At 38.7% G+C, this 57,671-nt stretch carries 61 protein-coding genes and 1 riboswitch (1 of these 62 running past the window's edge); of the genes, 16 read left to right on the top strand and 45 right to left on the bottom strand.

Annotated elements, in window-relative coordinates:
- Positions 1-568, top strand: partial view of an ABC transporter permease gene (locus KTH84_RS00305; RefSeq protein ID WP_262471573.1) — the 3' portion only. Its footprint begins 377 nt before the window's first position; only the last 568 of its 945 coding nucleotides appear in the window; the start codon falls outside the window, past its left edge; the stop codon is at positions 566-568.
- A complete protein-coding gene (locus KTH84_RS00300) occupies positions 568-1,449 on the top strand; it encodes an ABC transporter ATP-binding protein (RefSeq protein WP_001000088.1) in 882 nt (293 codons plus the stop codon). Before KTH84_RS00305 ends, KTH84_RS00300 begins: the two co-directional genes overlap by 1 nt.
- A gap of 51 nt (positions 1,450-1,500) precedes the next feature.
- Here KTH84_RS00300 and KTH84_RS00295 read toward each other — a convergent pair whose 3' ends face one another.
- From KTH84_RS00295 to KTH84_RS00275, 5 genes are all read right to left on the bottom strand, one after another.
- Positions 1,501-2,523 (bottom strand): ABC transporter substrate-binding protein, encoded by a 1,023-nt coding sequence (locus tag KTH84_RS00295; protein ID WP_133974288.1) that lies wholly within the window; start codon positions 2,521-2,523, stop codon positions 1,501-1,503.
- Entirely contained in the window at positions 2,520-4,331 is a 1,812-nt protein-coding gene (gene atzF, locus KTH84_RS00290; RefSeq protein ID WP_262471572.1) for an allophanate hydrolase, read from the bottom strand. The genes KTH84_RS00295 and atzF overlap by 4 nt, the downstream gene beginning before the upstream one ends.
- A 12-nt stretch (positions 4,332-4,343) precedes the next feature.
- Entirely contained in the window at positions 4,344-4,778 is a 435-nt protein-coding gene (locus tag KTH84_RS00285) for a CopG family ribbon-helix-helix protein (protein ID WP_032070478.1), read from the bottom strand.
- A 4-nt stretch (positions 4,779-4,782) separates the two neighbouring features.
- Positions 4,783-4,908, bottom strand: a complete 126-nt coding sequence (locus KTH84_RS00280; RefSeq protein WP_262471571.1) for a hypothetical protein — start codon at positions 4,906-4,908, stop codon at positions 4,783-4,785.
- Positions 4,909-5,107: 199 nt separating this feature from the next.
- Positions 5,108-5,491, bottom strand: a complete 384-nt coding sequence (locus tag KTH84_RS00275; RefSeq protein WP_262471570.1) for a winged helix-turn-helix transcriptional regulator — start codon at positions 5,489-5,491, stop codon at positions 5,108-5,110.
- Between the two features lie 92 nt (positions 5,492-5,583).
- On the opposite strand from KTH84_RS00275, the gene KTH84_RS00270 reads away from it, so the two are divergent.
- Positions 5,584-6,120: an NAD(P)H-dependent oxidoreductase gene (locus tag KTH84_RS00270; RefSeq protein WP_262471569.1), complete on the top strand. Its 537-nt coding sequence runs from the start codon at positions 5,584-5,586 to the stop codon at positions 6,118-6,120.
- A gap of 39 nt (positions 6,121-6,159) precedes the next feature.
- Here the strand turns inward: KTH84_RS00270 and uca are convergent, their stop codons facing one another.
- The 5 genes from uca to KTH84_RS00245 all read right to left on the bottom strand — a co-directional run bounded on the left by uca (position 6,160) and on the right by KTH84_RS00245 (position 13,876).
- On the bottom strand, positions 6,160-9,765 hold the full coding sequence (gene uca / locus KTH84_RS00265) for an urea carboxylase (protein WP_262471568.1): 3,606 nt from the start codon (positions 9,763-9,765) through the stop codon (positions 6,160-6,162).
- 2 nt (positions 9,766-9,767) lie between these two features.
- Positions 9,768-10,421, bottom strand: coding sequence for an urea amidolyase associated protein UAAP2 (locus KTH84_RS00260; RefSeq protein WP_262471567.1), 654 nt, complete (start codon positions 10,419-10,421; stop codon positions 9,768-9,770).
- A gap of 15 nt (positions 10,422-10,436) precedes the next feature.
- Positions 10,437-11,177, bottom strand: a complete 741-nt coding sequence (locus KTH84_RS00255; RefSeq protein ID WP_262471566.1) for an urea amidolyase associated protein UAAP1 — start codon at positions 11,175-11,177, stop codon at positions 10,437-10,439.
- Between the two features lie 28 nt (positions 11,178-11,205).
- Positions 11,206-11,301, bottom strand: a riboswitch (guanidine-I (ykkC/yxkD leader).
- 228 nt (positions 11,302-11,529) lie between these two features.
- The gene (locus tag KTH84_RS00250; RefSeq protein WP_262471565.1) at positions 11,530-12,693 is read right to left on the bottom strand and encodes a zinc-dependent alcohol dehydrogenase; all 1,164 of its coding nucleotides are present in this window, start codon (positions 12,691-12,693) and stop codon (positions 11,530-11,532) included.
- Between the two features lie 232 nt (positions 12,694-12,925).
- Complete coding sequence (locus tag KTH84_RS00245; protein ID WP_262471564.1) at positions 12,926-13,876, bottom strand: 3-hydroxyacyl-CoA dehydrogenase NAD-binding domain-containing protein; 951 nt, start codon at positions 13,874-13,876, stop codon at positions 12,926-12,928.
- A gap of 205 nt (positions 13,877-14,081) precedes the next feature.
- Between KTH84_RS00245 and yddG the strand changes: the two genes are divergently transcribed.
- The 3 genes from yddG to KTH84_RS00230 all read left to right on the top strand — a co-directional run bounded on the left by yddG (position 14,082) and on the right by KTH84_RS00230 (position 16,223).
- Positions 14,082-15,014, top strand: coding sequence for an aromatic amino acid DMT transporter YddG (gene yddG, locus KTH84_RS00240; RefSeq protein WP_262471563.1), 933 nt, complete (start codon positions 14,082-14,084; stop codon positions 15,012-15,014).
- A gap of 129 nt (positions 15,015-15,143) precedes the next feature.
- Complete coding sequence (locus tag KTH84_RS00235) at positions 15,144-15,575, top strand: SRPBCC family protein (protein ID WP_262471562.1); 432 nt, start codon at positions 15,144-15,146, stop codon at positions 15,573-15,575.
- A 414-nt stretch (positions 15,576-15,989) separates the two neighbouring features.
- On the top strand, positions 15,990-16,223 hold the full coding sequence (locus tag KTH84_RS00230; protein WP_016138616.1) for a hypothetical protein: 234 nt from the start codon (positions 15,990-15,992) through the stop codon (positions 16,221-16,223).
- A 57-nt stretch (positions 16,224-16,280) separates the two neighbouring features.
- On the opposite strand, the gene KTH84_RS00225 is transcribed toward KTH84_RS00230, so the two are convergent.
- A complete protein-coding gene (locus tag KTH84_RS00225; protein ID WP_262471561.1) occupies positions 16,281-16,835 on the bottom strand; it encodes a TetR/AcrR family transcriptional regulator in 555 nt (184 codons plus the stop codon).
- Between the two features lie 864 nt (positions 16,836-17,699).
- Here KTH84_RS00225 and KTH84_RS00220 point away from each other — a divergent pair.
- Positions 17,700-18,221, top strand: a complete 522-nt coding sequence (locus KTH84_RS00220) for a hypothetical protein (RefSeq protein ID WP_262471560.1) — start codon at positions 17,700-17,702, stop codon at positions 18,219-18,221.
- A gap of 51 nt (positions 18,222-18,272) precedes the next feature.
- The gene (locus tag KTH84_RS00215; protein ID WP_262471559.1) at positions 18,273-18,818 is read left to right on the top strand and encodes a hypothetical protein; all 546 of its coding nucleotides are present in this window, start codon (positions 18,273-18,275) and stop codon (positions 18,816-18,818) included.
- A 61-nt stretch (positions 18,819-18,879) separates the two neighbouring features.
- Here KTH84_RS00215 and KTH84_RS00210 read toward each other — a convergent pair whose 3' ends face one another.
- The 15 genes from KTH84_RS00210 to KTH84_RS00140 all read right to left on the bottom strand — a co-directional run bounded on the left by KTH84_RS00210 (position 18,880) and on the right by KTH84_RS00140 (position 31,833).
- Positions 18,880-19,230, bottom strand: coding sequence for a DUF6984 family protein (locus KTH84_RS00210; RefSeq protein ID WP_262471558.1), 351 nt, complete (start codon positions 19,228-19,230; stop codon positions 18,880-18,882).
- Between the two features lie 136 nt (positions 19,231-19,366).
- Complete coding sequence (locus KTH84_RS00205) at positions 19,367-19,723, bottom strand: hypothetical protein (protein WP_262471557.1); 357 nt, start codon at positions 19,721-19,723, stop codon at positions 19,367-19,369.
- Between the two features lie 12 nt (positions 19,724-19,735).
- Positions 19,736-19,939: a hypothetical protein gene (locus KTH84_RS00200; RefSeq protein ID WP_262471556.1), complete on the bottom strand. Its 204-nt coding sequence runs from the start codon at positions 19,937-19,939 to the stop codon at positions 19,736-19,738.
- Between the two features lie 78 nt (positions 19,940-20,017).
- Complete coding sequence (locus KTH84_RS00195) at positions 20,018-21,238, bottom strand: chloride channel protein (protein WP_262471555.1); 1,221 nt, start codon at positions 21,236-21,238, stop codon at positions 20,018-20,020.
- A 302-nt stretch (positions 21,239-21,540) separates the two neighbouring features.
- Positions 21,541-23,259 (bottom strand): acetyl/propionyl/methylcrotonyl-CoA carboxylase subunit alpha, encoded by a 1,719-nt coding sequence (locus KTH84_RS00190; RefSeq protein WP_262471554.1) that lies wholly within the window; start codon positions 23,257-23,259, stop codon positions 21,541-21,543.
- Complete coding sequence (locus KTH84_RS00185; RefSeq protein ID WP_262471553.1) at positions 23,259-24,842, bottom strand: urea amidolyase family protein; 1,584 nt, start codon at positions 24,840-24,842, stop codon at positions 23,259-23,261. Before KTH84_RS00185 ends, KTH84_RS00190 begins: the two co-directional genes overlap by 1 nt.
- Before the next feature lie 34 nt (positions 24,843-24,876).
- A complete protein-coding gene (locus tag KTH84_RS00180) occupies positions 24,877-25,692 on the bottom strand; it encodes a putative hydro-lyase (RefSeq protein WP_202743968.1) in 816 nt (271 codons plus the stop codon).
- A 2-nt stretch (positions 25,693-25,694) separates the two neighbouring features.
- Positions 25,695-26,459, bottom strand: a complete 765-nt coding sequence (locus KTH84_RS00175) for a LamB/YcsF family protein (RefSeq protein WP_262471552.1) — start codon at positions 26,457-26,459, stop codon at positions 25,695-25,697.
- Positions 26,460-26,493: 34 nt separating this feature from the next.
- Positions 26,494-27,747: an NRAMP family divalent metal transporter gene (locus KTH84_RS00170; RefSeq protein WP_262471551.1), complete on the bottom strand. Its 1,254-nt coding sequence runs from the start codon at positions 27,745-27,747 to the stop codon at positions 26,494-26,496.
- Between the two features lie 339 nt (positions 27,748-28,086).
- A complete protein-coding gene (gene mumR, locus KTH84_RS00165; protein WP_042897352.1) occupies positions 28,087-28,998 on the bottom strand; it encodes a LysR family transcriptional regulator MumR in 912 nt (303 codons plus the stop codon).
- Positions 28,999-29,089: 91 nt separating this feature from the next.
- Positions 29,090-29,269, bottom strand: coding sequence for a zf-HC2 domain-containing protein (locus KTH84_RS00160; RefSeq protein WP_197730910.1), 180 nt, complete (start codon positions 29,267-29,269; stop codon positions 29,090-29,092).
- Positions 29,263-29,883 (bottom strand): RNA polymerase factor sigma-70, encoded by a 621-nt coding sequence (locus KTH84_RS00155; protein ID WP_133974324.1) that lies wholly within the window; start codon positions 29,881-29,883, stop codon positions 29,263-29,265. Before KTH84_RS00155 ends, KTH84_RS00160 begins: the two co-directional genes overlap by 7 nt.
- Positions 29,884-29,885: 2 nt before the next feature.
- Positions 29,886-30,641: a DUF2063 domain-containing protein gene (locus KTH84_RS00150; protein WP_202743971.1), complete on the bottom strand. Its 756-nt coding sequence runs from the start codon at positions 30,639-30,641 to the stop codon at positions 29,886-29,888.
- Positions 30,592-31,455, bottom strand: a complete 864-nt coding sequence (locus KTH84_RS00145; protein ID WP_133974328.1) for a DUF692 domain-containing protein — start codon at positions 31,453-31,455, stop codon at positions 30,592-30,594. Before KTH84_RS00145 ends, KTH84_RS00150 begins: the two co-directional genes overlap by 50 nt.
- Before the next feature lie 69 nt (positions 31,456-31,524).
- Positions 31,525-31,833, bottom strand: coding sequence for a hypothetical protein (locus KTH84_RS00140; protein ID WP_262471550.1), 309 nt, complete (start codon positions 31,831-31,833; stop codon positions 31,525-31,527).
- A 163-nt stretch (positions 31,834-31,996) separates the two neighbouring features.
- On the opposite strand from KTH84_RS00140, the gene KTH84_RS00135 reads away from it, so the two are divergent.
- Positions 31,997-32,602, top strand: a complete 606-nt coding sequence (locus KTH84_RS00135; protein ID WP_262471549.1) for a DoxX family protein — start codon at positions 31,997-31,999, stop codon at positions 32,600-32,602.
- A gap of 124 nt (positions 32,603-32,726) precedes the next feature.
- On the opposite strand, the gene KTH84_RS00130 is transcribed toward KTH84_RS00135, so the two are convergent.
- The 15 genes from KTH84_RS00130 to KTH84_RS00060 form a co-directional block, all read right to left on the bottom strand.
- Positions 32,727-33,671, bottom strand: coding sequence for a DUF4424 domain-containing protein (locus tag KTH84_RS00130; RefSeq protein WP_262471548.1), 945 nt, complete (start codon positions 33,669-33,671; stop codon positions 32,727-32,729).
- Between the two features lie 125 nt (positions 33,672-33,796).
- Entirely contained in the window at positions 33,797-34,141 is a 345-nt protein-coding gene (locus KTH84_RS00125; RefSeq protein WP_133974335.1) for a hypothetical protein, read from the bottom strand.
- A gap of 307 nt (positions 34,142-34,448) precedes the next feature.
- Positions 34,449-34,907 (bottom strand): hypothetical protein, encoded by a 459-nt coding sequence (locus tag KTH84_RS00120; protein WP_042897347.1) that lies wholly within the window; start codon positions 34,905-34,907, stop codon positions 34,449-34,451.
- Between the two features lie 252 nt (positions 34,908-35,159).
- The gene (locus KTH84_RS00115) at positions 35,160-35,354 is read right to left on the bottom strand and encodes a hypothetical protein (RefSeq protein WP_133974337.1); all 195 of its coding nucleotides are present in this window, start codon (positions 35,352-35,354) and stop codon (positions 35,160-35,162) included.
- Positions 35,355-35,529: 175 nt separating this feature from the next.
- Positions 35,530-35,847 carry a hypothetical protein gene (locus KTH84_RS00110; protein WP_262471547.1) on the bottom strand — a complete coding sequence of 106 codons (318 nt, stop codon included), beginning with the start codon at positions 35,845-35,847 and terminating at the stop codon, positions 35,530-35,532.
- A gap of 141 nt (positions 35,848-35,988) precedes the next feature.
- Complete coding sequence (locus KTH84_RS00105) at positions 35,989-36,693, bottom strand: hypothetical protein (RefSeq protein ID WP_262471546.1); 705 nt, start codon at positions 36,691-36,693, stop codon at positions 35,989-35,991.
- A gap of 387 nt (positions 36,694-37,080) precedes the next feature.
- A complete protein-coding gene (locus KTH84_RS00100) occupies positions 37,081-37,272 on the bottom strand; it encodes a hypothetical protein (protein ID WP_262471545.1) in 192 nt (63 codons plus the stop codon).
- A 20-nt stretch (positions 37,273-37,292) separates the two neighbouring features.
- Complete coding sequence (locus KTH84_RS00095; RefSeq protein ID WP_133974345.1) at positions 37,293-37,526, bottom strand: hypothetical protein; 234 nt, start codon at positions 37,524-37,526, stop codon at positions 37,293-37,295.
- Between the two features lie 144 nt (positions 37,527-37,670).
- Positions 37,671-38,225, bottom strand: a complete 555-nt coding sequence (locus tag KTH84_RS00090) for a TetR/AcrR family transcriptional regulator (protein WP_262471544.1) — start codon at positions 38,223-38,225, stop codon at positions 37,671-37,673.
- Between the two features lie 595 nt (positions 38,226-38,820).
- On the bottom strand, positions 38,821-39,138 hold the full coding sequence (locus tag KTH84_RS00085) for a cytochrome C oxidase subunit IV family protein (RefSeq protein WP_262471543.1): 318 nt from the start codon (positions 39,136-39,138) through the stop codon (positions 38,821-38,823).
- A gap of 9 nt (positions 39,139-39,147) precedes the next feature.
- A complete protein-coding gene (locus KTH84_RS00080) occupies positions 39,148-39,720 on the bottom strand; it encodes a cytochrome c oxidase subunit 3 (protein WP_262471542.1) in 573 nt (190 codons plus the stop codon).
- A 9-nt stretch (positions 39,721-39,729) separates the two neighbouring features.
- Positions 39,730-40,425 (bottom strand): hypothetical protein, encoded by a 696-nt coding sequence (locus KTH84_RS00075; protein WP_262471541.1) that lies wholly within the window; start codon positions 40,423-40,425, stop codon positions 39,730-39,732.
- Between the two features lie 104 nt (positions 40,426-40,529).
- Positions 40,530-41,525, bottom strand: a complete 996-nt coding sequence (locus KTH84_RS00070; RefSeq protein ID WP_262471540.1) for an AraC family transcriptional regulator — start codon at positions 41,523-41,525, stop codon at positions 40,530-40,532.
- A 418-nt stretch (positions 41,526-41,943) separates the two neighbouring features.
- Positions 41,944-43,890 (bottom strand): acid phosphatase, encoded by a 1,947-nt coding sequence (locus tag KTH84_RS00065; protein ID WP_262471539.1) that lies wholly within the window; start codon positions 43,888-43,890, stop codon positions 41,944-41,946.
- Positions 43,891-44,019: 129 nt separating this feature from the next.
- Positions 44,020-45,390: an EAL domain-containing protein gene (locus KTH84_RS00060; RefSeq protein ID WP_262472461.1), complete on the bottom strand. Its 1,371-nt coding sequence runs from the start codon at positions 45,388-45,390 to the stop codon at positions 44,020-44,022.
- Positions 45,391-45,867: 477 nt separating this feature from the next.
- On the opposite strand from KTH84_RS00060, the gene KTH84_RS00055 reads away from it, so the two are divergent.
- The 4 genes from KTH84_RS00055 to KTH84_RS00040 all read left to right on the top strand — a co-directional run bounded on the left by KTH84_RS00055 (position 45,868) and on the right by KTH84_RS00040 (position 50,827).
- Entirely contained in the window at positions 45,868-46,374 is a 507-nt protein-coding gene (locus tag KTH84_RS00055) for an RNA polymerase sigma factor (RefSeq protein ID WP_133974364.1), read from the top strand.
- Positions 46,375-46,405: 31 nt separating this feature from the next.
- Positions 46,406-47,362 (top strand): FecR domain-containing protein, encoded by a 957-nt coding sequence (locus tag KTH84_RS00050; protein ID WP_133974366.1) that lies wholly within the window; start codon positions 46,406-46,408, stop codon positions 47,360-47,362.
- 69 nt (positions 47,363-47,431) lie between these two features.
- The gene (locus KTH84_RS00045; protein WP_262471538.1) at positions 47,432-49,975 is read left to right on the top strand and encodes a TonB-dependent siderophore receptor; all 2,544 of its coding nucleotides are present in this window, start codon (positions 47,432-47,434) and stop codon (positions 49,973-49,975) included.
- Between the two features lie 153 nt (positions 49,976-50,128).
- Positions 50,129-50,827 carry a DUF1826 domain-containing protein gene (locus KTH84_RS00040; protein WP_262471537.1) on the top strand — a complete coding sequence of 233 codons (699 nt, stop codon included), beginning with the start codon at positions 50,129-50,131 and terminating at the stop codon, positions 50,825-50,827.
- 104 nt (positions 50,828-50,931) lie between these two features.
- Here the strand turns inward: KTH84_RS00040 and KTH84_RS00035 are convergent, their stop codons facing one another.
- Entirely contained in the window at positions 50,932-51,384 is a 453-nt protein-coding gene (locus KTH84_RS00035) for a DMT family transporter (protein WP_202743988.1), read from the bottom strand.
- 23 nt (positions 51,385-51,407) lie between these two features.
- The gene (locus KTH84_RS00030; RefSeq protein WP_262471536.1) at positions 51,408-52,796 is read right to left on the bottom strand and encodes an amidohydrolase family protein; all 1,389 of its coding nucleotides are present in this window, start codon (positions 52,794-52,796) and stop codon (positions 51,408-51,410) included.
- A 134-nt stretch (positions 52,797-52,930) separates the two neighbouring features.
- Between KTH84_RS00030 and KTH84_RS00025 the strand changes: the two genes are divergently transcribed.
- Together KTH84_RS00025 and KTH84_RS00020 are read left to right on the top strand one after the other, a co-directional pair.
- Positions 52,931-53,845: a LysR family transcriptional regulator gene (locus KTH84_RS00025; protein WP_262471535.1), complete on the top strand. Its 915-nt coding sequence runs from the start codon at positions 52,931-52,933 to the stop codon at positions 53,843-53,845.
- A gap of 173 nt (positions 53,846-54,018) precedes the next feature.
- Positions 54,019-55,047 (top strand): MerR family transcriptional regulator, encoded by a 1,029-nt coding sequence (locus tag KTH84_RS00020; protein ID WP_262471534.1) that lies wholly within the window; start codon positions 54,019-54,021, stop codon positions 55,045-55,047.
- A gap of 181 nt (positions 55,048-55,228) precedes the next feature.
- Here the strand turns inward: KTH84_RS00020 and KTH84_RS00015 are convergent, their stop codons facing one another.
- Entirely contained in the window at positions 55,229-55,699 is a 471-nt protein-coding gene (locus KTH84_RS00015; protein ID WP_262471533.1) for a spore coat U domain-containing protein, read from the bottom strand.
- A gap of 516 nt (positions 55,700-56,215) precedes the next feature.
- Between KTH84_RS00015 and KTH84_RS00010 the strand changes: the two genes are divergently transcribed.
- The gene (locus KTH84_RS00010; protein WP_262471532.1) at positions 56,216-56,653 is read left to right on the top strand and encodes a DUF2147 domain-containing protein; all 438 of its coding nucleotides are present in this window, start codon (positions 56,216-56,218) and stop codon (positions 56,651-56,653) included.
- 86 nt (positions 56,654-56,739) lie between these two features.
- Here KTH84_RS00010 and KTH84_RS00005 read toward each other — a convergent pair whose 3' ends face one another.
- The gene (locus KTH84_RS00005; protein ID WP_262471531.1) at positions 56,740-57,294 is read right to left on the bottom strand and encodes a TetR/AcrR family transcriptional regulator; all 555 of its coding nucleotides are present in this window, start codon (positions 57,292-57,294) and stop codon (positions 56,740-56,742) included.
- Positions 57,295-57,671: the final 377 nt, after the last annotated feature.

Genomic DNA, 57,671 nt, shown 5'->3' with positions numbered 1-57,671 from the left:
ATTTTCAGCTTTTTTTATCTCTTCGCTTATTGGGATTCCACTGGGTATTTTGTGTGGTTTTTCTAAGCGCATATCGCTGTTAACAGAGCCTTTTGTCGAGTTTTTCCGTTACTTGCCTGCACCGGCTTTTGGCGCACTTGCAGTGGCAATTTTAGGAATTAATGACGCACCTAAAATCGCAATTATTGTGATTGGTACACTTTTTCAGCAAATTCTCATTATTGCCAATACCACCCGAATGGTTGATCGAAGCTTAATTGAAGCTGGCTATACGCTTGGCACCAATAAGCTGAAGAGTTTATTCCATGTAGTGATCCCCGCTGCCTTACCCGATATTTACCGTGACTTACGTGTGTTATTGGGCTGGGCATGGACCTATTTAATTGTTTCAGAGTTGATTGGTACGACTTCGGGTATTACGTGGTTTATTACCCAACAGGCACGTTATCAAAACTTTGACAATGTCTATGCGGCCATTCTGATTATTGGGGTGATTGGTCTGGTCTGTGATTGGATATTAATGAAGTTAGGTGAGCGGATGTTCACTTGGAAAGTAGGAGCAAAATAATGAATGATTCAACATTTAACGCGCATGAATACTTTCAAAAAATTTATGAACGTCCTGTTATTTTAGAAGCTAAACAACTGAGCCAAGTCTTTAAGCATGGACAAAGCGAACGCACTGTTTTAAATAAGCTCGATTTAAAAATTCATAAAAGAGAATTTATTTGTGTGATTGGCCCTTCCGGCTGTGGTAAATCGACCCTGAGCCGTGTCATTGCAGGTTTAGACCCATATCATAGTGGAGAAGTTTTAGTAGACGGCGAATGCATTACAGGCCCATGTCCTGAACGCGGTATGGTGTTTCAGGGCTATACCCTTTTCCCTTGGAAAACCGTAAAAGAAAACGTGATGTTTGGTCCGCAAATGCGAGGAGCCAGTCAAATGACAGCAGAGGCGCAAGCCCGTGAATGGATCAATATTATTGGTTTAGAAAAATATGAAAATCAGTATCCACATCAACTTTCTGGTGGCATGAAACAGCGCGTTGCAATTGCGAGAGCCTTGGTCAATCAACCTAAAATTTTACTGATGGATGAACCTTTTGGTGCGCTCGACCCTCACACTCGCCAAAAAATGCAAAAACACTTAATGGATTTATGGCAAAACATTGATATCACCATTATTTTTGTCACCCATGACATGGATGAAGCTATTTTACTTGCAGACCGAATTGTGGCACTCAAAGCCAACCCAGGCGAAATTAAGGAAATTATTGAAGTGAATTTACCGCGCCCACGTTCACTGGACTTAATGAGTACCCCTGAGTTTAAACAGCTCCGCTCACGGGTAGATTATCTGGTACACGCCGAAGAGGACGAGCTTGACCCAGCTTTGCAAGATTTACCAAAAATTCCGCGTATGACTCAAGTCAGTACAGAAAAATAAGAAAGACATTAAAAAGCCCAAGCTGAACTTGGGCTTTTTTATTGATTGGGCTTATTTGAGTTGTTCTATGAGTGTCGGATAAATCAGCCCATCTACATTTTGCTCAGTTTTATAAATACCATTTTCAACATTAAATTTATTTACGTGATAAGTCGAACCATAAATCGAGTCAAAACCATCTGATTTAGCAAATACCTTTTTATTGGCATTGATATCTAATAGATGCGTCCCGCTAACCATCAACTCATATTGTTTCGGGTCAACCCCTGAACGGTTTGCCATGATTTTAACTGCATCGGCATGGGTTGCAGGGTCATTAATATATTTAACTGTTTTGTCCCACACCTGAATGATTTTTTTCCATTCTTCTTGATGAGCAGTTAAATGACTCATGTTGACGGTCAGAGTGTCATAAATTAAACCCGGCTTGTCTTTAGAGGTATAGATAATTTTAGAACCCGCTACGGCTTTTAATGCTTGACCTGCAACAGGTTGCCAAACAGCAATCGCAGAAATATCTGGGCTATTGAACACTTGAGGTAATTGGTTGGTTGCTGAGTTTACCAGCTTCACGTCATTGGCTTTAATGTTATGGTCGGTTAAAGCTGTTGCTAGTAAAAGATGATCAACCAAGCCTTTTTCAACGCCGATTGATTTTCCTTTTAAGTCTTGAATGGTATTAATTCCCTCTTTTGCAATAATGACATCATTACCCGCAGAATAATCTGTTGCCATGATCATCATGCCTTGAGTGCCGCCCGAAGCTGTTACCAAGTTATCGCCATTGGTGACCAAAACGGCATCAAGCTGATTTGCTGAAAAAGCCGAAAGTGAAGCCGAATAATCAAACCACTTAAACTCTACATTTAAGCCGGCTTCTTTTAACCAACCTTTTTCAATAGCCACCTGCCAAGCTACCCAGCCTGGCCAATCACTATAGCCAATGGTAATCGGTTTTGTATTTGTGGCTGCCTGAGCGTCTTGTTTAGCCTCAGGGACTTTAGCCGTATTGTCACACCCACCCAATACAACTGCCGATAAAATAGATACGGATAAAAACGCTTTTTTAATCATATAGAAACTTCCCCAACATTTTTACTAACAACACTTTGAGCGGTTTGATTGAGTGACTGTATATAGGCTCGCCAGCCTCCAAAATGGCTAATATCGGTTGCATCATGAATGGCATAAGCTTCGCAGATAAAACCTTTGACCCATGTTCCATCTTTTAATTTAAGGTTGCCAATACCAAGTGGTGCAGGCACTTCAGCCACAATGGCTCCGAAATTTGCAAAAGGAACATCCCACACTTCAACTTCAATTGACGTACCTGTCGCATCGCATTGCAGCCCCGGTTTTGGTGGTTTGGTATTTTTTAGGGCAAAGAGTTTATAGGCTTCTGCTGTCTGGGTTTTCTTGAGCAAAGTGGCATTGCGACTAGTGAGTTGAAAATTAAGTGGCATGCCTGTTAAGTGCGCTCCCACAACGGCAAGCTGTACTGAATGATTCGACTGGATCTCTATACTTTTTTGATAATGTTGAGTTGATTTACCTAAACTCAGCGGTGTTTCGGTTTGCCAGAGCTGCGCAAAATTTGCCAGTGCCTGATCGTGCCAAGCTGGAGCAATAAAGGTTACCCCGCTTGGTAGGCCGTCTTCACGGAGTACATTAGGTAAAGCTAAAGCAGAAAGATCGGCAAAATTTACAAAGTTGGTATAGGCCCCCATGTGCGCGTTTTTAGTTAGCGGGTCAGCTTCAACTTCTGCAATGGTGTAAATGGTTGGTGCGGTTGGAACCATCAATGCATCAAAAGGCTGAAGTGCCAAATTAATTTTTCGGGCCAGTACTGCACGGTTATATTCCGCTTGTAGTGCATCTGTTGCTTTGAAGCGATCTGCCTGAGAAATAATCTGGGCAATAACAGGATGTGCTTTGTCACGCGTTGTCATGCGTTCAACGGCGATTGTTCTTTCCGCTACCCATGCATCATTATAAAGTGCAGCAGCAAGCTCATTAAATGCGCTGAAATCAATACTCTCGACTTCATAACCCAGTTTTTTTACACGTTCAATTGCAACTATAAAGGCTTTTTCAGATTCAAGGTCGCCATAAAACTCAAGCTGAGCAGGAATGGCAATTTTTCGTTTAGAAAACTGAGTTGGTACATTGGCTGGATGTGCTCGTGAATATTCATCTGTTTCATCATAGCCTTGCATTAGACTGGCAACTGTCCAAGCGTCATCAATATGCAGTGCAAAAATAGAAATGACATCAATGGTCCGACATGCAGGAATTAAACCCGTGGTAGAAAACCAGCCCTTTGTCGGTTTAAGACCCACAATATTGTTATGGCCCGCAGGAACACGCCCTGATCCCGCCGTATCAGTCCCCAAACTAAAAGGCACAATACCGTTGGCAACTACCACGGATGAACCTGAGCTTGACCCACCGCTGATATATTTAGGATTAAAACTATTTTTTACTGCACCATAGGGAGAACGAACCCCGACCAGTCCAGTCGCAAATTGATCGAGGTTGGTTTTGCCCACCACAATCGCTCCTGCTTTTTTCAGCTTGGCAACTACAGCAGCATCTTGCTTAGCTAAATATTGAACCTCTTTACAGGCAGCAGTGGTGTGAAAACCAGCGACATCAATGTTGTCTTTAACTGCAAATGGCACACCGTACAGCGGTAAATCAGCAATGTTTTGATCTTTTAAAACATTAATTTGTGATTGAATTTGCTCAACGGAGGCAATTTCAATCCATGCATGGTCATCATTTTTAATTTCTGCAACATAAGCAATCAGACTTTCAATATGGATTTGTCCAGTTTGATATGCTGTTTTCCAGTCTTGGATAGTCCATAAATTTTTCAACACGCTACTCCTCATTTAGTCATTTTGCTGTATAGGCGGCATCACGGCATCCATCAGTTCTAAATGCCCTTTAATCACCCCTTTAAGCACAATAAATTGCTGGCTAATTTGTCTGAGTTCAGAGCTCGCACCCTGCATTAACATGACTTGCAATATCTTTTGTTGGTCGAGCTGAATATGAAGTGAACTAATCACCTGAGTTAAAAACTGTTGTTGTAAATCAACCAATTGATTGCGTAGGGTCATTTGGCTAGCGTCGTAAAGCAGCGTCAAAGTCCCTACCATGACTTCATTGGCCTGTGCTTGCTCTGCAATTAAGTGTTTATTAATCATGTCGACAATGGCTTGCGAGCGACTTTCATAGTTCTGCTCGACAATTTTTTGGTCGAGTGCGTTGAGGGTCGTTTCAGGTACGGTAATACTGATTCGAGCTAACTTTTGTTTTGCCACAGTCTTATCCTTTTGTTTTAGTCGGATAATTTTTTTGTTTGATATATACGCCTGCACGAACGCTGAGCAATTCGACTAAAAAGGCTTTTAAATTTTGCTTTGGTTGAGCCACGGGTTTTACATCGTTCATATCGCACCTCTAGCTTGGTATTACCAAATTCAGTTTTTGTATTACTGATAAGAGATGCAGAAAATGTGCCAGTTTTTAAGCGCGGTTTTGATGGATTGGATGGGTATTTATGAGTGATTTTTGGGCAGAAAAAAGCCCCATGCACAGGGATGGGGCTTTTTTATTTGAGCAATAAAACCAGTCTTCTATATTAATTAAATCACAATAAATTGAGTTTTGATTTTGACTCTTCAGATAAATTAATCATCGTATGCGCCCATACATATAAAGAATCTAGAACTGGTCTAAAAGTTTTTCCAAAATCTGTCATTTCATAGACCACTTTAATTGGTGCTTTTTCACCATATACAGTTCTAGATATTAAGCCACTCTGTTCTAATTGCTTGAGTTGAAGACTTAATGTCATTTCAGTAATTGTAGGAATGAGTTGCTTGATTTCATTAAAGCGTTTCGGCCCATCTTTTAAATAATACAAAATCACGCATTTCCATTTTCCACCCACCAAGTCCATAGCCATACTGATATGACATGGATAAGTTTTTCCATTCATGCTGATTTCACATTTATTTTCAGTATTTGCCATTTTTAACGCCACCTATCAACTTTGATAGTTATTGTACGCGAATACTATAAAAATTATAGTGACTATTATTTTTATAGTTACAAGGCATTATTATGGCTTTACTTATTTTGGCCCATCCCTACTACGCTCAATCGATTGCAAATAAAACGATTGTGAATGAACTCGTAAAAACCTACCCAGACCTTGAAGTCCGAGATATTTCCCAGCTCTATCCAGATTATCAAATTGATGTGAATGCTGAACAAGAGGCCTTGTTACGCCACGACACCATCATTCTGCAATATCCAATGTTCTGGTTTAATATGCCGGCAATTTTGAAGTTATGGTTTGATGAAGTTTTCACTTATCAATTTGCTTATGGCTCTCAGGGCGATAAATTAAAAGATAAAAAAGTCATTATTAGTATGACGGTCGGGCAAAAAGAAGCTGACATGGTGAACGACCGAGAAAACTTAGCCGATAGCTTTTTAAAAGCGGTTCAATATTCAATTCAATATACGCAAATGCAGTTAAGCGGCACTTACTTGCTTTATGACGTATCACCTTTATCAGGCAATCCAGAGTCGAAAATTAAATTAGAAGCGGTTGAACATGGTCATAAAGTATTAAAGCATTTGACCGAAGCATAAGGTTTAAAGAGAGCATCGATATAGATGCTCTCTTTTGGTTTAAGCGACAGGTGCCAAGGTAAATAGCACTTGTCCCGTTTTTACGGTTTGCCCTTTTTCAATGGTAATGGTTTCAACTTTCATGCGTTCAGGCGCAATAATCGGGATTTCAATTTTCATTGCCTCAATTACTGCAAGGGTTGCACCTTCTTCAACAATATCTCCCGATGCACATTCAATTTTCCAGATTGAGCCCGGCATATGCGATTCGACTGCACAGCCTCCTTCAGGAATAACTATGGTTTCGCCTTCATCAACAGCATCTAGACTTTCAGAGATATATTCTTGTAGGCCTGCTTCGTGCCAACGGCGTCGTTCAGCCTCGAAATTCGCTTGTTGCATGTCTTTAAAGGCTTGAATGCTGTCTTGATGTGTTTTTAAAAACTCGTTGTATTCTTTTAAGTTGAGAACACCATCTTCAATGCGAAGTTGTAGACGGCCCGCCTTAAAGTCCTCACGCATTTGCAGAAGTTCAGTCTCAGTGACTTCATAAAATTTAACTTGGTCAAAAAAGCGCAGTAGCCAAGGCTTACCCTCTTCGAAGTCGGCATTTTTACGGTAACGGCTCCACATTTGAGTGGTACGGCCAACAAACTGGTAGCCACCCGGCCCTTCCATACCGTATACACACATATAGGCACCGCCGATACCCACGGCGTTTTCAGGTGTCCAAGTTCGTGCTGGATTATATTTTGTGGTGACTAAACGTTGGCGTGGGTCGAGCGGTGTCGCAACGGGTGCTCCTAAATACACATCGCCTAAACCCATCACCAAATAGTTCGCACTATAGACCACATCTTTAACCGCTTGCTTTGAAGCTAAACCATTAATACGGCGAATAAACTCGACGTTATCTGGGCACCACGGTGCATCTGGACGAACAATTTGCGTGTAGCGTTCGGTGGCAAGTTGAGTTTGCGAATCTTCCCAAGCCAAAGGCAAATAGACAGTCCGTGAAGGTACCTGCATATTTTGAATGTCGGGTAACTCGGCTTCTGCTTGTTGAAGTTTGTGTAAAAGCTCAAGTTGATCGAGCTGGATTGAATCAAAATGAATTTGTAGTGAACGGATGCCCGGTGTTAAGTCGATAATGCCCTGAATGTTTTGATCTTTGACCCATTGCATGAGTGCATGAATACGGAAGCGTAAATTTAGGTCGAGTACTAACTCACCATATTCCACCAACAAATAGCTATTTCCTGCTGGTCGATAGGTAATACTTGGCAAGTCGCCCTCACCTTGCAAAGTTGCCAAAACTGCATCTTTTAGAGTATCGGATTCTGCTTGAATGGCTGGATTAAAATCAATTAGCGTTGTATCAGCCGCGGTTAAGCTTTGATGATATTTTTGGTCCAGTGCTTTTGCTTGCGTGTAACTTACAGGTACAAATTTGACTTTATCGCCTGCTTTCAATTGCCCGATTTTCCAAAGCTCGGAATGAATCACCACCGCAGGACATACAAAGCCACCTAAGCTCGGACCATCGGGACCCAAAATAATTGGCATATCGCCCGTAAAATCAATCGCGCCAATCGCATAGGCATTGTCATGAATATTGGAAGGATGCAAGCCTGCCTCCCCGCCATCTTCACGTGCCCACTCAGGTTTTGGCCCAATTAAACGAATGCCTGTACGGCTTGAGTTATAGTGAATTTCAAACTCGTTGGTAAAGAAGGTATCAATATCTTGTTTGGTAAAAAAGTCTGGCGCGCCGTGTGGACCATACATCACTGCAATTTCCCAGTTTTGGGTAAAGTTAGGAATTTGTGCTTGAGCTAATGCAGTGGTCGATTGAGTTGAATATTCAGTAATCGGCAGCATATCGCCAATTAATAAATTACGGCCTGCGTGCCCACCAAACTGCCCCAAAGTAAAAGTCGCCTGTGACCCTAAATAGTCAGGAACATCAAAACCGCCTTTAATGCCAATATAACTACGGCAGCCTGAACGAATGATGCCACATTTTAAAATCTGACCTTTTTGAACGTTAATGGTTTGCCACATCGGGACAAGTTCACCATCAAGCGTTGATAGCATATCGCCACCTACAATCACAATTTGGCTATCGCAGTGAAACTTTAAAGTTGGCCCTTGCAAAGTACATTCAAGCCCTGCGGTATTTGGTTCATTGGCTAAAAGCTGGTTTGCCACAGTTAAACTAAGTGGGTCAATCGCACCTGATGGTGGTACACCAACATCCCAATAACCTAATCGGCCTGTTACGTCCTGAATAGCGGTTTGAATACCAGCTTGCAACACCTCAATTTTTTGAGTTTTCCATTCAAAAGTATTTAAAAATCGGGTTGTTTGAGTACCTAACGCAAACACATCGCAAGCAATAATATTTTGCAAATACTCCAAATTAGTTTCAATGCCAGCCACTTGTGTATTTGCAAGACTAGCACTCATTGCCTGTATAGCTTGGTCTCGTGTTGTAGCGGTCACAATGATTTTAGCAATCATCGGGTCGTAAAAAGACGACACCGTTGAACCTGTTTCTACCCATGTTTCGACTCGTGCTTGGGAGTCAAATTTAACATGGGTAAGTAAGCCCGCACTGGGTTGGAATTGTTTAATCGGATCTTCGGCATAAAGACGAACCTGAATCGAATGTCCTGTTGGCTCTAACTTTTCAGTGGGTACTGACCAGTCACCGCTTGCCAAGGTAACCATCCACTCGACTAAATCGACACCAAACACTTGCTCGGTCACGCCATGTTCGACTTGTAAACGCGTGTTGACCTCTAAGAAATAAAACTCTTGGGTTTCAGTGTCCATGACAAATTCAACTGTGCCTGCCGAACGGTAGTTCACCGACTGCATCAGTTGAATCGCAACTTTTTGCAAATAGTCGCGTTGCTGTTCATTTAAGTGAGGCGCTGGTGTTTCTTCAATGACTTTCTGATTACGGCGTTGCACTGAACAATCACGCTCACCCAAGGCTAAAACTTGCCCTTGCCCATCACCAAAAATTTGCACTTCGATGTGACGCGCGTGTTGTACAAATTTCTCTAAATACAAACCCGAATCTTTAAAATTGACCTGAGCTAAATAAGACACAGTTTGATAAGCATCTTTTAATTCGGTTTCATTCCAGACCAAACGCATGCCAATACCACCGCCACCCGCGGTACTTTTAAGCATGACCGGATAACCAATACGGGCCGCTTCAGTTAAGGCTTCAGCTTCGTCTGCAAGAAGTGAACTGCCCGGAAGTAAAGGCACGTTGCTTTTAATAGCGAGTTCACGTGCAGTATGTTTTAAACCAAAATCGAGCATTTGGCTTGAAGTTGGCCCAATAAAAGCAATGCCTTGGCTTTCACACAAATCACAAAACTCAGCATTTTCAGACAAAAAACCATAACCAGGGTGAATGGCTTCTGCCCCCGACTGTTTAGCAACCTCAAGGATTTTTTCAATATTTAAATAGCTTTGATGAGCAGGCGCAGGACCAATCAAGAAAGCTTCATCAGCCAAAGTCACATGTAGAGAATCACGATCGGCTTCGGAGTAAACTGCAACCGAAGCAATACCGAGTTTTTTAAGGGTACGAATCACGCGACAGGCAATTGCACCACGGTTGGCAATCAGAACTTTTTTAAACATGCTTACACCCCTTCCGCTTCACGGACAACCAGTTGAATTTTGGTTGGGTTATAGGCATTACATGGGTTATTGAGCTGCGGACAATTGGAAATTAAAACAATTAAATCCATTTCTGCCCGAACTTCGACATATTTACCCGGCCCTGAAATTCCATCATCAAATTTAAGCTGACCGTCTGGCGTTACTGGCACATTCATAAAAAAGTTAATGTTTGGGCCGATGTGACGGACATTTAAGCCATGCTTTTTTGCAATGGGATGTTTTGCCAAAGCATACATAAAATTGTTACGGCAACTATGCATTGGGTAAGTTTCATGTGCATAACGAACTGTATTACTTTCACATGAGCAGGCACCGCCAATGGTGTCATGACGCCCGCAGTTATCATCATGAATAACCGCAATTGGGCGGCCAAAGTTACTGTAAAGCTTGGTGCCCTTTTCTAAATAAATGTGTTGATTGATGGCCAAAGTATCCATTGCGCTATAACGCTCAGTTGGGTTTTCGGCACTCATAAACAAAGTATCGACCGCTTGGTTTCCCTCAAGATCAATAATTCGAAAATATTGGCCTTTTTTAACCTCACACATCCACGCTTCACCCGCAGGACAAACTTCATTTAAAACTGCTTTTTCAAATGATTGTAAAATTGTCATGATGCTTCTCCTGATTTAAATATTGCTAAGCGCGTAGTAGCGGGCTGTGTTTTGAAACGCACGCTGATTTTGCGAACACGCATCACGACAAATATCGCTGTCTGTTAGAGAGTTGGCTTTAAATAAACTGAGTTGAATATCGGCAGGTTGATAGCTTGGGCTGGTGTCTAAACCATGCGGTGCAGCAGATAAAAATAACAGGCAGTCCATTTCAAAACGCATCTCAATGGTTTGATCGGTGTTATCTGAATTTACATAAGACAAAACACCGTTTTCATCTGCCGCAACTTTAGAAAACAGGTTAACCGCGGCACTCAGGTCTTGGCTGGCAAGTCCGTATTTACACATTTCAATGAGTAGGCTGTCTAAGCCGTTTTGGTACATATCATTGCGGGCATCTTGAAATGTACAAGTACCAAATTGCTTTTCAATTTGTTCTGGTCGGCTTGGGCCACAGAGTGCATCGTTCCAACCATGATCGTCATGAACAATTGAAGCCATGACACGACCAAGGTCTGAATAGAGCACATTGGAAGCTTTTAAATAGGCGGTGTGTTGCCCTTTTAAAGTGTCGGGCATGTTAAAACGTTCAAGCACATCGGCAGCATTTACACAAAATACGGACACGTTTGCATGAGCGCCAAGTGATTTAAATCTAAGAATTGTTCCTTTTTGAATACGGCCCGACCAGTGATGTCCACCGGGTAAAAGTTCGGTCCAAATCGCCTGATTGTTATGATAACTTGCAGTGTTCATAGCTACTCCTGTCGGATAGTTTTAGACTTCCTCCCGGGCTTTTATCCCTCCGTGTAGTTCGCTAGGAACCGTGAACTCTCGGTCCAGTCATACATGAAGTATCGGAACCCTAGATCACTTTTGATTGTTTATAACTATGCAAATGACATGCCAGCTTGGTATTACGTTTTTGGTTAAAAGTAATACTAAACTTGGTCAATTGGGGTGCAATTTAGAGTAGAGAATGGATGGCTGCATAAAAAATAGTGCATTTTTTAAATTAGCTGCAACTTTAAAACTGATATAAGAAAGTCCCCAAATCATTAGGGACTTTTCAGACAAATGGGCTACCGAATAAAATACTAGGCATATTTTAAGGGATCAGAATCACCTTACGGCAGTCCTCTTCTCTTTTATTAAAAATGCGATATCCCTCTGCGGCATCTTCTAATTTCATGCGGTGAGTAATGATGGCTTCAGGTGTTAATTCACCACGCTCAATATGTTCTAATAGTTGTGGTAAATATTGATGAACATGGGTCTGCCCCATTTTAAAGGTCAAGCCTTTATCAAAAGCATCGCCAAATAAGAAACCATGTATTGGACCTGCATATACACCCGGTACACTCACCACACCACCACGGCGAACCGCTGCAATACATTGGCGTAAAGCAGCCCCACTTGAGCCTTCAAGTTTGAGGGTTGTTAGCGCAGTTTCAATGATGCTACCTTTCGCCTCGAAACCAATCGCATCAATCACCGCATCTACACCACGGTAGTTGTCTGTATTTTGAATAATATATTCAGCAGCATCCACTTCTTCAAAATTGACTGGAATAGCCCCATAAGTGGCAGCCGCATATTCCAATCGATATTGATTGTGATCGACCATAAATATTTTTTCTGCACCGAGCATCTTGGCACAAGCAGCACTTAATAGCCCAACTGGACCAGCACCATAAATAGCAACGGTTGAGCCACGTTTGACTTGGGCATTGGTCACTGCCTGCCAAGCAGTCGGCAAAATATCAGTCAAGAAAAGTACTTTTTCATCTGACAATGAGGTTGGTACTTTAAAAGGACCTTTATTGGCTTTTGGCACACGCACATATTCTGCTTGGCCACCGGGAATACCGCCGTATAAGTGGCTATAGCCAAATAAAGCTGCACCGGGTGGAATTTGTTTTTTATTAATAATTGCACCGCGCCCTGTATTGGTTTTTTCACATGCAGCAGTCAGGTCGAGTTGGCAAAAGAAACATTCGCCACAAGCAATCACAAAAGGAACAATCACACGATCACCCTTTTTCACTTGGGTAACGGCGGGGCCAACTTCCTCTACAACTCCCATAAACTCATGACCAAAGATATCTCCATGTTCAGTCTTTGGAATTTTTCCTCGATATAAATGTAGGTCAGAACCACATATTGCGGTTGCTGTTACTCTTAAAATAATGTCATCTGGTTCTTGAATAATAGGGTCCGCGACCGTTTCAACTCGGACATCTTCGGCACCGTGATAGGTAAGAGCGCGCATTTTCATTCCTCTCATTTTTATGATGTCATTTGATTATGAAGAGGCTTTCTTTACCGTTTGCAACGATTCTTATTTTTCACGTAAGGCATATAGTTCAAATGCAACGGAATAGTGATTTGAGTAACAATTAATGAATGAGCAATCATTTTCAACGAGGGTTGGTTTCTATTTTATCTAGCAAAAAGCCAATCATCTCTATAATAAAATAATTGGCTCTGCCCTAAAAGCTGCCTCAATCTAACTTGAGTTGCTGTCTGAGCTTTAAAATATCAACCAGCCCTTTGTCTCTAGTTTGATATAAATCTCTATCTTTATATTGGGTTAAAAGCTGATTTGTTTCTGCTTCGAGTAAATTCGTTGTCTCGTCTGAATGTTGAAATGCTTGCATGTCATTCCACCACTCTGTCATTGGGGGACCTAAATGGTGAATCGCCTCTTTAAAGCCCTTTTGGTTTGCAAGTTGCATATTAATATAGGGACCAAATAGCGCCCATCTTAATCCCGGCCCACTGGTAATCGCGACGTCAACATCTTCGGCAGAGCACACGCCTTGTTCAACCAGAGAAAATGCTTCTCGCCATAGCGCAGCCTGCAAGCGGTTTGCCACATGTCCTTTTACTTCTTTATTTAAAATGATTGGGTTCTTACCTAACTGTTTATAAAACTCAGAAGCCTGTTTTAAAATTTGTGGATCAGTCAAATTTCCTCCAACAATTTCAACCAAAGGCAAAAGATGAGGAGGATTAAAAGGATGACCTAATAAAATACGTTCAGGATGTTGTGTCTCTTTTTGAAAATCAGACACTTTTAAGCCCGATGAGCTTGAAGCAATAATAGTCTGTTCAGGGCAATATGACGTGATTTCTTGATATAGCTTTTGTTTTAAATCTAAACGCTCTGGAGCATTTTCTTGAATAAAATCTACGTCTGAAACCGCATCTTTTAAATGATTAAAAACTTCCAGATTAAGCAACACATCTTGTAAAGAATGGATGTGCTTAGCGTTTTCATCTAAAGCTAATAAATCATTTAGATTTTCATATATTCTTTTTTTAAAGATTGCTTCATCGATAGGATAAGGGTCATAAACCTTAACTTTAAATCCTTTATATAAAAATAAGGCCGTCCAACTTGCACCTATGACACCCGCTCCCACAACACCAACCGTTTTAATGACTTCCATATTTTCCTCGTAAAAATGTTGTTTTATTCGAAATTTCTGTACCCAATGGAATGCTTAAACCAACATAGCAGATTCAACCAATCAATAAATTTAATTGTTTATATTTTATATAATTTGTCCTATATTCCCTATCTTGAAAATTTTATTCCTTTCGCCAATACGGCTTAATCTTTTACCCCTTTCCAAACTTTATTTACTGAATTTTATGTCAAAAAATCTAGCAACATTGATTGGTTTAAGCGCCATTCTCATGTGGGCATCTATGGTCGGTCTGATGAAACAAGTCAGTGCCGCCATTGGACCGGAAATGGGTGTCACGCTTATTTATACTCTCAGTGCGCTACTGTTGCTTGCCATTTTCAGAGTTCCAGACTTTAAACTGATTTCTAAAAAATATTTAATATTGGGTACAGTTCTGTTCGTTGCTTACGAGCTGTGTTTTTCATTTGCGATTGCTTATTCTCAAAGCCCTCAACAAGCGATTGAAGTCAGTATTGTTAACTATTTATGGCCGAGTTTGACAGTTTTGGCTTTCGTTATTTTTAAGGAATTAAAGTTTAATTTTCTTATTATTTTAGGCTTAACTTTTTCAATTTTTGGCATTATTTTTATTCAAACTGGAAGCGGCGATTTTAGTCTAAAGAGTATTGTCGATAATTTTCATAGCAACCCGCTGAGCTATATTTTGGCATTTACAGGTGCCATCATCTGGGCTTTTTACTGTGTAATCACAAAAAAAATGAGCAATGGACAAAACCCGATCTCTATTTTCTTTGTTTGTGTCGCACTAACACTATGGCTCAAGCTGCTTCTCTCGGGGCAATTTGCTATTCCCTCGATAGATTTGTCGACGTTCATGACACTTGTCGTCGCATCTGCTGCAATTGGTTTTGGTTATGCGGCATGGAACATTGGCATCATTCATGGAAACATTACCATGCTTGTGGTTGCCTCTTATTTCACCCCTATTATTTCATCTATTTTGGCAATGTTTGTTTTACAAACTCAATTATCCTTGAGCTTTTGGCAAGGAACAGCAATGGTTACAGCTGGTTCATTTATTTGCTGGATTTCAACAAACTGGTCTGTTATTCAGCCTTTCTTTAAAAAAATATTAAAACGGCAGGAAGTCTCATAAAGTTACCCCAATGAGTTTTTTCGGGCTTCCAAGAACTCCGACGAACTAGAATTCCCCCATTGCCAAAAGCGTGCTAACATCCAAATTCTGACAATCGTCCATGTCAAAATTATTTCTAGAGGGAATAAGATGTTAAAAACTCAAAAAATCAACATCGTACAAGAATTTGATGCACCCATAGACAAGGTCTTTGCAATCTTGAGCGAACATGAAAACCTAAGCAAGCTTTTCGCTCCTGCTAAAGTGACTCGGATTAGCAACGGAAAAGATGCTCGCAATGGTGTCGGCTCTGCACGCAAGATGTCTATTCCATTTACCCCTTCATTTGTAGAAACAAATTTAGTCTACAAAGAAAATGAACTCATCGAATATGCAATTACCAGCGGCATTAGCCCAATTAAGGCTCACCGTGGTGTAATGAAATTTAGCGACTTGGGAAACAACCGTACTCGCTTGGATTACACCATTAGCTTTAAAGGTCGCGTTCCTTTTATTGGCCCGATCATTAAAACAGCCTTACAAAATGGTGTAAGCCGAGGGCTTAAAAAACTTAAGTTTTAATTGAGATATATCAAATAAAAGCCCTTTATCGGGCTTTTATTTTTAAGTAGATTTATTGAAGAGCTGGTATATCAATTTCTAAAAATAGTAAATTCGAAAACTTAATGACAAAAACAAAAGCCGACTCGTTAAAGTCAGCTTAATTCTACAGTTTGAGAGAATTGCTTAAATAGTTTTTGTTCGTGGCAATCTTCTATCTATTTTCTTTTTCTAAAATTAATTTACACCTTAGTTATGACTGTTTGATTAAAAGAAAACAGAAAGATGAGATAAAAAGCAAATTAACTCACACTTAACAAGAATAATGCACAACAATTAACATTTCATAGAGATGATGTATATCAATTAAATCTTTAGAAATTTTCTAAAGTTCAGTATGCTGAAATAACCTACTATTAGAAAATAATCCATACAATGGAACATCAGTGCTTGTTAAAGGAATTAAATTCACTTATTGAATATTATTCCAAAAGAACAGATTGTCCACCTACCAGAATTCGCATAGGTTACAGAGCCTATGCAAAACTCATGCAGAATCCAAAATTTGCTGATGAAGTCTCAAACTCTGCCTTAGATCCAAATAAACGTAAATATAAAAAGATGAAAATCAAAGTTACGAAAGATGATGATCAACTTGAACTAGATTGATTAAAATAAAAGCCCAATTACGGGCTTTTTACTTTTAAAAAGTGTGTGGATTTAGAGCTAAGAGAGCATTATTAAAAAATACTCGAGTAGCTTGTCTCGCTCATCTACACTGTTTTTACTTAAAAGCTGAACCATTGCCCCATCAATCACAAACAAAAACATGTAGGCATCTTTCATTGAAGCGGTGGTTTTGATGGTTAAAAGCTGTTTATAAATTTCGTTGATTAGCCAAGTTCTATATTCAATCACCACGCTATAGGCTTTTGGGTAGAGCTTTTCAATTTCCAAAATTGCTTTAAACGGTAAATGATAAAAGCCATTTAAATCGGCATGTAGAAGGTAAATTTTCTTGAGTTTATCAAGCACCATTTGTTCACGGTAAGAATTGAGAATTGAAAATACTTTTACTTTGAGCGCATCTTTTTGAAAAGTCAGACACATCTCGATCAGTCGTGTTTTTGAATGAAAATCGTTATAGAAAGTCGCTTTGGGAATTTTGGCTTCCGCAATAATTCGGTCAACACCGACCTTATGAAAGCCATCTTGATTAAATAAATCTTTTGCTGCGTGAAGCACGCGCAGCGCTCTAAATGAAGATTCTAAATTTTTCATGTATACCGCTTAAAATAATTTTTTGTTGTATCTAAAAGAGATAGAAATGCCGTCACTCTTAAAATGAGTGCTAAAAAACAGGCATGCAAAAGCGGCACTAAAGGTGTGCTCGCCTATCTCGGGTTTATTGTTGCTATGATTTTTGAGTCGTAACGATTCTTAAGGTGTAGAAAACCTAGAGTCGATTAAACCGTTTTATAGACTGTTTAATTGGTATGGACGGAAAGATTTTGGCAAAGGCCAATAAATGAGAAGAATTAGTACGCATAGCGGACTCCTTTGTTAACAAAAGAAATCCTACCGATCACTGCTAAATGATGGTGGCAGGACGAAAGAGGGTTAGCAGACTGGCAACAAAGAAACCAGCACACCCGAAGGTGTCCCCCTTCCGCCCTACCGTAGAGAAAAAGGGGGCGAACGAGATCACGATACACAAAACAAGGTTTCGTATATCGTCTTTGTTAAATAGGGTCTGCTAAAACCCGCTAGCAATGTAGGCTAGCCCGCAAAGGATAGTATTCGCTTTTGTTGACGTCAAGCGTGTGAAATGACAATCGTATTAAAATAGATCATTAAAAAGAAAGGATGAATAATTCAAACTTTTTGTTAAAAATTGGTTTATAAAACAAAGAAACTGGCTTATATATTCATAGGAAAATAAGAATATACTTCTCATGCTTTATTAATTTAATAGCTACATAGCAAATTATAGATTAGCTTTAGAGATGACTTATGTATTTGTTTTATTTTAAACATAAGCCTTTTTAACTTAATTCGAGTTATGAAAATAATATTGGATATTTTCATAAAATTTTCTAGAGATTTGGTTATAATATATTTACTTAAATCAATTATTAACGAAAAATGGCGAATACTTCTAAATCATTTATCGGCTTTACTGCTTCTTTGGTTCTCTATTTCTCTGGAATAAATACACTTTACGCAAAAATACCTGATGAACTTCTTTATCAGCTTCCCAAAAATGTACAATCAACTCAACTAGCTACTATAGTAGGTTTTCAAAAATTAAATGCTCTCCAGCTTATTAAAGCCCGTATATATCTTACTTATATCAATGATAAAGCTACTTTAAATCGCTCATATGACTGGAATAAAGTTTATGAGATTTCTCCAGGTTCGACAGACATCCGACTTGTATCAGATACACCAAACTATTTTACAAGTGGTCGTTTAAAATTTACTGCAAAAGCCGGACAACATTATCAAGTTAAGAATAATCAGGCTGATATAAAGTTTAATAAAGAACCTTTACTATTCTGGGTGGAAGATATTGATACAGGTGAGGTTGTAACGTCTAAGCAAGAATTATTAGGTATTACAGTTCCTTCATCCGTAAATTTTATGCCTGTGATCATTTCAAAATAAAGAAGAGATATTATTGTGAAAAAAACTATTTTATTGACTAGCCTAACTTTTTTGGGATCACTATTATCTGGATGTATAACAACTAGAAATGCTGGACCTGTAGAACCAATCACTTATTACTCCTCTCCTGCTACTTCAACAAATACAGCGACAATTATCGGTAGCACTGAAATTAGCCAATCAATTAAAGCTGATAAAATTGCATATGTATTTGCAGTTGATTTTAAGAAAGTCGAAAATGGCCGAGGACAAATGAATTCTCAGCTAGCAGTAGAAGCTGGTGAGCATGATCTACAGCTATGGTGTCAACAAGGCGGTTTTAAATATACAAACTTAGCACGAGTAAAACTTGAAGCTGGTAAGCATTATCAAGTTGGTTTCGCTATGAATGTCAATAAACAATACAATTGTTATATGTGGATCTACGATCTAGATGCAAAAAAAGCCATTGGAGAATTAATACCTACAATTGAAGTTGGTGAATATGCCAATCCCGACAAAATGCGTCCAATTACACAATTTTTAGAAGCTCGTCCAAATACCCAATCAAATGTGACTGTACCGATTCGAGTAATCAATAAAATGGGACATAATTAAAAACTAAAGCGGGAGTAGATGTTGTAAAATCTATTCCCACGGAAAATATTCATACTAAAAATTATTTAACAACCAATGTAGATAAAATATTATTTATATTCCATGGCTGACAAAGTGGTGAAAAGTCAGCTTTAAAAACATCTAACTCTCTAAAATTAAAATTTTCATCAATCAGAAAAGTAATATTAACAGGGATATTATCAATATCTTGATAGTTGATCTGTATATCACCTGCTTTCAGTAATACCTCCCTTTTTGAATCCTCATATAATATTTTTATTGAGCCCATGCCCCCTTCATCTATCGCTTCACAATAAAGATCAGTTAAGGGCTTTAGCAGACTAACAGGTAAATTAGATTGACCTATTAATTTGTTAATAATATAAATTTCTTGTTCTGTTAATTTTCTCATATTAGAATTAACTCTTAATCTACAATTTCTCAGCTAGATGCCAATGAATATTATATAAATTCAACTCATCAAGATAACTATAATTAGCTTTTTTTTTACGACGATACAATCCACAATTTATAGTGATTTTATAGTTTTAAGAGTCATGTACATCCTTACTCTTTGATAATTTGTGCGGTCGCCCGCAATGAGAACATTGTTTTCTAAAGATTAAAATTAACCCATTACCATAAGAACCTAAATCATCTATAAAAAAACCACATTTACACCAAGGGCATATATCGTTAGCTAGCAACCTAAACATAGAAAATAATATGATAGGAATCATTACTATCGGTAAATAAATAGATAAATACTTTTCATCTACTCTTGCTAGCATCAATACAACAATAACAACTGATGGAATTATTAATACTGAGAATACAAAATTTCTACGTAAACGCATTAATCGCAAGTATTTCTGCATTTTCTCATCGGCAAATTGTTTTTCCATTTATATTCCCAATTATTTTTTACTTCTAGGGTCATTAGGACCAAATTGGCAGGTATCTTTTTGATGGTCCCATGCTCCTCCAGAGTCAGCACATGCATCTTTCGTAGCTGCATTGTCAAAGAATTTATTTGCAATCAATTCGATCATACCTAACAAGATAACAAACATTAGAAATAGGACAATAAGCCATTTAAGTATTTTTAATATTTTTTTCATTTCAATCGCTAGATACAGATAGAATATTTAATAGGAGTTAAGCAATCTAAAACCACTCAACTCCTTAGAAAGACTTTATTAATCCATCAACTTCTTACGGCGATATAACCCACAATCCCCAGAAAATAGTGCGGCTAATAAACAAGTAATGATGGCATACGTGGCAACATTCATTCCAAATAGCTCAATGGCTAAAATAATAGAAGTTAACGGCGCCTTACTTGCCCCCGAAAAAAGACTCACCAAACCTAAGCCTGCAAGCAATGAAATTGGCAAGTTTAAAACTACCCCTAAAGCATTACCTAATGTCGCCCCCACATAAAACAGTGGGGTAATTTCACCACCTTTAAAACCTGAGCCTAAAGTAATAGCGGTAAAAACAGTCTTGTTAAAAAAGTCGTAAAACTCAATGGGCACATAAAAAGATGAAATGATTTTATCTGTACCCAAACCATTGTATTGCTGATGCGCGGTGAACAAAGTAAGTAGCATAATGACAATACCACCCACCATCGTTCTTAAGGGCAAATAACGAATGTATTTATAAAAGATATCACTGGCAAAATGAATTGCAGCAATAAAGAAACGTGCAACCAGACCAAAGATCAGACCTGCCACAATTAAGTTCATGAGCGTACCAAAATGAATGGCAGGAAACTCACTAATCACATAAAAAATATGCGGATGAACAATATCGAATAGCTCAGGGATGGTCGAAGCAATTAAGGCCGATACAAAACATGGGAAAATAGCTGAATATCTTAAATTACCTAAAGCGGTAATTTCTAAACCATAGATTGCACCCGCCAGAGGCAAGCCAAACACCCCTGCAAAGCCCGCACCAATACTGGCGATTAAACAAATTTTTCGGTTATCTTCCGAGACTTTTAATATATGGCTCAAGTGGTCAATTAAGGCACCTGAAAGTTGAACGGCTGGCGCCTCACGCCCTGCCGAACCACCAAATAACTGCGTTAAAATTGAAGTGATAAAAATGATGGGGCTCATTCGTTTCGGAATGAACGATTTAGGTTGATGAATTTCATCAATCAGTAAATGGGTTCCCCGTTCAATGGGTGATCCATATTTTTTAATGAGATAACCAATCCCAAACCCTATAAAGGGTAAGAAATAAATGAGCCAGTGATGCAGGCTTCTTACTTTATTAGAAATATCAAAAGCCACAAAAATTAAAGTCGATGCTAGCCCAGCGACGACTCCAATCACAATCGATATGACGAGCCAATAGACACTGTATTTTAGAATTTGATCATATTCAGATGAAGGTAGAATTTTCATTCGCGTTCTTCAATTCGCCTTTGAGTGGATGATAAATTCTCAATTTTTTTATTCTGCCAGCTCATTAAGTGAGAAATGCTTAAACTGGGCTAAAAATTAAAGCCCGCATAAGCGAGCTTTTATACAGTGATTAATTTTGACATCACTAAACTGTGATAAATATCTCATAACCAGCACAAGCTTTCAAGTTGAAAATGGTTAACGAGTACTGTGAAAATAGCTAATTTACTTGATAGATAAAAATATATTCCGACTGACCTGACTAAATTAAAATCTAGTCAGGTGAAATCATTTATTTAAACTTAATTAATGCTTCCAATGACGGTTTCTGCATGACAGGTCGCGCCCTTCTCTGCGCTAATCTGAATAACGCCGCTGCGATGTGCAAGCACCTGAACTTCCATTTTCATGGCTTCCATAATCGCAACCACTTGGCCTTCTGTCACTTGTTTACCATTTTCGACTTTCCAAGCGCTAATCACACCATTAATTGGGGCAAGTAAATGCTCGGCACTCACTTCTGGCTCATTAGTTTGTGCTTGAGCTGTTGTTGCAGGGCCTTGTGCAAACATGCCCGCTGGTAAACCTAAGCGGTGTAACTTGCCATCAATTTCAATGTAACTAAGTAACATCGGTTGTTGGTGGTTTGGAATACCACGTTTGGTTGGCTTTAACTCTTGTTTAAAGTCATTTTCAATCCAACGCGTATGTACATTAAACTCATCTGTAAAGTCAGGTTCGTTTAATACCGCACGGTGAAAGTCTAATACTGATGCCACGCCTTCAATTTTAAATTGCTTTAAAGCGCGTTTAGCACGGGCAATTGCAACTTCACGGGTTGGACCGGTAACAATCAGTTTTGCCATGAGCGAATCAAAATGACTCGATACTAATGAACCAGTGCGAACGCCTGTATCGACTCGTACACCGTTTCCAAACGGTGCATCAAACAAGCTCAACACACCAAACGCCGGAATAAAACCGCGTGCTGGGTCTTCGGCATTAATTCGAAACTCAATGGCATGGCCTTGGGCTTTTGGTGTTTCTTTAATAGAAAGCGCTTGGCCCTGCGCGACACGAATTTGCTCAACCACCAAATCGACTTTTGCCGTTTCTTCGGTAACTGGGTGCTCAACTTGCAAACGGGTGTTTACTTCTAAAAATGAAAGTGTTCCATCACGGCTAAGTAAGTATTCAACTGTACCCGCACCCACGTAATTTGCAGCCTGACAAATGTCTTTTGCCGAAGTTAATATTTGTTGGTAAATCTCTTCGCTAATAAATGGTGCTGGTGCTTCTTCGACTAACTTTTGGTTACGGCGTTGCAACGAGCAATCACGTGTACCAAGCACGACAATATTACCATGTTGGTCGGCAATCACTTGAGCTTCTACATGGCGCGGTTTATCTAAATATTGCTCGACAAAACATTCACCACGACCAAAGGCAGCTTTTGCCTCTCGGACTGCCGACTCATAAAGCTCTTTCACCTCTTCAAGTTTCCACGCAACTTTTAAGCCACGACCACCGCCACCAAATGCGGCTTTAATGGCAATGGGCAAACCAAATTGTTTAGCAAACTCTAAAGCTTCATCGCCATTGTTGAGTGGGTCTTGCGTACCTTGAACTAACGGTGCGCCCACTGAAGCGGCAATTTTACGTGCTTCAATTTTATCGCCCAGTTTTTCAATTGCACTTGGTGATGGCCCTACCCATTTTAAACCTGCATCAATCACGGCTTGGGCAAATTCGGCACGTTCAGACAAAAAGCCATAACCCGGATGCACCATCGTCGCTTTCGATTTTTTTGCAACTTCGATAATGGCTGGAATATTTAAATAGGTTTCACTGGCGGTAGCACCAGCCAAGCCCCATGCTTCGTCTGCAAGTTCGACATGCATGCTGCCAATGTCATCATCTGCATATAACGCGACCGATGCAATTCCCATGTCACGGCAAGCATGGATAATACGAACGGCAATTTCACCACGGTTAGCAATCAATAATTTTTCTGTATTCATCATTCATTCTCAAAATCTGTAAATTCGGCAATTTTTTTAAATTTGATGTGGCAACCTGCTGGTATCTGCGCCACCAAATCCCAATGGTGTTTAGCAACAGCGCCAATGACTGGATAGCCGCCCGTTAAAGGGTGATCATTCATAAACAAAACCGGCTGACCACTCGGTGGAATCTGCAAAGCACCAATGCATGTGCCTTCACTTTCCAGTTCATGGGTAATTTTGCGAGTTAAAGGTTCTACACCTGAAAGTCTTAGCCCGACTCGGTTGCTCTCGTTCGTTACAAGCCATTCTTGCTGACACAGTAGTTCAATACTGTCTTGTTCGAACCAGTCTGTGCGTGGCCCCATCACAATATCTAGCTCAACCACTTCGCCAGCTTTTGGTAAATCGCTTTTGCCCACTTCATTTACGCTAATGTTGGCTGCCTTCACCTGTCCTTGATAAATCGTATCTCCAAGCTTTAAAGGCTCTGGCCCTAACACCGCCAAGCTGTCAAATGAGGCGCTATTGAGTACAGGTTCAACATCTATGCCACCACGAATAGCCAGATAGTTTCTTAAACCTGCTGTTGGTGGCTGAATTTGAAATTCATCGCCCTCATCCAAATCAATCGGCTGATAACTTGCAAAGACGGCTGTTTGACCATCGGAAAATTTCACGCGAATGTTTGAAATGGCACCTGCAACCGCAATCACGGCTGCATGCTGCATTTTGGCTTTTAAGCCACCGTTTAAAACTTCAATTACGGGTGTGTCGGTTGGATTACCCACAATTCGGTTAGCACTATGCATGGCCGACAGATCCATTGCACCTGCAACCCCAACGCCAATATTGGTCTGGTTTACGCGTCCTTCATCTTGAATGAGCATCTGTAGACTCGGCGCAGTGATCGTAAACAGTGGCGTAGATTGTTTCGGCTCAACCGTACGAGTAATTTGCTGCTGTACATTTACGGTTATTGGACTATGCGAAACATCTTCAAAATGTACGGTCATGCCCGGTAAAAGTAGTGCTGGATTTGTACGCTCTAAATCCCACATTTTTTCCGATGTTGTACCAATAAGCTGCCAGCCACCCGGACTGTCTTTTGGGTAAATACCAGAGTATTTTCCAGCCAAACCCAAAGAACCTGACGGTATTTTCTTACGCGGAACTGTTAAGCGCGGAATATCGGTAAAAGGCCGATCGGGACTGCTCATATAAGCAAAGCCCGGCGCAAAACCAATAAAAGCGACATTCCAAACGCTTTGGTGATGTTTTCTAATCACATCTGCCACAGACAAACCTTGTAACTCTGCAACTTGAGCAAGGTCTTCACCATCGTAACGGATCGGTACAATTACTTCCTGGCCGCTACGCTCAAACGCTGAATCAATTTTGAGGCTCTGAATTGAAGCAACCAGCGTTTTAAAATTGGTTTCGATCTCGTTAAAAAAAACCAAAATTGTTTTTGCAGCGGGGACTAAGTCTTTAATTCCATTCAATTGCGTATTTTGCAATTTATTGTACAACGCCAATGTTTCTTCGAGGCTTGCAAGCTCGATTAGAAAACAATCGGCGTTTACCGATAAAAAACGCATTTGCTTATCCTTTTTAATTCTTCTTTAGACTAAATTAGCCAATCCAAGCACGGTCAGGAATGTCGGTAATAAACATGTAGCCCGGTGCATGACTAATCGCAAAAGGAATTTTCGAGTTCATGACCGCTGCTTGTGGTGTTACGCCACAAGCCCAAAACACTGGAATTTCACCTGCTTCTATGCGAGAAGCATCACCAAAATCGGGCTTATTTACATCCAAAATTCCTAAGCTTTCAGGGTGCCCGATATGTACAGGTGCGCCATGCACACTTGGCATACGCGCTGTAATTTTTACCGCTTCACTAATTTGATGAGATGGAATTGGTCGCATTGAAACCACCATGTTTCCTGAAATACGGCCTGCTGTTTGGCACTGAATATTGCTCAAATACATCGGCACGTTGGTGTCGTCATGAATATGGCGAACTTCAATACCCGCTTCTTGCAAAGCTGTTTCAAACGAAAAACTACAACCAATTAAAAAAGTCACCAAATCAGGATGAGCGTTATAAATCTCGCTTGCATCGGTCACTTCATCGACCATTTCGCCATCTTTCCAAATGCGATAACGTGGGAAATCCGTTCGAATGTCTGAGTCTGCGGCAAGCTTGGTTGCATAGATGCCTTCTTCGAGCACATCCAGCACTGGACAACTTTGTGGGTTACGATGTGCGTAAAGAAGAAAATCGTAAGCCCACTCTTTTGGCACCGAAATCATGTTTACTTGAGTCATGCCCGCCGCCATGCCTGCTGTTGGTTTATCGAAACCTGCACGAATTTTTAAACGCGCATCTAAAGCGGCTTCAAGCTGAGCTGGGTCGACTTTAATATCCTTATACATTGTGCTCATCCTTATGCTTTGTTTACAAACGGGCGGATTTCAATATTGTTTTTTACAAGCTCGGCTTTAATGGCTGCCGACATTTCTAGCGCACCGTCGGTGTCGCCATGTAAGCAAATCGTGTCGGCCTGAATTGGGGTAAATACACCATCAATTGACTCAACCCCACCATTTTTAAGCATAGACACCACCCGACTGGCAACAAATGCCGAGTCATGTAAAACCGCACCTTCTAAACGGCGAGAAACCAGTGAACCATCGCTGTTATAAGCACGGTCAGCAAATGCTTCAGACACGACTTTTAAACTAGCCGCACGCGCCTGTTCCACCAAGTTTGATCCAGCCAAAGCCACTAAAACCAGTTCAGGGTTATACATTTTAATCGCGTCAATTACTGCTGCTGCCTGAACTTGGTCATGTGCAATGGTGTTGTAGAGCGCACCGTGTGGTTTAACGTATTGCACTTTTGAGCCTGCTACTTTGGCCAAACCATCGAGTGCAGAAATTTGATAAAGCACATCGGCAATCAGTTCATCACGTGACAAATCCATATTACGGCGGCCAAAGCCGACAAGGTCTGGATAAGAAACATGAGCACCGACCGTTACACCAAGCTCAACTGCTTTACGAACTGTTTTTAAAATGCCGAGCGGGTCACCTGCATGAAATCCACATGCAATATTGGCACTGGTCACGACAGGTAAAATCTGGTCATCATTGCCCATTTTCCATGAGCCAAAGCTCTCACCCAGATCACTATTTAAATCTACAAACATGGCATCATTCCTTTATCACTTAACAAAGTCTGGCTTAAAGCTTCGTCAAATAGTTAAACACTGTCGTAAACGACATATAGCCCATCCACCACGTCAACAGACATGTTAATCCACCCAAAATAAGTAACCATTTTGGATAGTTATAATTACCCATTAAATCTTTACGGCACGCAGCAACATACACAAAAATTGTAAGACCAATTGGCAACACTAAACCGTTAAAACCACCCACAAAAATGAGTAGACCTGCTGGAGTTGCGCCCAATAACACATAGAGCAATAAAGCCAATGCGATAAAAGTAATGGTCGTATAGTTGTTTTGTTTTGGTGTTAAGTTCTTTTTAAACACGTTAAAGAACGACACTGAAGTATATGCTGCGCCAATGGTGCTGCTAATGCCGGCTGCCCAGAAAATTAAACCAAATAATTTAAAACCAAATGTACCCGCTGCATATTGGAATGCTTGAGCTGCCGGATTGGCATCATGGCTGGTTAAATCAATATTTGCGCCGCTCACCACCACACCTAAAAATGCTAGAAACAGCACGTAACGCATGATGCCGACAACAATAATGCCCTTGGTTGCAGCTTTAGCGACTTCATCAATATTTTCAGGGCCAACCGCACCTTTATCGAGTAACCGATGTGCACCCGCATAGCAGATATAACCACCGACTGTACCACCCACAATAGTGGTAATAATGGCAAAGTCGATCTGATCTGGAACAAAAGTTTGATGTACAGCTTGACCCACAGGAGGCATCACAATCACGGCAACAATAATAATCAGGATAATTTTAAGCAATCCCAACACGATCATGCTTTTATCCATGGCAAGCGTTGCTTTTCTTGAAGCAAAAATCAAAATGGCTAAGGCACCACTTAAAATACCGCCCCATTTTGTGTCTAGGCCAAAAAGCGCATTGAGACCTAATGCAGCACCTGCAATGTTACCAATACTAAAGAAAAAGCCACCTAGAATGACCAGAAAAGCCAGTAAGTAACCACTGCCGGGAATTGCTTTATTGGCAATATCCGATGCTCGCATTTGGGTAAGTGTCACCACTCGCCAAATATTTTGTTGAACCACATAATCAATCAGAATGGAAACTAAAATGGCAAAGCCAAATGCCGCGCCTAACTTCACTGTAAATACAGCAGTTTGGGTTAAAAATCCGGGCCCCATTGCAGAGGTCGCCATCATAAAGATTGAGGCAACAATGGCCCATTGGCGATCTGATAAAAAAGAAGATTTCAGTAAAGACATATTAATGCGTTCCTCATCCATTTGAGCTTAACAACGCTATTTGCAAGTTGAACCAAGAACATTATTTTTCCCAAACAATATTCTTTAATCCTTTTAAATGACAAAGATTCCCTGTTCCCCAATTAACACAATCGGTGATCAAATCTTGTATCTAGAATAAAAACATAGCTAATCCCTACGGACAATAAGACTTTTCATATAAATAAAAAATCATAAGTTATTAATTTTTATTTATTTTTAAAATATTTATAAACAAGGATAAATTTTACTTATCGAACTTCATAAGCTGCTTTTATGGCTTTACAGGCAAGCAGCTTTTTTATAACAAGAAAATAGGGAAAAGCGATACTCGAAAACAGCCTAGTTTTTAATTTTTTCATTGAGACTTTTCATGGCACTTGCCGATACTTTAACGGCAACCTCTGTCAATTTCTCTTTCAAGGCAACGTCATTCCCGTGAATATAGATAGAGGTAAAATGAAATGTCTTTAATTGAATGGGCGTATTTAATATTTCTAGTCGACCATCAATAATTTCTTTCAACGCCGTTAAGGTTGGTACGACTGCAATGCCTAGGCCCTGTTCGGCTAAACGCAATAAAGTTGCTAATGAATAACTGGTAATTGAAAGTGGTTCATCAACGCCTAGTTCTTTCATTCTGGCTTTCAATTCTTTATATGGATAGGTAATTTTGGGGTAAGTTAAAATGGTATGAGACATGAGAGCTTTAAAAGACATTTGAGCTACGCAGCCTTTAAATGACGGTGAAGCTAAGAAACTCAGTTCAAAATCACACAATGCCTGTTCAATACATTCAAAAGCCAAAGTTGGTCCAAGCAAAAAGGCCATGTCCAAGTCCCCTGTCCGAACACCTTCTTGTAAATTGGGTGTTAGATCAACCACAATTTCCACCGAAACTTTTGGGAACTCTTGTTGAACTTTTTCGATGTATTCAACCAACCACGTATAAACAATTGTTTCGGAAACACCTAAACGTATTGTTCCGGTCAGGTGCTGGTTTTCTGTAAGCTCTGCGACAAGGTCAGTCTCCAAACGCATAAACTTTTCAGCATATTTAAATAATGTAATGCCTTTATGGGTCAGTTTAAATTTTCGCAAACTTCGGTCTAAAACTTTAAAACCTAATTCATTTTCAAGAGATGTGATTTTTTGAGATACCGCAGGCTGGGTTGTTTGCAATTTAATTGCAGCCTTATTAAAGCTATTTAAAGTCACAACCCAATAAAATGCTTCAAGATTCTTTAAATTCACGTTTCATCCTGTCTTAAAAAACTCCTTTACTTTTATAGTATGGGAGTTCTTAGCGTGATTAGGCTAGCAATAAATAAATTTTTAACTAAAGTTAGCCATCAAAACTTTTAAATGCTTTAGAAAGCTGACTAATTGTTTTGATCTGTTTTGAATAACGGCGGCATGACCGGCAGGTCAATAAATGCAGCTGTAAACCACTTTGCTCACGTAATAACAATGGTTTATCTTGCTTTTCAGACAACAGTTGAGTGGCTTGTCGACATGTCAGCATGAACAATCCTCCTTCAATAACCATTTATTTTCTAAACATTCCCTTAGTCGGGTACGACTTCGATACATCAACACATTAAAGTTTGAGATAGACAATTCCAACTTGCTACAAATTTCGTTGGAGCTCAGCTCTATCACTTCTCTCAACATAAAAACTTGAGCATATTTGGCAGGTAAATGATTTAAACAAGCTTCAAAAATTATCCAGAAATCTGTCTGCTCCATCATTTCTTCAGGGTTTTGCCATGCTTGAGGTGCTTCATATTTATGCCAATGTCCAGAAGCATCAAACAGTGCATCAATACTCAGTTCACTTTCCTCATCCTTAAATAATTCACTCATTGCGACCAAACGTGACTTTTGCCGAATCACATCAATAATTTTATTTTTTAAAATGGCAAACACCCATGTTTTAAACGCAGCACGTCCTTTAAATGAATCTAAATGTTGGAAAGCACTTGTTAATGCCTCTTGCACCACATCTTCAGCCTGAGGAAGCGAGGAAAGCTGTAAAAAAGCAAATTTTATCATTTGCTGTCTTAAGTCTTGTAAAAAGGCTGGATTATGCAGCTGATCCCCTATTTCTTCATGATCTGATGCTACGGCTGAAGTCATCCTTATACCTCTTTAAAATCATGGGGAACGTGAATTAATCGCAGTCGAATTAACAGTGCTTTTAATTCTTGAATTTGCAGATAAATGTGATATTCAGACAAGTCAGTGAGTACAGATTGAATGAATGTATGAATATCTTGATCAGTTAGCTTTACATTTTGAGTCAACTGTTCAATCACAATAGCAAACAAAGGCGAAAGCTGTTCAATACATACATTGTCTTGTTCATCTCGCCAGACCATAATCGCTCCCAGTATAGGCTCAGCATGTTCTGGAGTCATTAAAGTTGTCCACGTATAAACGGGATATTGATAAACCAATACCCATATCTTGGTGGTTAACTGCCAATCGCAGTTTTCCTGCAAGACTACTTTTTCAATTTCAACAGTATCTAAATACAACTCAAGCCATTCAAACTGCAACAACTCAGCCAACCAAGGATATTCTTGCAATATTGGGTGCTGCTGATCTGTCAAATACTCTCTAAACTCCAGAGAAATATCATTATACAAAGGTGAGCGACACTGGGCTTTTTGAAAAAATTCCGAGAGTAATTGTTGCCACTTTAATTCTGGCAACATCGCACGAGCTACGGGATAAACTAACTCAATAAATGAGCTGACATTATTAAAAAGCAAGTCCCGATAAATTTGCATTCGCTCGGCAGGAAGAGCTTGAGGTAATTCCAAATCAGGATCTCTAATCCAGTCACAAAACTGTTGTTGCATGGTTTGGAAGGATATTTGATTTTCCTTCATAGCCACTCTCCTGTTGTTGAATTATTTTAATTCTGGCTAGTTCCTCTTCTAGCTCTCGCCATGATGGAATATTAAAGTCGCGCTCAAGTAAAGTTGCTTTCACACCACATACTTGATAGGTATATCTCAATAGTTCCCATACGCGATCACAAACTTCTGCGCCATGCGTATCAATTAATAAATTTTTCTGAACTTGTTCATGCCCAGCAATATGTAAATAACGGATTCTCTCTTTTGGCATCTCCCGAATAAATCCAAATGCATCACTGCCATGATTAATACTGTTGACATAGACATTATTTACATCCAGAAGCAAATCACAGTCTGCACATTGAAGAACTTCACGGATAAATTCCGCTTCACTCATTTCAGCATGGGGCATTAAATAAGTAGAAACATTCTCTATGACTAATCTTCTTCCTAAAATATCTTGCACACGTAAAATACGTTCAGCCACATATTTAACAGCCGCTTCGGTCATGGGGATTGGCAACAAATCATATAAATAGCCGCCATCATTTGTATAACTTAAATGTTCAGAATAAATAGAGACATCATATTGTTCTAAAAAGCTTTTTATTTTGCCGATAAATTCAAGATTCAGTGGATGAGGACCGCCAATAGACAATGACAAGCCGTGACAAATTAATGGCGCTTTTTCAGCACACTGTGCGAGTAATTTTGCATGTCGTCCACCAAAACCTAGCCAGTTTTCAGGAGCAACTTCGATAAAGTCCGGACATGTTTTTGCATCTAAAAACGAATCTATAAAATCACGCCTTAAACCAAGCCCTACGCCTGACAAATCCATCATGGTGATTTCTCCTTTTGGAAACGATGCCGACACTTACCAGAAGGCCGACATCATCCATGATCAGATTGTTTACTTAGCGCCGCACTTACCGTCAGCGACTTTTTTATCTGCACCGCACTTGCCGTCCGCTGCTTTTTTGGTTGCTCCACATTTTCCATCAGCTGCTTTTTTATCTGCACCACATTTTGCTTCGGCAGACTTTTCGTGGTTTTTCATTTTGCTAGCACCGCATTTTGCTTCACCGCATTTTCCATCTGCTGCTTTGGTTGCATATGCTTCGGTTGTTGTATGGGTTGCTGCTACCGCCACTTGTGTAGCGCCAGCAACTGTTAGTGCTAATAATGCCGCCACTGAAGTCATTGAGTTGAGTTTATTCATTTTAGTATTCCTTTAAAGATAAATTCTCGGTTTGTACATTTGTACATATAGTTAGACGGACCAAATCCTTTTTTATTACACCGTAAATAAAAAAAATTTTATGTAAGAAATACAGTCTTTATCCGACTAATTAATATTCAATCGCATCGGATGTGAAATTATCATGAAGAATTTTACTTATGGTTTATCTCAATATTATCAAAAACTGGGTAAAACTCTACAACATGCAGATGGCATCGCAGCTCTGGCTCTTCGATTGTATCTAGTGCCTATATTTTGGATGGCAGGCACAAATAAATTAATGCACTTCAATGATATTGTAGAATGGTTTGGCAACTCAGATGGAGGTTTAGGACTTCCCTTTCCATATCTAATGGCCCTGCTTGCAACAACAACTGAACTCGCGGGCGCAATACTATTAACATTTGGCCTCTTTACTCGCTTAATTAGTATTCCCCTCATTATTACGATGTTGGTTGCTATATTTACGGTACATCTACCAAATGGATGGCAAGCGATTGCTGATCCAAATGCACCCTTTGCAAACATGCAGGTGTTGGCTTCAGCTGAAAAGTTAGAGAAGGCTCGCCAAATATTACAAACCTACGGCAATTATGACTGGCTCACTTCCAATGGTTCGTTTGTAATATTAAATAATGGAATTGAGTTTGCCACTACGTATTTAGTCATGCTTCTCGCACTGCTTGTTCTTGGAGGCGGCCGTTATTTTAGTTTAGATTATTGGATTAAAAAGAAACTGTCTAATTAATCATTACGTTAAGAACCCTCATGGCGGCAACATTGAGTATCTTTTTCTTATTGTGTGCCATGTTTAGCTCATGACACACAATCAATAGTGAGGCAATTGGGGAGAATTCGAAGCTTGTATGAAATTATCTAACTCTCACAAAAATAATATCTAGGTCTTTTTTAGGTACAAACTTGGTTTTGGTCATTTGAAACTGAGTCGGACTTATTTTTTTAACTTGCCCCTCCCAACAAAATGAAACCAGCTCATCTTTATCACGTTCAATGGTTAGCTTAAAGTTTTCAATAGGCTTTGCCCAATTTGCACCAGTTGTCAAAATATAACCCAAAGCACTAAACGGCGAATTTTCTGCACTGGCTTTTTTTAAGCCCTGCTTAAATTGCTTATCCATACAAAATTGCTGATTATATTCATCTGGATAGAGAGCAACAGAACCACCCACCAATGGTTTATATTCATGGTGAATTTTAGTCAAACTATTGGCCTTAAAGGTCTGCTTCCAACTATAAATCACTTGAGATGACCAAGGAATCACATCATCTTTTTTAAAATTGACTAAAATTTTCTGTATATTCGAAGTCTTACATTGCTTTAGCTTATCTACATAATATCCATAATCATAGTTATTACGCAGCCATGGGTTTAACATCTCTTTTTCACTAAAACCACACTGCTTAAACTCGTCTGTTACATCAATGAGTGGCGATTTTTCATCTTTTTGAATAAATGTTCTGACATGCATGTCTGGTTTTATATTTTTACCATCAACTACAATCTTAAAACTTTTTAAAAGTTCTTCTGTATGGGCAAAATCAGATTCAAACAAATTATCAATACGTGGTAGTGGAAATAAAATGGTTTCAGTAACATCTTTATTGCTTAGGTTTTTATAGAGGTAATCGACCTTAATTAGTTTTTTACTCATAAATAGATTTTCGCTTTGCATAGCAATCTGCGAATTTTGGAGATATTGAATCCCACCCGTACCGACATAGCCCGTAGAGTCATTGGCTAGGCTATAGGTCGATAGTTGAATCAATGCAGCAAAGGTGATTACAAGCTTTTTCATTTTAAAGTGCTCTATGTCATTTTCTAATTATGGAATGTCAATCTAAGGTAAATCATATTATATATTTGAACCACAAAAAAACCGTCTAAAGATGGCTCGTTCATACAATTAAAATCTAATTAATTTTAATGAAAATTTAGTTTCTGCCTTATCATCTTTTTTTGCACACTAATTTTTCCAATAAAATTTGTCAGCCATAAAATGCATTCATCCCGATGTTCAAAATGAGGAATCAAACTTAGATCAATTTTTACATCTCTATCTGCCAAAGGCAAACTCAGGCAATATTCAAAGTCGATAGAGTGATACTTTAATTTTAGATCTTTTTCCTCAGCTTGCTTTTTGATTTCCGCCATAATTCGATTAAGGTTAACAATCAAGTTATTTGAAACTTGGTTATTTTCATAGATACGTTCATATACGTTTTCAGCAACGTCTATGTATTTTATTAGCTCGGCATTTTCATTCATATCATTCACATTCTCTTTTTTTAAAGATTATGAACAGCTAAATGTTTAATTGCGTTACTTAAAACGTGCCTTATGTGAAAAATGTATTTTTTATTTACCAATAGATATACTTAACCTTTTGTTATATATGAGAATAAAAGTTACTTTAATATTTGTACACATTTAATGTTTTCTAGATTTAAAGTTAGGCAGCTAAAAAAAGCAGATCTGAATATTTTTAGAGAAAAAAAAACCGCCCCAGAAGGCGGTCGCTGAAGTTAAACCAGCAGTATATAGAAGTGTGGTGGACCGTCACTTCTATATTCTTTTATGAAGGAGTTTTATTGGTTTTAATAAAATCCTCAGATTTAAAATAATTGATAATCATGTCCGCATGCTCTTCTTTTTGAGGAGCTACAGATACAGGAAATGCATCTTTCGACATCTTAAAACCTGGTGGAAGAAATTGTGAAATTGGAGGCAATTTAGGTTTTCCACCTTCTGTGATGCGCTCTATAAAACCCGCTAGCCAAAGAAGGTATTCGCCCTCATTGGTAAATTTCGGCATGACACTCAAGTCAATTTGAACTTTGCATTCACTTAAAGGTTTGGTTAAGTTCTCTTCAAAATCTATATAGTTGAACTTGAGCTTAAACTCAGTTCCCTTGATCGCTTTTCGAATCTGACTAATTAAACAGTTAAGATTCTGAGTAATGTCATCAGTGAATAAGCTATCTTTTTTAATATTTTTATAAACCTTTTCGGCTACAGCTAGATACTTTGGCATTAACCTCTCTCTCCGTACTATTGTTATAAAGTGCTGATCTAAAAATCTTTTATGACTTTGATTATGCTTAAAGAAGCGTAAGTAAAGGTAATCTTATTAGTGTTGTCTGTAAGTATTTAAGTGTTTGTGTAATGTGCACCAAAAAAACTCTTAAAAAAATTATGGTTTTGATAACTCATCCGCAAAATGAATGGTTGAATAGAGATAATTAGAAACATTTACTTTCATATTATTTTTTACCACTTGGTAAAATTAATATGCTTTCATCTGCTTATCCCGTCGAATCAAACCCAAAACAGATCTCCGTACTCTTATTTCTTCCTCAGAAAAAGGCAAATGTTCTATGAGTTCGTGAATTGGAAGAGAATTATTTTCTATCAAGAAACAGTCTTGTTCTGTTGTCCAATTAGATGTTGTTGATTGAATTTGTTTTAGATAACGTTTCATATTTCCTAGCAGACTTGTTTACATATACAAAAAGCCTGCCTTTAGGCAAGCTTATATTTCAGATTTTGAATTGATCATTATTATAGCAGTCTATAAATGATATGTTCAGTTAATATTGTAGCTGCCCTAACTAAACATTATAAAAAAAGCCCACTTACTGGGGGCTTCTGAATGGTTATTGTGCGGCATTTACCCCAACAATAAACTGACTACAATTAGAACCTTCAGATGCGTTACCTAATTGCTTTTCGGAGAATTTGAATTTAGATGCAACCGATTCATAATCTTTTTTAAGGCTTTGGCCTGTTAACTCACCTAGCTCTTTCACTTGTTCAGGCTTCAAGATGTTATGTTCAACCGCTTGGTTTACCATTACACATGCTGTGGTCATGGCGTCATAACGCGCGGCAGTTTTCGAGTAACCTAGAGAGCCTATTACTCCACCAACAATTAAGCCAATAATTACCGCTAAAGTTACGTGCATTTTATTCATTTTTTAAATACCTAAAAATCTAACTAAAAGAGGAACACTTCAAAAGATTGTGCTCAAGTCCAATTAGAATAGTCGTATTTACATGTTATAAAAAGTTAGAATCTGTCACAGTTATTGATAGATAAAGATATTCCTAAATCATCAAGGTAAAAATTCATTTGTTAGGAATACAAATCCGACAGAGAAAAAAGCATTATCCTGATGAGAAATTTGATTGCCATAACTTGCATCTAACTGAACAAAGTCCTTGTAGACCATGTATTTAAAACCTGTCTGGTAAAAGGCGTCATTTCGATCATTACCATATACTTCGGCAGTGAGCGTTAATGGATGAATAAGTTGTGTTTCGGTTCCAATGCCCCACGTGGTCTGGTTTTTATGCGTGGTATTTTCACGTAACCAACCGAGGTTGGCATGGATTAAAAATTTATCATCGAAAGTAGAAACACTTAATGGAACGTTAACAGTCCAATCTTTGTTTGAAGAATCTTTAGTATTCATTTGAGTTCCAAAAGAAAAACCAACTCCCCAATCATTGGTTTCTAAAGGCTTTAATAAGGTTTTACCTTGTAAGGTTGCATAGCTGACGTGCTCAGTATCATCGTTTACTCTTCCCAGCCCTACAGCAAATTCAAAATTACCACCAAAATTACAGGCAGGCATTGCCCAATATTCTTTGTTGTCAGGATTATGCTGCATCCATGTTTCGAGTTGGCATGTTTTTGGTGAAACAAGAGCTGCGTCGTCAACAACCATAGGTCGTCCACAATGGCTAGCGTTAGATAAAGCCAATAAACAGAAACCTGAAATAAGTGAGCGTTTCTTTAAAGTAAATACCACTGGCATCACTCCCATAAGTTATGGAGCATATGCGAGTACTACAACCCGTCATGATTAAATCATGGGCTAATAATAGAAATGAAAAGATGAAAATAAAAAACCTCTTCTTGCATCCACAAAAAGAGGTCTGTAAGGACTTCAGTGGATACTTAGACTATTACCGATCGACTATCGTCACTCGAACAAGTACTCACATTGAAGCTCCTAAAAATTAGTTGGGCGGATTCTAAAATTACCTTAGTTAAATATCAAGTTAAAATTTCGTGACAAGCTAAACCTTGGATCGTCTCTTGACTGCAAATAGTAAGGCTCTTTTATCGTTAAAATTTAATTTATAAAACGAGTATTTGATTGGAAATAAATGACCGAAATGCATATGGGTAAAACAAGCAATCATCCTTCTTGTCTTTTCTCAAAAGACCACCATTTTTTGTTATAACGGACTCTATTTTGAGCTCCAATCTCTAGTCTGTTTCCATAAGAGTTATATATTTTTACTACATTATTATCATGGTCTAACTCCGCAAGCAGGTCGCAGGTATCTTTACTTTTTATATCAATGACTTTAATCATTATTGATTTCATCATTACTCCTTTTTTACTTATCATTCAGATCCATCTAGTCTAGCCTGACGAGTTTCCGTTAATTCTGCATGGAGTTTATTATATTCTTCACGTGTGATATGGCCAGTCACTAATAACGTGCGTAATGTGCCATAAAGAAAGCCAATATCATAACCCAAAGCGTAATTACTAACTTTATCTTCTTTAGATGAATTTCTAATACCGTCAATACCTTGACTTAACCAATCTAATGCATCTTGTGTAGAGTATTTCATAATTCATGGATCTATATTAACAAGGCTAAATATTAATAATCATCTATCTAATAAAGCAAATATAATTATTTAAAAAATCTCTACTTATACAAGTATATAATTGTCCATTGAATACTTGTTGTATTAATTTCCCTATCACTCTCATCACTGCAATCCTATCAAAAAATACTCAAGCAGCCGCTCTCTTTCATCTGGTTTGTTTGGGTCTAAAAGCTGAACCATTGCCCCATCAATCACAAACAAAAACATGTGGGCATCGGGTTTTAAAGCATTTGCATTGGTGGTTAAAAGCAACTTATAAATTTCATTAATCAGCCAGTTCCGATATTCAACTACTGTCTGATAGGCCTTTGGATGTGTTTTCGCAATTTCAAAAATAGCCTTAAATGGCAAATGATAAAGCCCATCTAAGTCGGCATGTAAAAAGTAAATTTTGCGCAGTTTTTCGACTAGAGTTAATTCTTTTTGAATATAGATAATCGAAATGACCTCTTGTTTAAGGCCATCTTTTTGAAAGGTTAAGCTCATTTCAATAAGGCGTTCTTTTGAGTGAAAGTAATTATAAAACGTGGCTTTGGTAGTATTTGCCGACTCAATAATTCGGTCTACACCGACATTGTGAAAACCGTATTGATTAAAAAGATATCTTGCTGAGTGAAGTACGCTTAAAGCACGAAATGGAAGATCTGAATGTGGCATAGTTTTACCGTTATAAAAAATTATTGTTGTATATAAATGAGATATAAAAACCGCTGCCGTTTTTTGGGAGAAAAAAAGCATAGCAAAGCCCATAAAGACTGTGCTTGGCACATCTCAAGTTTTATTGTTGATTAAGTTTTTAGACGAAATAATTTAAAGCCTGAAAACCTTACGGCGATCAAACTGCTTTAAAAGTTTAAGTTGTGTCGTTATAGCTTTTGGCAAAGACTGCCAAGAAATAATGGATGTGCAAAGCCAACTCCTTTTTATTGGGAGTTCTGCCAGACATTATAAATTATGGTGGCAGAACGGAAGTGGGTTCGCAGACTGGTCACACAACCAGCACACCCGAGGGTGTCCCACTCCCGTCCTACCGCAACGGGAGGGAACGAGATGGCCGCACAAAATTATTCCTCAGAGAAATAATCCTGATACGGGTGTGAATCGGTCTGCGACAACCGACTGGCAATGTAGGCCAGCAGGCAAAGAATAGTATTCAACCCTCTTTCAGTCAAGCACACGAAATGACAATCGTATTAAAATAGATCATTAAAAAGTAAGGATAAATAATTAAAATTTATTGTTAAAAATTGATTTACAAAGATGCTGCTCGATTGATCAAACTGAGTAAATACTCGGTCTGTGTATAACAAAAGAAAATTACTCCAAACACAACCAATATCCAAAGACCACAAAGTATTTGTAGCCAACGTGCTGCACCCGCAACTTCCATATAGCTATAAATCACAAGTATTACCTTAATCAAAGCTAAGATAATCGTAATTATGAGGGCAATCATTTGATAGTTAGAACTTTCGTGCCAAGCAGTAACAGTTGATACCAAAAGTATTATCCATACAGCTACTGCTTTTAACTGCCAATAAGATTGTTTATCTATATCACCTGTTGTCATGTATATCTCCTATAGCAGGTAAATTAATAGAAAAAGTACAATCCACAGCACATCAACCATATGCCAATACACCCCAGCTCCTTCCAAAAAAGGTATATCCTCTGAACTCGCTTGAGGGCGACCACAACGCGCAATCATCATTAACAGCGCAATTAGTCCGACAAAAACATGAATAAGATGAATACCTGTAAATATAAAATAGTACATAAAGAAATCATTACTTATCGGGTTGAACCCAGCTAAAACTTTTTCTCGATATTCAAAAAATTTAATTACAACAAAGAGTAAGCCCATAGCCAAGGCTGCTATATAAAACTTACGTGCTAACAAATATCTGGCACGTCTAGCACTTTGTAGTCCAAGCGCTACAAATAGTGATGCAGTTAATAGCGCAATAGTATTGATTAGGCCAAAACCTAAATTCATCTGAGTTTTTCCCAGTTGAAACAGGGCTGGTTGTAAAGCGTGTTGTATGCTCCAAACACAAAAAAAGAAAAAGAATACAAACATATCGCCGAGAATGAATATCCATAATTCATTCTCTCCAGGTACATGACGTGATTTTGCTTTTAGGTGATTCATAGCATCACCTTAAAAGTGGCGCTTGACTGCTGGTACAAGCACAAAAGGTGTCGCCAAGAAAAATACAATAAACAAAATTGCAGGTATCCAAAATCCGATAATGCCATCCCATGCAAATGGACCAACCTTAAAGAAATAAATAAGTAGTTCAGGTATATATAAAATAGCTGTCCATAAACTCAAATAGCCAAACCAACGAGGAATAATAGGATTTTCACGTGGACAGAGCACTAGAGCCCCATATGCACAAAATACCCAAATCATAACAAACATTGGTATGCCACCCATAAATTGCAGGTAGCCTAGATCACTCATGAGTTGAATAATTTCAGGTGCACGATCGGCACGGAAAGCTGCTGCCGACCAAAACAAGGGTACGTAGAAGTTCATTACAAGGTAGGTAACTGAGGTTAAAGCCATCATTACTGTTAACATACCCACTTTCTGTTCAATTTTTTGGGCAATCAAAATCATTAAAGCCAGACATGGGAACAGAAAAATAGTCGACAACATCATAGCCACACAGGCCAACATCAAGGGAATTCGGCGTTCTACAAATATTTGGGCCACCTGTTCTGGACCCGCTGCAGGACTAATAGGAGGGAAAAACTGAGCTAGAATCAACCACCCCAGCCCAAATAGCATTAAGTAGGCTAGACCACTCCATGCACCAATATATTCCAGAGTTTTATTATTACTTTGCATAAAATATCCACATCATCATTCTTATGTTGTGGAATTAGAACACTTTGTAAATAAGCAAAAAATGACTTCTGGGTATGACTTTAAAATGCCGTACTGTCAGAAAATCAACTCCATTTTTGACTATATTGTCGAGGAGTTAATCCCGTCCAGCGTTTAAAAGCGCGATGAAAGGCGGAGGGCTCTGAAAATCCAGTCATATAAGCAATTTGCTCAATAGACATATCACGCTGGCGTAATAATCCACATGCTAAATTTTTTTGATAGTTGTCTATAATTTCCGAAAAATTTGTTCCAATACTTGCTAGCTCTACTTTTAATTTTTGTGGATCTTTATTTAATCGTTCGCAAATATTATTTTTATCTGGTATTTCTAATGGCAAATGTTTACCCAACTCATTTTGAATACGAAAAATTAAATCGTGTTTTGCGAGATCTGCTAAAAATCGCTCCGCCAATATTTCATGTGCAGCGAGTAGGTGTGGCTCTGCAGAAGGAGATTTCCAAATTAAGATATCAGGATCGAATACCATTGCCATATCAGTGCTATCAAATATAACTGGGCAATCAAAAACTCTTAGATACTCTGCTTCATCTGCATTTAATGCATAAGGTAAACGGAGCTCATTTAACCTAAATTTCCCATTAGTTATATACTTAAGAAAAGCAACAACTTGTGACAGTGAGAACTCTGAGAAATGCCTAATAGGAAGTTTAAATTGAACTATGATTTCAGCACGTTCTTTTACTTGAAGTTCCGCAGTGATTAAATCACTAATTAATGGAAAATAACCAATAACTTTCTGCAAAGCTTCCCTAAAGCTTGAACTGCTAATAAAGATATATTCAACAATATGCCCACGTAGCACAGGCATATTTTCACCGATATGAAGCCCAATAAGCTTATCGCCACTACTTTCTTCAGCAATGTCCCACAAAAATTTATGTATTTCCCCATTATTTCGAAATTCTGGCGATGTCACTGGAACAAATTTACCTAATTTAGAAAAAATATATGCCACATCCAAACCAAGTTTTTTCATGGTTTTGTATGTCTCAACAGCAAAAAAACCAGCTTCGGTATCGAATTGGCGTTCTAACATTCGAAATATATCTTTCTTAATTGATTATTTAGTTTTTTAATTCCTATCTCATATTAATCCTCTTTTTGAGTTTCTAATATATTTGACAAAATCATTAATCTTTATTAGCAAACCTAAATATTAATAATGATCTAACTCGTAAAGCAAATATAATTATTATTTGTCATTTTTTAGAGTTTTAATGGTTACCCCTCTAACATCATTTCTATGAATCTGAATATTTTTTAGATAACTAAAGTAGATACAATACTTGAGATCATTCTACTCATAGCTAGCATTCAATCACGTTCTATATTTTTCAAACAAACAGTATTTTTAGAAAATATGATTTCAAAAATTATAAAAAAGGTGGAAATATATCTTTTCCACCTTCCCTATTTTTCACTATAAATCTAGTAAACACTTGCGTGAATTTACCTTATGACACCGTAAACTTAACGCTATTATTTTGATAGATTGGCGTAATATCTTTGCCATTCAATGTCACTTTTTTATAGGTGCCTTGGACTTTTTTAGCTGATAACACCGTATAAGTGCCTGCTGCTAAATTGTCTTTTGAAACGAGCTGCAATGTTCCATTTAGAGTAGCTGTATTTGCTACCTGAACTGCTGGAAGTACATTCGATTTTAAAGTGATGTTGAATGTCGTTCCCGCAAGCTGAGTTAAATTACCCGCAATATTAACTGTTTTAGCGGAGTTGGTTTTTAATAAGCTATTTTCATGCATATAAATATCGCCTTGACCAGCACCATGCTCAGACAATATTTCTAAACCACCTTGCTTTAAATCAATACCACCCGTAAACGAGTTATTTCCTGTTAGTGCTAAAGTTCCTGTACCAAATTTAGTGAGCTTGCCAGCACCAGTAATGTCATTACTCCATTGGTCATATTGGTTAAAGCCACCTAAACTGGCATCCATGATCAGATTTACATCACCATCAAAACTGCCATAACCTGCACCAGCTCTAAACAGGTTTAAGCGACCATATCCTTCCACGTCATCCATGACCGGATAACCCGAAGCAAGCGCAGTCGATTTTAGAACTACACGGCGCTGATCGGATGTTAAATAAGGAAGTCTGGTTTCCAATAAAACCTCTGCTCCTTTAGGGACCGTTGCTATTTTTGTTTTATCGCCAATTTGATTAAAGCCATAAGTCATCCAGTGATTCACCTGCTGTTTTAATTTCTCAAGATCGGTAAAACGGTCATTAGCGTCATAAGGTGTTTTGGCCAAACTATAAAACGATTCAAATGTTGAACTATTGGTCTCTTTCATGAGCTGTGTTTGAGCTTGTAGATAGGCTTCTTTACGTTGCTCTACAGTCATGGCATTTAAGTTTGCAACATCTGCTGCAATGGACTGAAGTCTTCCACCAATCACATCCATTGCTGAATGCATTCCTGCGATAATACGAGAATCACCTAAATCTAAACCACGAGCAATCAGTTCTTGGTAACGCTGAGGCACTAAATAAGCCATTACAATTGCATTTCGGCCTGCTTCGGCAGTGTGACCACTTGGGAAACCGCCGTCCGTTGTAGGCGTACTACTTTTTGCAGACTCTAAACTCGGCACGACAATAACTTCTGAACTCCAACGCCACGGGCGTGCGTATTTATAAAAACGTTTTGCAGACTCCGTTGAAGAGTTATTTCCCATTGACTGAACAAATTCAACGACTTTACCAAAATTGGCATTCCCATCAGCCGTGGTCAGCCCACTGTTATTTCCTTTGTCATCATATTTTACTTGTGCGGCATCGGCTGGTACTGAATTAATTGTTGTAGTCTGCCCAGTGAGTTTTCTCCATGGATCGGTTAATGCTCCCATCCCTGTCGTGACACTATAACTTTTTCCACGTCTATCATCTAAATAGGCACGAATAGCGTCTTCTTCTGTACGTTTATGAGTGGTCTGAATTGAATAATTAATGTTGTAGTTCAATACATCTGCATTCTTTTCTGTACCATCTGTACTGTCGCCCGGTAAACCAGTCCAGTTTGATTCAACTACGGCAGGAAAACCGTCTTTTGCCTCCGCAGATTGACCTGCATCTACAAATAAACTTGATGGCGTCCATACATCTAAAAAGCCGCTCAACACACGTACACCAGCATTTGTTTCAACCGTAGCATATCGTGCATCGCCACGTTGATTGGTTATCCATGAATCTACAATGGTGATGATATTTGATGGTACGGGAGCCGTATCTTCATATCCTAACCCTTTCGGAGCTGCGGGTATTTCCTGATTTTCTGTCGAATTATCTTCAGAAGAATTACTGTCATTACACCCTGTAAAAAAGACTGAACAAGAGATAAGAGAAAGTAAAAGTGTATTTATTTTAAAGCTAGACATGATGTGACCCGTTTAATAAATATCCGTATCTTTCATCATTAATGTTTAGCTGTTATTACTTATCACCCATTAATTTAAATTTATTCTAAATAATTTTTTATCTCTAAACATGTTAAGCAGTCTTTTTGCCTATTGATTGAAATGTGACAATTGCTTCAGAAAATCATTTAATGGCATTGGACAACCCCATAAATAGCCTTGAAACTCCGTGCAACCATTGTTTTTAAAAGCGCTAAACTGTTCAGCAGTTTCAATCCCTTCTACTAACACTTGAAGGTTCAAATCTAGTCCAATTTTAATAATACCCGTGACTAATTTATTACTACGTTTATCATCCAAAGCTGCTTGCACAAAGCTACGATCAATCTTGATTTGTCTAATGGGCATTTTTTGTAAATAGCTTAAAGATGAATACCCCGTACCAAAATCATCAAGAGAAAGCTGAATTCCATGTTTAGACAAGAAATGCATTTTTTCGATGACGCTCACACAATTATTTAAAGCAATACTTTCGGTTATTTCTAATATGAGTTGAGCTGGATTAACTTCATATTTTTGAACCATGGCAATCACAGTCTGCTCAAAGTTTGGTTGCATGAAATGATCAGCACTAATATTAATAGAAAGTGTGAGATCTTTCGTCGCTTCTTTTTCACTCCAATCTTGTAATACTTTAAACCCCTGAACCAATACCCACTCCCCAATTTCAGGCATTAAATCAAAAGTTTCCGCAGCTGGAATAAAATCTTTTGTAGGAATGTATCCCAACACTGGATGATTCCATCGCAACAAGACTTCTGCCCCGATAATTTTTTCAGAAGAATTCATTTGCGGTTGATAAAAAAGTTCAAATTGTTCTTTGGCCAGTGCTAAGCGTAAGTCTTGCACCATGGTATTTTCTGTTTGTATCTCTAATTGCATGGTATAAATTGAAATACAAATCATGAGGGTAGCAACACATGTCGCGATCCACCCGCCATGATCACGAATATTTTCTGATAAAGGTATTGCACTATCGAGCGTAAAAGAACTTCCACTAAAAAATATAAAGCACGCGATCGATAAGATAATTAAAACGATTTGTAAAAAGCTCGGATCTCTACGGTAATTTAAATATCCTAATATAGCTCCAGCGGGTAAAAACAGGTGTGCCACACGCGGCCGATCTAGGGTAGCGACATCAAAAATTAGGCAAAAAACCACAGGAAAAGCCAAAAGAACAATTTGTGATAGAAGAATACCAGCTGAAATTCGACGTATATAAATTAAAAAAAGACTAAATATAGATACTAGTGTAAAAAACACATCCATATAAACAATCAGCCACATTTGTGCAAATGCGAAATATATGGTCCAAAACAAGCAAAAAATAATGCAAATAAAAATATTTGCTTTAGCAGCAATTGTAAGTTGTTGGTCCTTTATAGCACGGTAGTTTTTCTTGTGTTTTTTTAAGTAAGACAAAGCAATCATAAAATCAACCGTAAAATATTTCTTGATGGTTCCCCCATATTGATTATTCATTATCCAATCCAGGATTCAATCAATAAAATTTAATGTCTTACACCTTTGTTATTTATATTATTATTTTTAGATTAGGTGTTTTTTCACTATTGCTAGCAAAATCCGTTTGTTTAATAAATGTGGTTAAAAAACATCACTTTTCAATGGCCTCTATAATTTAAAGTATAGCCATACAACAATACACGTCTCTACTAGGCTGATACAAGGCTTGGATGCCAAAAGCCAGCTCCCCTTCAACTCTTTTTTTCACGTCATCAAAATGGCTGACTTATCTTTTTTAGTCCTATAAAGAAACCTGTTTCAAGCAATACGATTCATCCATTAGTTCAACCAACTTCTTACAATATATAGTTTTCATTATTGATATTAATAATAATTATCATTACTATTTAAGAATATCTTAAATGTTTGTTTAATTGTGCTACTCATTACCAATTTGTGGACTTCGCTGCTATGAACCTGAATGTAGATAAACAAGTATGGTTTAGCCAAATTTACCGTTCTCAGCAAAGCACGCTCTTGTCATGGTTTAAACATAAACTTCAGCATCATCATCAATCTGAAGACCTGAGTCAGGAAGTGTTTTATCGTGCTTTAAAAAGTGAATATAGTTTTAAACAAATTAAAGAGCCTCAAGCATGGCTGATGGGAATCGCCAAGCATGTGATTATTGATTATTGGCGTCGTCAACATATTGAAAATCTCTATCTCGATGCCCTACAAAACCTTCCACAAGAATATTATCCCTCTGCTGAGCATGAAGTTTATATTCAAGAAACCTTGTATCAGGTTCATTTAATATTAGAAAAACTCCCCACCCGAACGGCTCAAGTGTTTTTGATGTCTCAGCTAGACGGCATGACTTATCGAGAAATTAGTGAAAAAATGAATATTTCTGAGGCCACTGTAAAAAGAGATATGAAACAAGCTTTTTTGGCTTGCATAGACCTCTATCATTAAACCCGTTAAACGCGCTTAAAATTTCTACCCTATGTCAGATATTACGAAAATCCCTCATCATGTTTTAGATGCAGCCGCAGATTGGTTGGTCCTTTTGCATTCAGGGGAAATGACAGCGTTACAGCAGCAACAGTTTGAGCAATGGAAAGCTGAAAAAAAAGAACATCAATTAGCACTCCAGCAAATGGAAAAGTTTAGCCACGGTTTAACAAACCTTGCAGGTAACTTCCCTTCCGAAGCTTTAGTCCAGTCTAATCAAAAATTTAATCTCGCTGCAAAACGCAATCTGCTGTTAAGCCTTTCAGGCTTAGTCATCGTTGGCTTGTCTGCCTATTGCATCCCTTGGGAAAAATGGCAATCTGACTATCACACCAAAGTGGGCGAAATTAAAAAAGTATCGTTAAAAGATGGTTCACAACTCATTATGGCAAGTAATTGCTATGTCGATATAAATTTCACGCAAGAGACACGTCAGATAAAACTAATTGATGGGGAAATCTATATTGAGACTGCCAAGGATACTCAACATCGGCCGTTTATTGTCGAAACAAAAAATGGTTCAGTAGAAGCCTTAGGAACTCAATTTTCAGTGAGACAAGAAAATAGCGAACAAACAAAAGTTAAGGTTTATAAGCATGCAGTAGCCATTGAGCCAGAGAACTCCTCTAAACGGCAGATTCTAAAACAAGGCCAGCGTGCTTTTTTTGATGAAAAATATATTTCAAAATCGCTTCCACTCGATAATGATCAACCTTACTGGACCCAACAACTTTTGGTCGTAGATCAATGGCCACTCCAAAAAGTGTTGGATGAACTATTCCGCTATAAAAAGGGAACCTATAGCATCGATCCGGAATTGAAAAATATAAAAATTTCGGGCGTATTTTCGCTCAAAAATCCTGAGCAAAGCTTAGAAACTTTGGCCTATAGCCATCAACTTGAACTGACCTATTACAGTCCTTATCTGTTAAATATTAAAAAAAGATAAAAAAACATGACCCTTTTTTTGATCTGGTTCGACTTATAGAGAAATACACTCCACTGTCGAGAAGACCACATGAAGGATTATCAAGCAAAAAGTAAACTGGCTTTGGCTATACGTGCAGTGCTGTGGAGTACGCCCTTGGTGGTCACGGCGCTTACCACAACTTCTGCTTACGCTGCGCAAACTTATCGTATTTCAATTAATCAAAGCACACTTGATCAGGCCATTAAGCAACTAGCGATTCAAACGGGTACAACCATTAGCTACGATAATGCGAGCCTTTCAAAAACAAAAAGCAAAGCGCTTAAAGGGAATTACGCTGTTGACAATGCTTTAAGTCTGCTATTACAAAATCAGCCATTTGAAGCTGTTAAAGTCAACAATGGCGGCTATAGCATTCGAGTGAAGTCTTCTCCCGCTCCGATTGAACCCAAAGTCTTTCAGTTGGAAACCATTAAAACCAAAGCAAATAACAATAATGAATTTGATACAGCGGGTGGTGAAACGGGCACAGCTCATTTAGCAACGATTCATATCAATGCCGATCATGGTGAAAACCTAACAACCGAAGGATCTGGTTTATATACGGCCAAGGCCACTACTGCTTCTACAGGCGTAGCTTTAAGTTTAAAAGAAACGCCTCAACTGGTCAGTGTAATCACCAATCAACAAATGAAAGATCAGAACCTGACCCAATTAACTGATGTTGTAAGTCAGGCGGCAGGCCTTTCTATTAAACAAGGCGGAAATATTGGTAGTGATAATTCCCCTATTTACGCTCGCGGTAAAGAAGTGGATAGTTATTTACTCGATGGCGTGAAGCTCATGAGTTCATATTCAAGTATTTTCCAAAGTCAGGACATGGCTTTATTTGACCGTGTAGAGGTTGTGCGAGGTGCAAATGGCTTAATGACAGGTGCCGGAAGTGCAAGCGCAAGTATTAATCTGGTCCGAAAAAAACCATTACAGAACTTTAAAGCTTCGGTAAGTGCTGACGTTGGTTCTTGGGATTCTTACCGTACCGATATTGATGTTTCCACACCACTTAATGAATCAGGAAGTATTCGTGGTCGTACCCTGTTTGCCTACCAAAAATCAGACTCCTATATCGACCGTTACAATGAAGAACGTAAAGTGGCTTATGCAGTCGTAGAAGCCGATTTAAGTGACCAAACCAAAGCAAGTTTAGGTGCTAGCTATCAACAAATTGACATGACTGGCGTTGCTAGAGGTGGCTTACCTAGCTTTTATACCGACGGGAGTTTAATCGACTGGTCACGTTCAGATTCAGCGGCAGCGAGTTGGACGGGTTCTGACCGTTCTACTACATCTTACTTTGCAGATATTGAACACCAGTTGAATGACCGCTGGAAATTAAAAGGTGTGGTGTCTAGAACCATTACCGATTCTGACGAAATTGTAGGCTATACCTACTCAAGTGAAGGAATTGATAAAGCCACTGGTAGCGGGGCGATGTTGTATGCAACCCGTTGGGATTATCGTCCTACTCAAGATTTATTTAATTTAACCTTAAACGGATCATTTGATTTATTTAATCAAACTCATGATGTAGTACTCGGCACAACCTACACAAAAAGTAAAAATAAACGTCCTACCTATTCGGGCTGGAATAACACAGTTGACGATAAAATGACATGGGATGGCACTCTAAAAAATATTTTTGCATGGGATGGTAGTACACCCAACCGCCCCGAAACAAAAATAGACGGCTGGTACAGCGGCGATGATCGTAGCCAATCTATTTTTGGTGCTGTTCGTCTTAAAGCAACCGACAATCTTGCAGTCATTTTAGGTACGCGTATTGAAGACTGGGAACGTGTAACAGCCAACCATTCAGATGCTAACAATAAGACCACCTACACAACACAAGAAGAAAGTGGCAAGGTGATTCCATATGTCGGTGTTACCTATGATTTCACAGACAACTGGACTGCGTATGCAAGCTACACCAACATTTTTTCACCACAAGATAAGAAGGCCCCTACAGGCGAATATATAGAACCGTTAATAGGTAATAGTACCGAGCTGGGTATTAAGGGTGAGTTTTTTGATAATCAGTTAAATGTTGGAGCTGCTATTTATCAAACTAAAGAAGACAATACAGCGATTGCATTGACCGATGTATTTGCCCGAGATGGTTCTCAAGCATATCGAACAGAGTCGGGCACTGAAAGCCGCGGCTTTGAAATCGAGGCGACAGGTAAGTTGACTGATTTATGGCAAGTTTCCACAAGCTTTAGCCGTAACTTATCAAAAGATAGCCAAGACAACCGATTAAATACCGGTGTGCCAAATAACACAGCCAAACTGTTTACCACCTATACCCTGCCTTATCTTGATGAAGCCCTTACTATTGGAGGCGGTGTTCGTTGGCAAAGCGAAATTTATGAAAAAAATGCAGTCTCTGCAACGGGTAGATTTACTCAAGAAAGTTACGCTTTGGTCGACTTAATGGCCCGTTATAAGGTGAACAATAATCTTATGCTCAATTTTAATGTTAATAACTTATTCAATGAGAAATACCATTTAGCCACTACAAATAGCTATTACGGCGCTCCGACCAATTTTCGAGTGGGTGTGAAATATGAGTGGTAAATAAATTACTCGACTTTTAAAGATCTTACTTCAGAGGCAAATAATGTTCTTCTGGAGTAAGGTTAAACTGGCTTAATACATTGGAATAGAATATTTTCGCCTAAGCTCAGGCTATAATATTAGATATGCTCTATTATTTTATTTAATTCTCATATGAAGAATGCGTTTTCTGACAGCAATCAAATTAGACAAGTGTCTAGTTTCCCTGAACTTATAAGTACAAAGTTTCAAGGAGAGGCAAATGCGATGTGTTGGCACAGAAATCTGGTTGGTGACTTTAAAGAAATTGTAAATAAACTTCATTTAAAAGAAAATATTACAGAAGTTTCTATTGAAGACCTTTTAGTGCTACAGCTTTCAGAACAAGGCAATTTGGCAAGGGAAACTATTTTAGAAGACATACAGCAATTAACTGATTTCGGTGCATCACCCGTACTGAATTTACTTAAATATTATGAACGCGATGACGAGCTAGATTTCATTTCAACAGACGTATATTCATTTCATGTCGATCGCTCCCCTATTGAAACCGATACATTCTTATGTACCTATCACGGCGCCGCGAGCGATATTGTGCCCAATGATCAGGTTGAACAAAAAGTTTTAATCCCAGAAATTAGAGAAAAGCTCAAAGCATTACATGAAGGCCCAGATGCTGAATTTGAAGCCTTTTTGGCAGAGTATTTTTTTGATTTGCATTACCAGCCTAAATCTAACGCCCAACCTGTAAATTTAGGCACAGGACATTTGTGGCGCTTGGCAGTAGATCATCCTACACAACAGGTTTTGCCGTGTGTTCATAGAGCGCCTGTTGAAAAAGATGGCGAGTATCGGTTGCTACTGATTTGTTAAATGTTTCGGTGGTTAATTAGTTTTTATGGAGTAATGTGTTGCCACTCCCATGAATGGAATGGCTTGAAGTCACTTTATATCAACAATACTGGTTTAAAGATTCATCACCTATCACCAAAAAGAGCAATCCCTAGACCTACCAGCATGACCACTGTTCCGACCAGTTTAATCATGGAAACTGGGCGTTCAGTCGCTCCCATCAACCCCAAATGATCAATTAATAATGACGAGATAATTTGCCCAGCAATTGCCAGCCCCAGCAATGCAGACAACCCAATTCTAGGCGCAAGGACGACATAACTAAGTAGTGCGCAAGAACCTAGAACTCCGCCTAAAAGACTCCACCATGGCTGAGCAGGAATAGCGATCAGCGAAGGAGCGATTCCACCTCGCACCAGAGAGTAAATCCCAAGACATACCGCACCAGCTGTAAACGAAAATAACGCCGCAACAACAGAATCCCCGCCTATGCCTTTAGCCAGTTGGCCATTCAACGTAGTCTGTAGAGTAATCCCTAATCCCGCGGCAAAGGCCATAAGGTAATAGATAACATTCATCGTGTGCCCCCCTTTCATCTGGTTTATTCAAGGGGCAAAAACGTTTCGGCGAAAATGTCTGGAACATAACCAGCCGCAGCAAAAAGATGCTGGCGAGATTCATCAATCGCTGCACGAAGTCGCTCACTGTCCACACCCAACACTTTACCATCACATTTAACGATTCGTCCGCCAATCATCACTGTATCAATATTGCTACGCTCGGCTGCATGAACCACCGTGCCAAACGCGTTGCCAGACGGATAAAGGTTAAGGTCATCTGTTCGAATCAATATCAGGTCCGCCTGTTTTCCAAGGGTTAGACTGCCAATTTTTTCTTGTAAACCTGCACAAGTTGCACCATCAAGCGTCGCAGCTTTTAGAAGATTTTGAGCCTGAAGAGTCACTGGCGAATGTGCTGAACCACAACATTTGTTCTGATGCATTCCCATGACACGTTGTAAGTAAAACGCTACGCGCATTTCCATGAACATATCACCACTGTAAGAGGTTTCATTATCTACACTCAAACCGGGTCTAATGCCGTGACGTAGAGCCGACTGCAGGGCAAACATACCGTCTTCGATGCCGTAGTGGGCATCTGATCGTGGGCATACGTTTACTCGTACTCCAGCCTCACGCAAAATTTCCCATCCAGCGTCTGGCAGCGAGGTACAGTGGTTAAAGATATTATCTGGTCCTAGCAGTCCTAGTTGATGCAGTCCCTCTAGTGCAGCAGCCATTTCACCACCAAAAAATTCAGTAATGATTGGCAGCTCCAATCTGCGTGCCTCAGCCCATAGTTCAGGTTCTAGCTGAGCCATGGCAGCCAGTGATACCAAACTGTTTTCGCTGTTTTTAAAATATTTTTTTTGTAGGCGTTCGAGATTGCTAGGCCAGTTCGCTCTATCCCAGTCTCCTGATACCGGCGCACCAGAAGCGTGTACAGCTCGAATACCAGCATCTAGCAAAGCTTCAACAGCCGCATCAGAGTGAGCGGCACTACGACTATTGTGCGAGTTATCAATCACTGTTGTGATACCCGCATCTATACAGCCTAGAGCTGTAAGCAAATTACCGATGTACATATCTGCTGGGCGATAGTACTTGGCAAAAGAATAGTGCGTCGCGTTGCAATAGTCTTCTAACGTTTCAGCATTCGGATTAATCCGTCGCAGTTGCCCTTCCCATGAATGTCGATGAGTATCGACCATACCCGGCATCGCGATCATATTGGATGCATCAATAATAGCTGCACCTTCGGCTTCTAAATTTTCACCCATGGCGGTAATCTTGCCGCCCTCAATCAGAATATCTCCGCGAACCATATTCCCAATCACGCTATCCATGCTTAGGATCGTCGCCCTGCGAATCAGCGTTCTATTTGGTGAAGACTCAGTCAGCTGCACTATGTTTCTGTTGTAATCAGTCATCATTATTCCAACTTCTCAAATGTATGCTGAAAATCTATCTGAAGTGATAATGCTGAAAAAGCTGGTTAAACTGTTTTTATTATTCAGCGAAAGCGAATAATCTAAGAGTATGAATATAGTATGGGGACAAAGGTATGAGATTGGATCGTATTCAGGCAATGCAGATTTTTGTTCGGGTAGCAGAAGCTGAAAGCTTTATTCATGCGGCAGAGGCACTTTCCCTACCTGCCTCAACAGTCACTAGTACAATTAAAAATCTTGAAAAGTATTTACAAGTGCGTCTGTTAAACAGAACAACAAGACGGGTTAGCCTGACGCCAGAGGGAGCAGAATATCTGACCCAGTGCCGAGAAATACTCGACCTGATTGAACATACAGAATCTAACCTGACCAATGCCATCAAACAGCCACATGGTCGATTACGAGTTGATATGCCTGCGGGCATCGCTCATTCGGTGATCATGCCGAACCTGCAAGAGTTTCAACAACGTTATCCAGATATTTACCTCATGATAGGTGTCAGCGATAGACAAGTAGATCTTATTAAGGAAGGCGTAGACTGTGTGATTCGGATGGGGAATCTAGAAAACTCCACCCTTGTTGCCCGCCCTCTTGGTGAGTTCCGTTGGGTCACATGCGCATCGTCAGCATATTTAAAAGAAAACGGAATTCCACAAACTCCCGATGATTTAGCACATCACCGAGCTATTCATTATTTTTCAGGGAACAACAGACATGCGGGTGAAATGCGCTTTGTACGAAATGGAGAGAAAAAAACTGTACAAATGAATGGTACTGTCGCCGTTAATGAAACTGAGCTTTATATAAAAATGTGCCTTGAAGGTTACGGACTTGCTCAACTTGCTGAAAGACTTGTGTCAAAGCACCTCAAAGAAAAAAGACTCATCGCGGTGTTACAAGACTGGTGCCCACCACCTGTTGCCGTAACTTTACTTTATCCGCATCAGCGTTTTCTTTCACCAGCAGTAAGGGTATTTTCTGACTGGATAGCCGAGCTTATTAGCAATAATCAAACTAACTCACTTTAAAAGATTATTTTTAAGACTTTGTAATTGCACTAACGCACTCAATAAAATATACAAGATAAATTTGTATACTCAGCAAAGCGAAAATAAGAAAAAAATATGATTTAAAGTAGTTGACCCTCACGTAACGTAAGCCCCTAGCATAAAACACACCTAAGGAAGAAGGAGCTAAAAAGATGCTGTTAAAAGTTGGTGAATTGGCTAAGCAGACAGGACTTACTGTCCGTGCTCTTCATCACTATGACGATATCGGTTTACTTCAGCCTTCGGTCCGTTCCGATGCTGGTTATCGACTATACACCCGTAAAGACATTACTCGTTTGCATCAGATTCAAGCATTACGAGGACTGGGAATGTCGTTAGCTGAAATCTATACGGTTCTTGAAGACCCCAATCTTGCTCTTTTACCCATTATTGATCAGCAGATTCAAGCAATTGATCAAAGACTGACTGAGCAAAAGAAATTGCGAAATCAGCTCAGCAAACTTAAATCTCAGATCATGAATGGTGAAGAGCTTGATTTGGAAGATTGGTTAAAAACACTGGAGCTTATAGCAATGTATGAGAAATACTTTACAAAAGAAGAGATTGAAAAACTCACTTTCTTACAAGCAGGCAGTAAAAGTCACCAAGAATGGCAAGAGTTAACTCAAGCAGCAAATGCACTATTTAATGCTGGCGAACCATTTAACTCTGAAGTAGCTCAAGACTTAGCCCGAAAGTGGATGAAAACTCTTGAGCACAATACACGAGCTAACCCTGAATGGCTTGTTAAATTAAATACCATCAATTCAGCCGAGCCCGAATTTCAGGAAAAATTAGGAGTAACGCCAGAAGTTGTTGAGTTTTTACTTAAAGCTTTTTCTGAGAGTAAACTGAGTATTTTTGCCCGTTATTTATCTGACGATGAATTTGATTTTCTAAAAGAAAATTACATTCGTGAGATGAAAAAATGGCCTCAATTATTGGTCGATGTTGAAAAATTGATAGATGCAGAGGTCACACCAGATAGTGATGGAGCAAAGCGTTTGGCACAACAATGGCTCACTATGCTACAAGGCTATGCTGGTAAAGAAGTGGCTACCCAAGAAAAAATCCGTACAGCAATGCGAAATGAACCAAGTCTTGCTGAGGGCACTTGGCTCAAACCAGTTACCCTACAATTTTTAGAAAAAGCAGTAGCAGTATTAATGCGTAGTGCTTAGTTCTATCAAGTTAAATCGCTTTTTTATAAGAAGAGCAGTTTAAACTAAACGATATCAAAACAGCTGGCTACACCATAATTTGGTGTAGCTTTTAAAAAAATATCCTATTTATTCCTAAAATAATTTTTACTTTATTTTTAAATTAAGTAATTAATATAAATCATTATTTTATTTTCTATTGTTAATATATGACATTCACACGGACCCAATCTTCATATTTGGTTGCCTGAACATTGGTACTTGATGTAATTGCCCCATGAATAGGAATATTTTCTTTCATTCCTGTTGCGATTCTTGAATGTATTTTATCTGCTGACCCTCCCCAAATTTGAGTATGGCCAGCATCTTGATACAGTACATATGCAACAGATGCTGTGCTGGCAGCAGATTTAAGTTCAAAGTTATTGTCTGAAGTTACCGCCAATTGATACGGCGTATTTTGGCTACATTGGACAGATACATCCGTTCTTGCACCAGCAACTGGCTGAGAGCGAACAACTGAACCAAAATCTAAATTTCCTTGTGTGGAAACTTCACACGTTTCTACAATAGTTAAACTGACCTTCAATGATGTAGATATATTTCCAGCATCTGCACTATTTATTAGCAGCATTCCCATAAGAGAAAATAAGGCGTATGTAATGACTTTCATTTCTTCTCCTTATATTTTCGTTCTAATATCTATTGATCTTTATATTGTTATTTCTCTGTTCTGGTTAAAGAAACAGCTTCAGGATCTTTTAGTTATAAAACTTAATATTGCACACTGTCAATAAATACTAAACGCATGATTTGCATGTTATTTTCTTAATTTGTGATGCATTACGCGCAATCTTAGTAATTTAAAAATTAGTTGATGTTTTATTTCCTTTCAGTACACATTTTGACATCATTTATTACAGCATAAGACTGCTTACTCACTGCGTACTTTTAAAACTCTTCATAATTTATAATTTAATCATCAACTCTTGAGGATAAGATTTGATAATTCTGTCTATTATCGCAATTGCATAAATAAATCGATCAAAATAATATTGCTGTCAATAGAATATAACTTCACATATTGTTTAGCTTATAGATTCAATATTAAGAAAATTGTGAAGTTAAATTTAAAATGAATAATTTTGGCCATTAAAACTATCTATTTTTAATTCGAGAAACCATTGATATGAAAAAATATTTATTCTTACTTTTACTTAGCTTTTATTCAATTCATTCTTTTGCTTCAGACAAATTACATGGCAGTGTTTGGAAAACAATTGATGATGCAACCAATGAACCCAGAGCACTAGTAAGATTTAGCGAAGATAAAAATGGTAATCTCTCTGCTAATATCGAAAAAATACTCGTTCCGAGTGAAGCCAATAAATGTACGATGTGTGAGGGCCTCTTTAAAAACAAATCTTTAATTGGTTTGACCATCGTCAAAAACTTAAAAAGTTCAGGTCAAAATAAATATGCCAATGGATCTATTTTAGACCCACAGTCAGGCAAGACATATCGCTTTAGCGCAACAATATCTCCAGATGGCGCAAAACTTATCGCTCGTGGATACATCGGTATCTCTGCAATTGGTCGAAACCAAACGTGGTATCGAATTAAATAAGCTTCATGCCCGTTAAAAGCCCTTATTTATAAAATTGCATGGTTTTTTTGAAGTGATCATTTATCTCAAGAACCATGTAATTTTCATTAAACAAAACCTACCAAAGAACAATCCAACACCCTTTCCCTCTGGTCCGCCCCATCTGAACTTAAAAGCTGAATAATTGCACCTTCAATCATATATAAAAATAGTTTTGCATCCTGAAAAGTCGCATCAGTTTTAAGTGTTCTAAGCTGGCTATAAATTTCATTGATTAGCCACGTTCGGTATTTAATTGCAACTTGATAGGCTTTTGGATAGGTCAGTTTTGTTTCAAAAATGGCTTTAAATAATAAATAGTACAGTCCTTCTAAATCTGTATGTAAAAAATAGAGTTTCTTAATCTTATCAACCACATTGGTGTTGCAGTCATACTCAGCAATTGAAACCACTTTTTCTTTTAAACGTTCTTTTTGCACAATCAAACAGATTTCAACAAACCGTTCCTTAGAGTGAAAATAGTTATAAAAAGTTGCTTTGGGAATTTCACACTCTTTCACGATTCGGTCGACTCCAACAACATGAAATCCGCGATGGTGAAATAAATCAATCGACTTATTGATGACTTGTATGGCCCGTGAGGAAAGAACTAACTTTGGCATAGCTTTACCGTTATAAAAATTCTTGTTGTTTCTAAATGAGATACTTTTTTGGGAGAAAAAAAGGCACAGCAAAGCCGTAAAGACTGTGCGTGGCACATCTCAAGTTTTATTGTTGATGCAAGTTTTTTTGAGCCGTAATGACTTAAAGCCTGAAAACCTTACGGCGATCAAACTGCTTTAAATTTTTAAGCTGTGTCGTTATAGCTTTTGGCATCGAGAGCCAAGAAATAATGGATGTGCAAAGCCAACTCCTTCTATTGGGAGTTCTGCCAGACATTTTAAATTATGGTGGCAGAACGGAAGAGGGTTAGCAGACTGGTGAAAGATTTAACCAGCACACCCGAGGGTGTCCCTCTCCCGTCCTGAACTGCACCCCA

This window comes from Acinetobacter sp. WU_MDCI_Abxb74 (genome assembly GCF_025513915.1).
In the GTDB taxonomy this organism is placed as follows: domain Bacteria; phylum Pseudomonadota; class Gammaproteobacteria; order Pseudomonadales; family Moraxellaceae; genus Acinetobacter; species Acinetobacter calcoaceticus_C.
Note: the sequence above shows the minus strand (reverse complement) of the source record. Positions and strands in the feature narration are given on the sequence as shown.

Excerpts from the sequence above, each read along its gene's own strand:
- KTH84_RS00120 (WP_042897347.1), bottom strand. The coding sequence starts at position 34,907 with ATGCCAAAGTATCTAGCTGTAGCCGAAAAGGTTTATAAAAATATTAAA.
- KTH84_RS00110 (WP_262471547.1), bottom strand. The coding sequence starts at position 35,847 with ATGAATAAAATGCACGTAACTTTAGCGGTAATTATTGGCTTAATTGTT.
- KTH84_RS00040 (WP_262471537.1), top strand. The coding sequence starts at position 50,129 with ATGAAGAATGCGTTTTCTGACAGCAATCAAATTAGACAAGTGTCTAGT.
- KTH84_RS00195 (WP_262471555.1), bottom strand. The coding sequence starts at position 21,238 with ATGAAAATTCTACCTTCATCTGAATATGATCAAATTCTAAAATACAGT.
- KTH84_RS00100 (WP_262471545.1), bottom strand. The coding sequence starts at position 37,272 with ATGAAATCAATAATGATTAAAGTCATTGATATAAAAAGTAAAGATACC.
- KTH84_RS00145 (WP_133974328.1), bottom strand. The coding sequence starts at position 31,455 with ATGATGGATTTGTCAGGCGTAGGGCTTGGTTTAAGGCGTGATTTTATA.
- KTH84_RS00250 (WP_262471565.1), bottom strand. The coding sequence starts at position 12,693 with ATGCGCGCTCTTACCTATCACGGTGCCGAAGATGTCCGAGTTGAAACG.
- KTH84_RS00295 (WP_133974288.1), bottom strand. The coding sequence starts at position 2,523 with ATGATTAAAAAAGCGTTTTTATCCGTATCTATTTTATCGGCAGTTGTA.
- KTH84_RS00235 (WP_262471562.1), top strand. The coding sequence starts at position 15,144 with ATGTTAAAAACTCAAAAAATCAACATCGTACAAGAATTTGATGCACCC.
- KTH84_RS00190 (WP_262471554.1), bottom strand. The coding sequence starts at position 23,259 with ATGAATACAGAAAAATTATTGATTGCTAACCGTGGTGAAATTGCCGTT.
- KTH84_RS00220 (WP_262471560.1), top strand. The coding sequence starts at position 17,700 with ATGGCGAATACTTCTAAATCATTTATCGGCTTTACTGCTTCTTTGGTT.
- KTH84_RS00200 (WP_262471556.1), bottom strand. The coding sequence starts at position 19,939 with ATGAAAAAAATATTAAAAATACTTAAATGGCTTATTGTCCTATTTCTA.
- KTH84_RS00005 (WP_262471531.1), bottom strand. The coding sequence starts at position 57,294 with ATGCCAAAGTTAGTTCTTTCCTCACGGGCCATACAAGTCATCAATAAG.
- KTH84_RS00065 (WP_262471539.1), bottom strand. The coding sequence starts at position 43,890 with ATGTCTAGCTTTAAAATAAATACACTTTTACTTTCTCTTATCTCTTGT.
- KTH84_RS00260 (WP_262471567.1), bottom strand. The coding sequence starts at position 10,421 with ATGACAATTTTACAATCATTTGAAAAAGCAGTTTTAAATGAAGTTTGT.
- KTH84_RS00085 (WP_262471543.1), bottom strand. The coding sequence starts at position 39,138 with ATGACAACAGGTGATATAGATAAACAATCTTATTGGCAGTTAAAAGCA.
- KTH84_RS00080 (WP_262471542.1), bottom strand. The coding sequence starts at position 39,720 with ATGAATCACCTAAAAGCAAAATCACGTCATGTACCTGGAGAGAATGAA.
- KTH84_RS00270 (WP_262471569.1), top strand. The coding sequence starts at position 5,584 with ATGGCTTTACTTATTTTGGCCCATCCCTACTACGCTCAATCGATTGCA.
- KTH84_RS00025 (WP_262471535.1), top strand. The coding sequence starts at position 52,931 with ATGAGATTGGATCGTATTCAGGCAATGCAGATTTTTGTTCGGGTAGCA.
- KTH84_RS00050 (WP_133974366.1), top strand. The coding sequence starts at position 46,406 with ATGTCAGATATTACGAAAATCCCTCATCATGTTTTAGATGCAGCCGCA.
- KTH84_RS00125 (WP_133974335.1), bottom strand. The coding sequence starts at position 34,141 with ATGAATGAAAATGCCGAGCTAATAAAATACATAGACGTTGCTGAAAAC.
- KTH84_RS00010 (WP_262471532.1), top strand. The coding sequence starts at position 56,216 with ATGAAAAAATATTTATTCTTACTTTTACTTAGCTTTTATTCAATTCAT.
- KTH84_RS00015 (WP_262471533.1), bottom strand. The coding sequence starts at position 55,699 with ATGAAAGTCATTACATACGCCTTATTTTCTCTTATGGGAATGCTGCTA.
- KTH84_RS00185 (WP_262471553.1), bottom strand. The coding sequence starts at position 24,842 with ATGCGTTTTTTATCGGTAAACGCCGATTGTTTTCTAATCGAGCTTGCA.
- KTH84_RS00300 (WP_001000088.1), top strand. The coding sequence starts at position 568 with ATGAATGATTCAACATTTAACGCGCATGAATACTTTCAAAAAATTTAT.
- KTH84_RS00030 (WP_262471536.1), bottom strand. The coding sequence starts at position 52,796 with ATGACTGATTACAACAGAAACATAGTGCAGCTGACTGAGTCTTCACCA.
- KTH84_RS00175 (WP_262471552.1), bottom strand. The coding sequence starts at position 26,459 with ATGTTTGTAGATTTAAATAGTGATCTGGGTGAGAGCTTTGGCTCATGG.
- KTH84_RS00045 (WP_262471538.1), top strand. The coding sequence starts at position 47,432 with ATGAAGGATTATCAAGCAAAAAGTAAACTGGCTTTGGCTATACGTGCA.
- yddG (WP_262471563.1), top strand. The coding sequence starts at position 14,082 with ATGTCAAAAAATCTAGCAACATTGATTGGTTTAAGCGCCATTCTCATG.
- KTH84_RS00020 (WP_262471534.1), top strand. The coding sequence starts at position 54,019 with ATGCTGTTAAAAGTTGGTGAATTGGCTAAGCAGACAGGACTTACTGTC.
- KTH84_RS00095 (WP_133974345.1), bottom strand. The coding sequence starts at position 37,526 with ATGAAATACTCTACACAAGATGCATTAGATTGGTTAAGTCAAGGTATT.
- KTH84_RS00225 (WP_262471561.1), bottom strand. The coding sequence starts at position 16,835 with ATGAAAAATTTAGAATCTTCATTTAGAGCGCTGCGCGTGCTTCACGCA.
- KTH84_RS00245 (WP_262471564.1), bottom strand. The coding sequence starts at position 13,876 with ATGGAAGTCATTAAAACGGTTGGTGTTGTGGGAGCGGGTGTCATAGGT.
- KTH84_RS00055 (WP_133974364.1), top strand. The coding sequence starts at position 45,868 with ATGAACCTGAATGTAGATAAACAAGTATGGTTTAGCCAAATTTACCGT.
- KTH84_RS00140 (WP_262471550.1), bottom strand. The coding sequence starts at position 31,833 with ATGAATAAACTCAACTCAATGACTTCAGTGGCGGCATTATTAGCACTA.
- KTH84_RS00255 (WP_262471566.1), bottom strand. The coding sequence starts at position 11,177 with ATGAACACTGCAAGTTATCATAACAATCAGGCGATTTGGACCGAACTT.
- KTH84_RS00130 (WP_262471548.1), bottom strand. The coding sequence starts at position 33,671 with ATGAAAAAGCTTGTAATCACCTTTGCTGCATTGATTCAACTATCGACC.
- KTH84_RS00150 (WP_202743971.1), bottom strand. The coding sequence starts at position 30,641 with ATGAAGGAAAATCAAATATCCTTCCAAACCATGCAACAACAGTTTTGT.
- KTH84_RS00070 (WP_262471540.1), bottom strand. The coding sequence starts at position 41,525 with ATGTTAGAACGCCAATTCGATACCGAAGCTGGTTTTTTTGCTGTTGAG.
- KTH84_RS00275 (WP_262471570.1), bottom strand. The coding sequence starts at position 5,491 with ATGGCAAATACTGAAAATAAATGTGAAATCAGCATGAATGGAAAAACT.
- KTH84_RS00180 (WP_202743968.1), bottom strand. The coding sequence starts at position 25,692 with ATGAGCACAATGTATAAGGATATTAAAGTCGACCCAGCTCAGCTTGAA.
- KTH84_RS00280 (WP_262471571.1), bottom strand. The coding sequence starts at position 4,908 with ATGAACGATGTAAAACCCGTGGCTCAACCAAAGCAAAATTTAAAAGCC.
- KTH84_RS00035 (WP_202743988.1), bottom strand. The coding sequence starts at position 51,384 with ATGAATGTTATCTATTACCTTATGGCCTTTGCCGCGGGATTAGGGATT.
- KTH84_RS00210 (WP_262471558.1), bottom strand. The coding sequence starts at position 19,230 with ATGAGAAAATTAACAGAACAAGAAATTTATATTATTAACAAATTAATA.
- KTH84_RS00230 (WP_016138616.1), top strand. The coding sequence starts at position 15,990 with ATGGAACATCAGTGCTTGTTAAAGGAATTAAATTCACTTATTGAATAT.
- uca (WP_262471568.1), bottom strand. The coding sequence starts at position 9,765 with ATGTTTAAAAAAGTTCTGATTGCCAACCGTGGTGCAATTGCCTGTCGC.
- KTH84_RS00105 (WP_262471546.1), bottom strand. The coding sequence starts at position 36,693 with ATGCCAGTGGTATTTACTTTAAAGAAACGCTCACTTATTTCAGGTTTC.
- KTH84_RS00205 (WP_262471557.1), bottom strand. The coding sequence starts at position 19,723 with ATGGAAAAACAATTTGCCGATGAGAAAATGCAGAAATACTTGCGATTA.
- KTH84_RS00160 (WP_197730910.1), bottom strand. The coding sequence starts at position 29,269 with ATGCTGACATGTCGACAAGCCACTCAACTGTTGTCTGAAAAGCAAGAT.
- KTH84_RS00090 (WP_262471544.1), bottom strand. The coding sequence starts at position 38,225 with ATGCCACATTCAGATCTTCCATTTCGTGCTTTAAGCGTACTTCACTCA.
- KTH84_RS00155 (WP_133974324.1), bottom strand. The coding sequence starts at position 29,883 with ATGACTTCAGCCGTAGCATCAGATCATGAAGAAATAGGGGATCAGCTG.
- KTH84_RS00170 (WP_262471551.1), bottom strand. The coding sequence starts at position 27,747 with ATGGATGAGGAACGCATTAATATGTCTTTACTGAAATCTTCTTTTTTA.
- KTH84_RS00115 (WP_133974337.1), bottom strand. The coding sequence starts at position 35,354 with ATGAAACGTTATCTAAAACAAATTCAATCAACAACATCTAATTGGACA.
- KTH84_RS00075 (WP_262471541.1), bottom strand. The coding sequence starts at position 40,425 with ATGCAAAGTAATAATAAAACTCTGGAATATATTGGTGCATGGAGTGGT.
- KTH84_RS00135 (WP_262471549.1), top strand. The coding sequence starts at position 31,997 with ATGAAGAATTTTACTTATGGTTTATCTCAATATTATCAAAAACTGGGT.